Origin of the sequence: Paenibacillus sinensis, from assembly GCF_019904155.1 — a bacterium.
In the GTDB taxonomy this organism is placed as follows: domain Bacteria; phylum Bacillota; class Bacilli; order Paenibacillales; family Paenibacillaceae; genus Paenibacillus_AQ; species Paenibacillus_AQ sinensis.
This window is the reverse complement of record NZ_JAHCMB010000187.1, coordinates 57,672-115,342: the sequence shown is the minus strand read 5'-3', so window position 1 is coordinate 115,342 and position 57,671 is coordinate 57,672. Positions and strand designations below refer to the sequence as shown.

47 protein-coding genes and 3 riboswitches (2 of these 50 cut by a window edge) are annotated in these 57,671 nt (G+C 57.1%); of the genes, 27 read left to right on the top strand and 20 right to left on the bottom strand.

Annotated elements, in window-relative coordinates; all coding sequences use genetic code 11:
• Positions 1-157, top strand: the end of a protein-coding gene (locus KIH86_RS21570; protein WP_223084437.1) for a LysR family transcriptional regulator. 728 nt of this gene lie to the left of the window's left edge; the window shows 157 of its 885 coding nt (coding positions 729-885); its start codon lies beyond the left edge, outside the window; the stop codon is at positions 155-157.
• Positions 158-416: 259 nt separating this feature from the next.
• Here the strand turns inward: KIH86_RS21570 and KIH86_RS21565 are convergent, their stop codons facing one another.
• Both KIH86_RS21565 and KIH86_RS21560 read right to left on the bottom strand, forming a co-directional pair.
• On the bottom strand, positions 417-2,660 hold the full coding sequence (locus KIH86_RS21565) for a TPM domain-containing protein (RefSeq protein ID WP_223084436.1): 2,244 nt from the start codon (positions 2,658-2,660) through the stop codon (positions 417-419).
• Positions 2,661-2,864: 204 nt separating this feature from the next.
• Positions 2,865-3,011 carry a hypothetical protein gene (locus KIH86_RS21560; RefSeq protein WP_223084435.1) on the bottom strand — a complete coding sequence of 49 codons (147 nt, stop codon included), beginning with the start codon at positions 3,009-3,011 and terminating at the stop codon, positions 2,865-2,867.
• Positions 3,012-3,303: 292 nt separating this feature from the next.
• Here KIH86_RS21560 and KIH86_RS21555 point away from each other — a divergent pair, with 292 nt between their 5' ends.
• On the top strand, positions 3,304-6,429 hold the full coding sequence (locus KIH86_RS21555; protein WP_223084434.1) for an EAL domain-containing protein: 3,126 nt from the start codon (positions 3,304-3,306) through the stop codon (positions 6,427-6,429).
• Between the two features lie 78 nt (positions 6,430-6,507).
• On the opposite strand, the gene KIH86_RS21550 is transcribed toward KIH86_RS21555, so the two are convergent.
• On the bottom strand, positions 6,508-7,545 hold the full coding sequence (locus KIH86_RS21550; RefSeq protein WP_223084433.1) for a GGDEF domain-containing protein: 1,038 nt from the start codon (positions 7,543-7,545) through the stop codon (positions 6,508-6,510).
• Positions 7,546-7,754: 209 nt separating this feature from the next.
• Positions 7,755-7,854, top strand: a riboswitch (purine riboswitch).
• A gap of 68 nt (positions 7,855-7,922) precedes the next feature.
• Between KIH86_RS21550 and KIH86_RS21545 the strand changes: the two genes are divergently transcribed.
• The 10 genes from KIH86_RS21545 to KIH86_RS21500 all read left to right on the top strand — a co-directional run bounded on the left by KIH86_RS21545 (position 7,923) and on the right by KIH86_RS21500 (position 21,398).
• On the top strand, positions 7,923-9,353 hold the full coding sequence (locus KIH86_RS21545) for an NAD(P)/FAD-dependent oxidoreductase (RefSeq protein ID WP_223084432.1): 1,431 nt from the start codon (positions 7,923-7,925) through the stop codon (positions 9,351-9,353).
• A 475-nt stretch (positions 9,354-9,828) separates the two neighbouring features.
• Entirely contained in the window at positions 9,829-11,310 is a 1,482-nt protein-coding gene (locus tag KIH86_RS21540) for a M14 family metallopeptidase (protein WP_235775532.1), read from the top strand.
• A gap of 155 nt (positions 11,311-11,465) precedes the next feature.
• Positions 11,466-12,992 (top strand): methyl-accepting chemotaxis protein, encoded by a 1,527-nt coding sequence (locus tag KIH86_RS21535; RefSeq protein ID WP_223084431.1) that lies wholly within the window; start codon positions 11,466-11,468, stop codon positions 12,990-12,992.
• Between the two features lie 201 nt (positions 12,993-13,193).
• Entirely contained in the window at positions 13,194-14,858 is a 1,665-nt protein-coding gene (locus KIH86_RS21530; protein WP_223084430.1) for a sensor histidine kinase, read from the top strand.
• Position 14,859: 1 nt separating this feature from the next.
• Positions 14,860-15,588 carry a LytR/AlgR family response regulator transcription factor gene (locus tag KIH86_RS21525; RefSeq protein WP_223084429.1) on the top strand — a complete coding sequence of 243 codons (729 nt, stop codon included), beginning with the start codon at positions 14,860-14,862 and terminating at the stop codon, positions 15,586-15,588.
• 126 nt (positions 15,589-15,714) lie between these two features.
• Entirely contained in the window at positions 15,715-16,968 is a 1,254-nt protein-coding gene (locus KIH86_RS21520) for an L-lactate MFS transporter (RefSeq protein WP_223084428.1), read from the top strand.
• 312 nt (positions 16,969-17,280) lie between these two features.
• On the top strand, positions 17,281-18,324 hold the full coding sequence (locus KIH86_RS21515; protein ID WP_223084427.1) for a DUF4097 family beta strand repeat-containing protein: 1,044 nt from the start codon (positions 17,281-17,283) through the stop codon (positions 18,322-18,324).
• A 21-nt stretch (positions 18,325-18,345) separates the two neighbouring features.
• On the top strand, positions 18,346-19,020 hold the full coding sequence (locus KIH86_RS21510; RefSeq protein ID WP_223084426.1) for a response regulator transcription factor: 675 nt from the start codon (positions 18,346-18,348) through the stop codon (positions 19,018-19,020).
• 9 nt (positions 19,021-19,029) lie between these two features.
• On the top strand, positions 19,030-20,400 hold the full coding sequence (locus KIH86_RS21505) for a sensor histidine kinase (protein ID WP_223084425.1): 1,371 nt from the start codon (positions 19,030-19,032) through the stop codon (positions 20,398-20,400).
• A 176-nt stretch (positions 20,401-20,576) separates the two neighbouring features.
• Entirely contained in the window at positions 20,577-21,398 is an 822-nt protein-coding gene (locus KIH86_RS21500; protein ID WP_223084424.1) for an alpha/beta fold hydrolase, read from the top strand.
• A gap of 134 nt (positions 21,399-21,532) precedes the next feature.
• Here the strand turns inward: KIH86_RS21500 and odhB are convergent, their stop codons facing one another.
• Together odhB and KIH86_RS21490 are read right to left on the bottom strand one after the other, a co-directional pair.
• Positions 21,533-22,840, bottom strand: a complete 1,308-nt coding sequence (gene odhB / locus KIH86_RS21495; protein WP_223084423.1) for a 2-oxoglutarate dehydrogenase complex dihydrolipoyllysine-residue succinyltransferase — start codon at positions 22,838-22,840, stop codon at positions 21,533-21,535.
• A gap of 192 nt (positions 22,841-23,032) precedes the next feature.
• On the bottom strand, positions 23,033-25,912 hold the full coding sequence (locus KIH86_RS21490) for a 2-oxoglutarate dehydrogenase E1 component (protein WP_223084422.1): 2,880 nt from the start codon (positions 25,910-25,912) through the stop codon (positions 23,033-23,035).
• Positions 25,913-26,439: 527 nt separating this feature from the next.
• Positions 26,440-26,573: riboswitch (cyclic di-GMP riboswitch) on the top strand.
• A 25-nt stretch (positions 26,574-26,598) separates the two neighbouring features.
• On the opposite strand from KIH86_RS21490, the gene KIH86_RS21485 reads away from it, so the two are divergent.
• Complete coding sequence (locus KIH86_RS21485) at positions 26,599-26,751, top strand: anti-repressor SinI family protein (protein ID WP_235775531.1); 153 nt, start codon at positions 26,599-26,601, stop codon at positions 26,749-26,751.
• Between the two features lie 99 nt (positions 26,752-26,850).
• Here the strand turns inward: KIH86_RS21485 and KIH86_RS21480 are convergent, their stop codons facing one another.
• The 5 genes from KIH86_RS21480 to KIH86_RS21460 form a co-directional block, all read right to left on the bottom strand.
• Entirely contained in the window at positions 26,851-27,189 is a 339-nt protein-coding gene (locus tag KIH86_RS21480) for a helix-turn-helix domain-containing protein (RefSeq protein WP_235775530.1), read from the bottom strand.
• Positions 27,190-27,387: 198 nt separating this feature from the next.
• A complete protein-coding gene (locus tag KIH86_RS21475) occupies positions 27,388-28,362 on the bottom strand; it encodes an aldo/keto reductase (protein WP_235775529.1) in 975 nt (324 codons plus the stop codon).
• Positions 28,363-28,620: 258 nt separating this feature from the next.
• Positions 28,621-29,190 carry a PadR family transcriptional regulator gene (locus KIH86_RS21470; protein WP_223084420.1) on the bottom strand — a complete coding sequence of 190 codons (570 nt, stop codon included), beginning with the start codon at positions 29,188-29,190 and terminating at the stop codon, positions 28,621-28,623.
• 6 nt (positions 29,191-29,196) lie between these two features.
• Positions 29,197-30,732: an MDR family MFS transporter gene (locus KIH86_RS21465; protein WP_223084419.1), complete on the bottom strand. Its 1,536-nt coding sequence runs from the start codon at positions 30,730-30,732 to the stop codon at positions 29,197-29,199.
• 223 nt (positions 30,733-30,955) lie between these two features.
• The gene (locus KIH86_RS21460) at positions 30,956-32,794 is read right to left on the bottom strand and encodes a bifunctional diguanylate cyclase/phosphohydrolase (RefSeq protein ID WP_223084418.1); all 1,839 of its coding nucleotides are present in this window, start codon (positions 32,792-32,794) and stop codon (positions 30,956-30,958) included.
• A gap of 192 nt (positions 32,795-32,986) precedes the next feature.
• Between KIH86_RS21460 and KIH86_RS21455 the strand changes: the two genes are divergently transcribed.
• The 4 genes from KIH86_RS21455 to nfsA all read left to right on the top strand — a co-directional run bounded on the left by KIH86_RS21455 (position 32,987) and on the right by nfsA (position 37,162).
• Complete coding sequence (locus KIH86_RS21455) at positions 32,987-33,340, top strand: metal-sensitive transcriptional regulator (RefSeq protein ID WP_223084417.1); 354 nt, start codon at positions 32,987-32,989, stop codon at positions 33,338-33,340.
• A 14-nt stretch (positions 33,341-33,354) separates the two neighbouring features.
• On the top strand, positions 33,355-33,558 hold the full coding sequence (gene copZ, locus KIH86_RS21450) for a copper chaperone CopZ (protein ID WP_223084416.1): 204 nt from the start codon (positions 33,355-33,357) through the stop codon (positions 33,556-33,558).
• Positions 33,559-33,669: 111 nt separating this feature from the next.
• Positions 33,670-36,132 (top strand): heavy metal translocating P-type ATPase, encoded by a 2,463-nt coding sequence (locus KIH86_RS21445; RefSeq protein ID WP_223084415.1) that lies wholly within the window; start codon positions 33,670-33,672, stop codon positions 36,130-36,132.
• Between the two features lie 277 nt (positions 36,133-36,409).
• On the top strand, positions 36,410-37,162 hold the full coding sequence (nfsA, locus tag KIH86_RS21440; RefSeq protein WP_223084414.1) for an oxygen-insensitive NADPH nitroreductase: 753 nt from the start codon (positions 36,410-36,412) through the stop codon (positions 37,160-37,162).
• A gap of 213 nt (positions 37,163-37,375) precedes the next feature.
• On the opposite strand, the gene KIH86_RS21435 is transcribed toward nfsA, so the two are convergent.
• From KIH86_RS21435 to KIH86_RS21410, 6 genes are all read right to left on the bottom strand, one after another.
• Complete coding sequence (locus tag KIH86_RS21435) at positions 37,376-37,564, bottom strand: hypothetical protein (RefSeq protein ID WP_223084413.1); 189 nt, start codon at positions 37,562-37,564, stop codon at positions 37,376-37,378.
• Positions 37,561-38,400, bottom strand: a complete 840-nt coding sequence (locus KIH86_RS21430) for an ABC transporter ATP-binding protein (RefSeq protein ID WP_223084412.1) — start codon at positions 38,398-38,400, stop codon at positions 37,561-37,563. The genes KIH86_RS21435 and KIH86_RS21430 overlap by 4 nt, the downstream gene beginning before the upstream one ends.
• A 41-nt stretch (positions 38,401-38,441) precedes the next feature.
• Positions 38,442-39,203 carry an ABC transporter permease gene (locus KIH86_RS21425; protein WP_223084411.1) on the bottom strand — a complete coding sequence of 254 codons (762 nt, stop codon included), beginning with the start codon at positions 39,201-39,203 and terminating at the stop codon, positions 38,442-38,444.
• On the bottom strand, positions 39,200-39,493 hold the full coding sequence (locus KIH86_RS21420) for a thiamine-binding protein (protein ID WP_223084410.1): 294 nt from the start codon (positions 39,491-39,493) through the stop codon (positions 39,200-39,202). The genes KIH86_RS21425 and KIH86_RS21420 overlap by 4 nt, the downstream gene beginning before the upstream one ends.
• Before the next feature lie 47 nt (positions 39,494-39,540).
• Complete coding sequence (locus KIH86_RS21415; protein WP_223084562.1) at positions 39,541-40,608, bottom strand: ABC transporter substrate-binding protein; 1,068 nt, start codon at positions 40,606-40,608, stop codon at positions 39,541-39,543.
• Between the two features lie 158 nt (positions 40,609-40,766).
• A riboswitch (TPP riboswitch) is annotated at positions 40,767-40,880 on the bottom strand.
• A 331-nt stretch (positions 40,881-41,211) separates the two neighbouring features.
• Positions 41,212-42,651, bottom strand: a complete 1,440-nt coding sequence (locus tag KIH86_RS21410) for a hypothetical protein (protein WP_223084409.1) — start codon at positions 42,649-42,651, stop codon at positions 41,212-41,214.
• Between the two features lie 190 nt (positions 42,652-42,841).
• Here KIH86_RS21410 and KIH86_RS21405 point away from each other — a divergent pair, with 190 nt between their 5' ends.
• The 8 genes from KIH86_RS21405 to KIH86_RS21370 all read left to right on the top strand — a co-directional run bounded on the left by KIH86_RS21405 (position 42,842) and on the right by KIH86_RS21370 (position 49,984).
• Complete coding sequence (locus KIH86_RS21405) at positions 42,842-43,282, top strand: pyridoxamine 5'-phosphate oxidase family protein (protein WP_223084408.1); 441 nt, start codon at positions 42,842-42,844, stop codon at positions 43,280-43,282.
• A 311-nt stretch (positions 43,283-43,593) separates the two neighbouring features.
• Positions 43,594-44,571, top strand: coding sequence for an EAL domain-containing protein (locus KIH86_RS21400; RefSeq protein ID WP_235775528.1), 978 nt, complete (start codon positions 43,594-43,596; stop codon positions 44,569-44,571).
• A gap of 25 nt (positions 44,572-44,596) precedes the next feature.
• Positions 44,597-45,268: a response regulator transcription factor gene (locus tag KIH86_RS21395; protein ID WP_262416486.1), complete on the top strand. Its 672-nt coding sequence runs from the start codon at positions 44,597-44,599 to the stop codon at positions 45,266-45,268.
• A complete protein-coding gene (locus tag KIH86_RS21390; protein ID WP_235775527.1) occupies positions 45,265-46,737 on the top strand; it encodes a sensor histidine kinase in 1,473 nt (490 codons plus the stop codon). Before KIH86_RS21395 ends, KIH86_RS21390 begins: the two co-directional genes overlap by 4 nt.
• 59 nt (positions 46,738-46,796) lie before the next feature.
• A complete protein-coding gene (locus KIH86_RS21385; protein ID WP_223084406.1) occupies positions 46,797-47,708 on the top strand; it encodes an ABC transporter ATP-binding protein in 912 nt (303 codons plus the stop codon).
• Positions 47,705-48,418: an ABC transporter permease gene (locus KIH86_RS21380; protein ID WP_223084405.1), complete on the top strand. Its 714-nt coding sequence runs from the start codon at positions 47,705-47,707 to the stop codon at positions 48,416-48,418. The genes KIH86_RS21385 and KIH86_RS21380 overlap by 4 nt, the downstream gene beginning before the upstream one ends.
• A gap of 1 nt (position 48,419) precedes the next feature.
• Complete coding sequence (locus tag KIH86_RS21375; protein ID WP_223084404.1) at positions 48,420-49,160, top strand: ABC transporter permease; 741 nt, start codon at positions 48,420-48,422, stop codon at positions 49,158-49,160.
• Between the two features lie 458 nt (positions 49,161-49,618).
• Positions 49,619-49,984, top strand: coding sequence for an ArsR/SmtB family transcription factor (locus KIH86_RS21370; RefSeq protein WP_223084403.1), 366 nt, complete (start codon positions 49,619-49,621; stop codon positions 49,982-49,984).
• A gap of 120 nt (positions 49,985-50,104) precedes the next feature.
• On the opposite strand, the gene KIH86_RS21365 is transcribed toward KIH86_RS21370, so the two are convergent.
• Together KIH86_RS21365 and KIH86_RS21360 are read right to left on the bottom strand one after the other, a co-directional pair.
• Positions 50,105-50,890, bottom strand: a complete 786-nt coding sequence (locus KIH86_RS21365; protein WP_223084402.1) for a CPBP family intramembrane glutamic endopeptidase — start codon at positions 50,888-50,890, stop codon at positions 50,105-50,107.
• Positions 50,871-51,422 carry a PadR family transcriptional regulator gene (locus KIH86_RS21360; RefSeq protein WP_235775526.1) on the bottom strand — a complete coding sequence of 184 codons (552 nt, stop codon included), beginning with the start codon at positions 51,420-51,422 and terminating at the stop codon, positions 50,871-50,873. The genes KIH86_RS21365 and KIH86_RS21360 overlap by 20 nt, the downstream gene beginning before the upstream one ends.
• A gap of 181 nt (positions 51,423-51,603) precedes the next feature.
• Between KIH86_RS21360 and KIH86_RS21355 the strand changes: the two genes are divergently transcribed.
• Both KIH86_RS21355 and KIH86_RS21350 read left to right on the top strand, forming a co-directional pair.
• Positions 51,604-53,922: a heavy metal translocating P-type ATPase gene (locus KIH86_RS21355; protein ID WP_223084401.1), complete on the top strand. Its 2,319-nt coding sequence runs from the start codon at positions 51,604-51,606 to the stop codon at positions 53,920-53,922.
• Between the two features lie 104 nt (positions 53,923-54,026).
• Complete coding sequence (locus KIH86_RS21350; RefSeq protein ID WP_223084400.1) at positions 54,027-56,027, top strand: methyl-accepting chemotaxis protein; 2,001 nt, start codon at positions 54,027-54,029, stop codon at positions 56,025-56,027.
• Positions 56,028-56,212: 185 nt separating this feature from the next.
• Here the strand turns inward: KIH86_RS21350 and KIH86_RS21345 are convergent, their stop codons facing one another.
• Both KIH86_RS21345 and KIH86_RS21340 read right to left on the bottom strand, forming a co-directional pair.
• Entirely contained in the window at positions 56,213-57,172 is a 960-nt protein-coding gene (locus KIH86_RS21345; protein WP_223084399.1) for an L-lactate dehydrogenase, read from the bottom strand.
• Between the two features lie 224 nt (positions 57,173-57,396).
• A protein-coding gene (locus KIH86_RS21340; RefSeq protein WP_223084398.1) for an S-layer homology domain-containing protein crosses the window boundary here: on the bottom strand, positions 57,397-57,671 show its 3' portion. Its footprint extends 3,712 nt past the window's final position; 275 of the gene's 3,987 nt are visible here — the last part of the coding sequence; the start codon falls outside the window, past its right edge — the gene reads right to left on this strand; it ends in the stop codon at positions 57,397-57,399.

Here is a 57,671-nt window from a genome sequence, read left to right as displayed (position 1 = left end):
TAAGGATGAGGTGGAAAAGGGTGAACTGAAGGCAGTTCCGGTTGCTGATGGCGGCGGCCTGGGCTTTCAGATTCAGCTGGTTTACCGCAAGGACCGCTGGCTGTCGCCTTCACAGCGGCGGTTCATCGAGACGATGCAGGGTCTGCCGATGGAATAGGCATCATGGCGGCATCCAGCGGGTTCCCAGCCATCCGGAGTGTGCACAACAACAAGCGCCGCCGGTCGTTCAAGACCAGCGGCGCTTGTTACGTTCAAGTCGGACACGTTCAAGTCGGAAACGTTCATGCCGAACACGTTCAAGCCGAGACAAATTCCAGTCAGGCCGCTGCCTTTGCCGGGAAGGCTTGACTTTCATGGCCCGGCGCCGGCGGATTGGCACGAGCCGGAAACAGTCTCCGCCTGTGGGCCCGGCGCTCCTACCACTTGGAGCCGCCGCCCGACTTGCCGCCGCCTCCCCAGGAGGAGCCGCCGGAGGAGCGGCCGCCCCCGCCCCCGCCGCTGTTGCCGCCCCCGCTGCGGCCACCGCCGCCGCCGAAACCACCGCCGCCGCCAAAACCTCCGCCTCCGAAGGGAGGCGTTCCCGGCGGACGCTGCTGTCTGCGCGCCTGCTCCTCAAGCATCGCCATCTGGGCCCGGCGCTCCTCTTCTTCGCGCTGGCGGATCAGGCGGGCCGCCTCATCCGCGATCTGGGCGACCTGAGCGGCATAGCTCCGGGCCGCTGCCTCCAGCTCGTCGAGGTTGTAGGGTCCGGCGGCCAGGCCGCTCTGCAGCTCCCGGTATCCCGGGACGGACGAGAGCGAGAGTCCGCCCCCCAGAGACAGGCCCTTGCTGCGCAGCTGCATCCGGGCCGCCTCCAGCCGGCTCTCGCCTTCCTGGAGCGCCGCGCTTACGCGGTTCAGCCGGTCGCCAAGCCCGGCGACGGCATCGGACGCGCCGGAGAGCGCGCGGCCGCTTTCCTCCTGGAGCGCCAGCAGGCGGTCCAGTGCGGTGCGGGCCTGCTCGAATTCCCCGCGCTCATCGCTCGTCAGCGCTTCGATCCGGGGCAGCTCGCCCTCCGCTTCCGCTATGCGGCGGCTCCATTCGTCCAGCGCCGCCTGCGGCGAGGCGATATGCCGCGAGTCGAAGCGGCGACCGGCTTCCGAAATCCGGCTCTCCAGCTCGCTCTGGCGCTGGCGGAGAGCGCCGAAGCCGCTGCGGGCCGTGCCAAGATCGCTGCGGTTGCTCTCCCGCAGCCGTGCCTGCCGCTCAGTCATAGCGACAGCATCCTCGACCAGCACATCGACCGCTCCGGAAATGCTCCGCACCTCGTCCATCCGGCCGCTGCTCAGCGGTGCTTCCAGAGTCCCCATCCGGGCGGAAGCCGTCTCCAGATTGTCGTAAGGCTTCACCTTCATGTTCTGAAGCGAGTTCGCCTGGATTACTTCCGCAATCCTGGCCCGGGCAGCCGCCAGGCGTTCCGGAAATTCGCGCAGCTTGTTACGGTAGATCTCAACGTCCTGAATATCCCGTTCGATCTGCTCTTGCTTCGCCTGCGCCTCACCGGCAAGCTCCTGGGCCGCTACCGGATCGAACAGCTCCAGCTGGTCCGCCTTGTCCGTATCCTCGGACAGCTCCTTCAGGTCTTCCGCGATCTCCTGAAGCCCGAATCCCGTCTCCTTCAGCGTCTCCTGAAGGTCCTCGTTCAGCTCGGGCATATCCTGCTTCAGCTCGTTGATCTTCACTTTGACGCCGCGGTCCGCCTCGCTGATGATCGCGATCTGCTTCTCCTCTCCCTCCAGCAAGCTCCGGTAGGAGCCTTCTTTCTCCTGGAGGCCGCCGATTGCCGTCCGCAGGGCTCCCAGCTTCCAGAGTGCAGGGAGGGCTCCCTGATTCTCCGAATTTAAGGTGGAGAGCTCGATAAGCGCGTTCGAGAGACGCGAGGAGATTCCCTCCGCCATTTCGCCAGTCTTGCCCTGCACAATGCCTTGGAACGGCTTCAGAGAATCCAGCGCCCGGTTGGCCCGCACGAGCAGGTCGCCGATCTGCTCGCGCCGCTCCGCCAGCCGCTTGCGCAGCCGGGAGCCGGAGATCGCCACATAGGCAACCGCACCGAGTATCAGCACGCCGACCAAGAGGGCGGCAATCGTTCCCAGCGGGAAGGCGCCTCCTTTGGAGGATGTTGCTGCGCCCCCTTTACCGGCGCCGATGTCATTGAGGGCGCCAGCAAGCGACCGGATGCCGCCCGCGAAATCTCCGCTCTGAGCTTGGGGGATGAAGTAGGCATCGATCACATGCTTGACCGCCGCCGTTCCGGTTCCGGCTCCGCTGCGGGAGGACCAGGAATTCAGGGCGTCCTGGAGCTGCGGATTGATGAAGCTGAGCTCCGCCTGCTGGTCACCGGAAGAGAGAAGCAGCAGGATGTCACGGCCCGACAGGCGCCAAGTGTCGTAGACATCTGCCGCATATGCGGAAGAGGATTCGCCGTTCAAGGAATCGATCGTCAGCACGTACAGATGGTAATTTCCGCTCTCCGCTTCCCGGGAGAGCTCGCTTGCTTCGCCGGAGGTCAGCATTCCCGCCCGGTCGGTTACAATGCCTGTGCGCTCCGGAATCGCCGCTGCGGAGCACAGGCCGGGCAGCCATAACAGGCCGATCAACAGTAACAACACATATTTCTTCAATAGGACACGCTCCAATCGCTGGGACTGTATAGCCTATATTACCTCTAATAAATATACTATATGAGCATTCTGCATCAATCCATAGGGTGATTTCAAATCAACCATATAAAGCCACTTGCCTGCATGGTTCCCGAAAATGCAAAAGGCCGCCCTCCGGCTGACCGGAGAGCGGCTGTTCAAGACTTTAGAGCAGGATGTCTATGTTTATTTTCTGGAGTTGTCGGTGCAGAGCAAAAACTGCAGGCGGGACTTGATCTGCTGCTGCCATTTCACATCTCCGACTTTGACGGCCAGATTCAGCAGATCCAGATAATCATCAACTTGCAGCGACGTCCGGGCGGTAGCGTTCATGGGCATTCAGTCTCCTTCAAACTTGAATTAATTAATCGATAATGAGAATCGTTATCATGTAAATCAATAATGTTATTATCCACATTTTATGAGTAAAATGCAATATGAAAAGTGAATATTCTCACTTTAAATTGTTACAATTTTAGTGATAAATCAAGGTAGGGCGTTTGACTCATAAAAAATTACATTTTCCTCCTTAAGAAGCAGGAATTCTCCCAATATTTGTCGAACCAACTCATATACTTTCCTATTTCTGTTGGTAACCGACAAATAAATCTAAGGAGAAATAGCGATGAAGCGTCATGCGTTCATCCTGCCGTTTCTTGTATTGCTGCTTGCCATACTGCCCGAGGCCGCTTATGCCGCCAAGAAGGAAGTGGCTTACAGGGCGGAGCTGGACTATCCCCCTTATAAATATGTGCAGAACAATTACTTGACCGGGTTTGATATCGATCTGACGAACCGGATCTTTGAGAAACAGATGTACCGCGTGGATTACAGCAGCGAGCCCTGGGAGAGCGTGTACCATCAACTGGCGAACGGGGAAATCGATACAGGCGGCCTGATGGCGGTTAACGCCGATCGGGAGCGGGATATAATCTATTCCAAGCCGGTGATGCAAACCTTCATTTCCGTGTATGCCAGACCGGGATTTACGGATCAGGTCACGCTTAAGAATATGGGGAGCTACAAGATTGGTGTGGGCAAGGGGCAGTACACGGAAAGCGTGCTTTTGAGGAAGGCGGGAATCCGCAGCTACATATCGTATCCGACGGTTGCCGAAGCTCTGGATGCACTGACGAAAGGCCATATCGATCTGCTCTTCGAGAATCAATCGGTTGTCGACTACCTTATTGTCGAAGAGGGGTTATCGGGAAAAATCATACATAAGCTAAGGAATCTGTATCCGGCCGATGTGGCCTATGGCGTGAGCAAGGAATCGGCGGAGCTGGTTCCCTACATCAATAAGCGTCTGCAACTCCTTCAGCGGGATGGAACCTTCGAGCAGCTGTACCAGCAGTATTTCTTCAGCCATTCCAAGGAGTATATGGTTCAGAGGCGCTCTCAGGCCATCCTGGGGCTTGTCGCCGCCGTCCTGCTGATGGTCGCAGGCATTCTCCTTCTTCGCATGTACATCGGTCGCCTGCGCAGAGGGCTTCGCGCCGAACAGCGCTTCACGGAGAGCATTATCGAGCATACAGGCGTGTTCGTGCTGGCGATCCGGGAGGATCGGACGGTCCTGCGGCTTAACAAGCTGGGCGAACAGATTTTCGGTGTCAGCGAAGCGGAGCTGATGGGGAGAAAGCTGGACGAGGCGGAAATTGAAATTCCGGGCGCGAGCCAGATCAAGGAGCTGCTGCATCACGCGGTCGCCTATCATTTTGTCGATCGCAAGGAGCTGCAAATTCCGGAGAACAGTCCGGACGGCAAATTCTATCTATGCCGGACGACGCTGATCAAGGAGCTTGGCGGCCGCGACTCGGATACTTTTGTGCTGATCGGCATTGATATCGATGAACAGAAGCGTAATGAGCTGAAGCTGCATTCCAGCTACTGCAGGCTGGAGTCGGCGAATCGGGAGCTGGCCCATGCCCAGAAGGAGCTTCAGAAGCATAACGAGAAGCTGGGATTCAGCGAACGGCGGTTCCGTCTGGCGGTTGAGGCTTCGGGGGCTTTTATCTGGGAGGTGGACATTGGCGCCTGGAAGTACTGGGTCTCCGAGCGATGGTATGAGACGATGGGGTATTCGGAGGAGGACATTGACTGCTCGGTTGATTCACTCCTGATGCTCGTTCATCCGGACGACAGGGAGCAATCGGATCGCGAGCTTAACGATCATCTTGCAGGCCGCACATCAGTCTATGAGACAGAGTACCGGATGCGGACCCAAGACGGAAGATATCTCTGGTTTGAGGTCAGAGGCAAGTCCATTGGAGATATTGGCGGGGGCCGCCCGCTGTTTATCGGCTCGCTGATCGACATTACCCACCGGAAGCAGATTGAACTCAAGCTGAGCAACAGCTACCAGGAGCTTGAGGCGACTTATGAGCAGCTAACGGCCACTCAGCACGAGCTCATGGAGCATTACGACATTTTGCTTGAGAATCAGAAGGAAATGCATCATCTCGCTTATTTCGATCCCCTGAGCCATCTGCCGAACCGTCCGTATTTGCTGGATGCGATGGAGAGATATTTCCAGTTTCTCGGGGGGAAAGCCGCGCTTCTGTTCGTGGATACCGACAATTTCAAATATATCAATGACACGATGGGCCATAAGTTCGGCGATATTCTGATCCGGCAGATGAGCGAGAGGCTGCAGGAGACGTTTGCCGGGGAAGGAAGTATGCTCTCCCGTCTCGGGGGCGACGAATTCGTGATCTTCGTCAAGGATATCGCAAGCCGGAATGATGTGATGGAAACGGCAGAGAAGGTTATCTGCGAGTTCAAGAAGCCGTTCTCGATCGGCGAGAGCAGCATCTATGTCTCGGTGAGCGTCGGCATTTCCTTCTATCCGGAAGACGGCAGCTCCACGGAAGAGATTCTCAAGAACGCCGATATTGCCATGTACCGGGCCAAAGAGGCGGGCAAAGGCGTTTATGCCGTATACGACAAGTCGATGCATACCGAATTCAGCGAACGGATGATGATCGAGAAGTATCTGCGCGGCGCGCTCGATAATGCGGAGTTTGAGCTGTACTATCAGCCCCAGGTGGAGATCGGTACAGGCTCCATTACCGGCTTCGAAGCGCTGATCCGCTGGAACAGTCCCGAGCTTGGCTTCGTGTCTCCTCTGACGTTTATTCAAATCGCCGAGGATTCGCGGCTCATTATTCCGATTGGACGATGGGTGCTGCGGGAGGCTTGCTTCTTCTTGAAATCCGTGTGCCGGGGCGGGCAGCATTCTTATAAGATTTCGGTCAATATATCGGTGATCCAGCTGCTTCAGGACAATTTTATCGATATGTTAACCGAAATCCTTGACGAAAGCGGCATGTCGCCTGAATGTCTGGAGCTTGAGATCACGGAGTCGGTCTTCATCGAATCCTATGAGCGGACGATCAGCAGGCTGAACGAACTGCGCTCGCGGGGCATCCGTATTGCGCTGGACGATTTCGGCACAGGCTATTCCTCGCTGAGCTATCTGCAGCAGCTTCCAATCTCCACACTCAAAATGGACAAGACCTTCATCGACCCGCTTCCGGGCGATCCCTTCAGCCAGTCGTTCATCCGGACGATGGTGTCGCTGGGCCATGAAATCGGACTTGAGGTCGTTGCGGAAGGCGTGGAGGATAAAGCCCAGCTTGCCTTCCTGAAGGACTCGGGATGCGATAAGGTGCAGGGCTATCTGATCAGCCGCCCGATGTCGCGGCAGCATACGGAGGCGTTCATCCGGCAGCATGGCGGCGGCTGGATGTAAACCATCCGTCTGTCAGTCTCAGGCCAACAAGGGATGCCCGACCGGCCGTAAGCCGGAAGAGGCATCCCTTGTTGGTGTTTAAAGCACGATAATCCGATTCTTCCCCGTCTTCTTCGCTTCATACAGGGCATCGTCGGCCTTTTGGAAGACATAGCTCTTGGAATCCGCGCCTTGAAAGTCATGCATGCCGATGCTCACCGTCACTGACTTTCCTTCCATCTCGGAAAGAAAATGGCCGGCGATGCCGGTCCTTATCCGGTCCATAATGTCCCGCGCTTCCTCCAGCGTCTTGGCGGTCAGAATGACAGCGAACTCCTCTCCGCCGTAGCGGGCGGCAAAATCATCGGTTCCAATGTGGAAGAGCACCTCGGATGCAACCTGCTTCAGCGCGATGTCGCCGACCCAGTGACCATAGGTGTCGTTCACTTTCTTGAAATTATCGATATCGAGAATCGCCAGCTGCATGGGAAAAGGATTGGATTGCTGGTGATCGATCAACCAGCCCAAGTACTCATGGAAAGTCTTATGATTGTACAAATCGGTCAGCGGGTCGATTTTGGACAGGCGGTCCATAATGATGTTCTGAATCCGCAGATCCTGCTCAGTCTTCTCGGAATTCGCAAGGGAACGGATCAGGTCGTTGCCGCGCCGGATTACGCCAAGCCCGGTCAGGGCAAGAGCGGCGAACATCAGGCCGATCAGCAGGCTGTCCGGCAGCTGGGAGGCGTTCAGGCCTTGGACTCCCCCGAGTATCGCCAGAAACAGGAGAGCTCCCGCGGTAGAAGCGAACAGGTAGGAGGTTCTCATGTAGATCATGGAGACCAGCAGCGGGAGGGCCAGAATCAGCGGCCATACACGAACATCCGGGGCCAGAAACGCGACAATCAGAACGGATATGATATAGCTTCCAACCGTGATGGAAACTTCGCTTGCTTCAGGCTTCCATTTGCAGATGCTTTCAAGCAGAACAATGATACCCACAATAATCAAATCAGGCAGAATGAGGCGGCTGTTTAACAGTTGACTTGATGTATGAATAAGCAGCACAATCCAGAAGGCATTCAGCAGCACACGGTTCCAATTGAATTGGCGAGGAGGTTGCAAAGGGTTGGGCATCGAAGTTTCCTCATTTCCAGTGGCAATACCCGAATATATTCGACAGGAATCTCTATTTTTCCTTCCATGTCGAGGGAAGTTCAGAATGTTCGGATTTTGATCAAATTTTCTTGAATTATGACGAGAAAAAATCAACTAATTCATTAAAATACGTATAATAACGAGTTTTTTCATTGACATATTCGTCCGAGTTCGGGTAAACTGCTAATGGCTCAAAAAATCTTGCTGTTCGTATATCCTCAGAAATACGGTTTGAGGGTCTCTACAGGGAACCGTAAATTCCCGGCTACGGATGGGCGCCTTCTTAGCGTGCCCGGGTCCTGGCCGGGATTTTTGCTTGCCTTGCTTCCCAAATCCATTGATTGCTGGAGGAACAGATGAGTAAATATGATGTGATTGTTGTGGGTGCCGGTCCTGCCGGGATATTTGCCTGTTATGAGCTGACGCGGAAGGCCCCTCATTGGAAAGTGCTGTTGATCGACAAAGGACATGACATATATAAACGCAGATGTCCGATTCTGGAGGAGAAGATTCAATTCTGCCCTCCGGCATCCGGACGCAAGGAGTTCGCGGGCTGCCTCCCGGCTTGCTCCATTACCGCCGGCTTTGGAGGAGCCGGCGCATACAGCGACGGCAAGTTCAATATCACGACCGAGTTCGGCGGCTGGATGACGGATTATTTGTCGCCGTCGAAGGTGACGGAGCTGATCCGCTACGTCGACGACATCAATCTGGAGCACGGGGCGACTGAAGTAATCACCGACCCGACGACCGAGCCGATCCGGCGCATCGAGCAGCGTGGCTATGCAGCGGGGCTGAAGCTGCTGCGTGCCCAGGTCCGCCACTTGGGGACGGAGCAGAATCTCGAGATTCTGAAATCCATCTACGAACATCTGAAGACGAGAATCGACATGCTGTTCCGGACCGAGGTTCAGGACATCGTCACGGTCAAAGAGGATGGGGAACACCGCGTTACCGGCGTCGCGCTGAAGAATGGCGAGACCTGCGAGGCCGGACTGGTGATGGTCGCTCCGGGAAGGGACGGCTCGGCCTGGCTGACCGAGGTCTTCAAGAGCCGCCGCCTGAAGATGTACAACAACCAGGTGGATGTCGGCGTCCGGGTCGAGACTTCGGACGTTGTCATGCAGGAGATCAACGAGCATTTGTATGAAGGCAAGTTTATCTTCAATACGTCGGTGGGAACCCGGGTCCGCACCTTCTGCAGCAACCCCTCGGGCCATGTAGTGGTCGAGAATCACAGCGGCGTTATGGCGGCGAACGGACACTCTTACAATGATCCGGCGCTCGGCTCCGTGAATACCAACTTTGCGCTGCTCGTCTCCCACAAATTCACCGAGCCGTTCGACAAGCCCAATGAATACGCGCGCGAAATCTGCAAACGGGCGAATGATCTTTCAAACGGCGGGGTCATTGTGCAGAAATACGGCGATATTCTGCGGGGCCGGCGCTCGACTGCCACCAGAATTGCGGAGGGCTTCGTCGAGCCGACGCTGAAAGAGGCGGTTCCCGGCGATCTCGGCCTGGTTCTGCCGTATACCACCATGAAGAGCCTGATCGAAATGGTTGAGGCGCTGGAGAAGGTCACTCCCGGTATCGCCTCGGAGCATACGCTGTTCTACGGCGTGGAAGCGAAGTTCTATTCCGCTCGTCCGAAGCTGAAGGAGACCTTCGAGACGGAGATTGCCGGGCTCTTCTGCGGCGGAGACGGCGCGGGAATAACGCGGGGACTCGCCCAGGCGGGCGCGGCCGGCGTATGGATTGCGCGGGGCATGCTGGACCGCGCGTAAGAGCGGTCCGATCCCGAAACCGACACAGAAGCTCCTTCTCTTGGTGTCAAGAATTCAGTATATGTGCCGACAGTTCATCATCCAGGATGAACTGTCGGCTTTTTTTCTCAACTGAGTCCTCGCAAGCGTGTCAGGTTCGTAAATTTCAACAATTTTCGCGCCCTCAAGAAGGGACTTTAGTCCTGCCTGTAGAACTGTTCAAATAGCTAACCGGAAAATTATCAAAGGGAGGGTAGTCCGCTATGTGCGCCGCTTGAGGTCATTAATACATACACGGGGCCGCGTCGCCCAGCTTTTTTAATCGAAGTAAGAAAAAATGCAATGATGAGGTGATTGGTTTTTGTTTTCCCAACGACTGCGCATTCCTATGTTTCTGCTTTCTTTTCTTTTAGGGTTTGTTTCCTTAATGCCATCTATGGTTTATGCCGATTCAACCCCGATCGTTAATCCCAAACAAGTCTATACGTACGCCCAAATGACGAAAGATATTCAGGCCCTGGCCGCCGCTTATCCCGATCTGATCCGCTATGAGAGCATTGGCAAGACCGCCTATGGCCGCGACATCTGGGCGGTTGCGCTGGGGAATGGCGAGGCGGCGATTTTTATCAACGGCTCCCATCATGCCAGGGAATGGCTGACGACAACGCTGAATCTGTACATGCTGGAGCAGTATGCCCAGGCTTATGTCCGCGACGGACAAATCGGTAATTATTCGGCCAGGCAAAGCCTGAATGAAACGACCATTTGGTTTGTTCCCATGGTTAATCCTGATGGAGTGACCCTGCAGCAGTTCGGGGCTTCCGCTTTCCCGCAATCGGTGCGGACAAGGCTCATCCAGATGAACGGCGGCAGCGCCAACTTCGATCGCTGGAAGGCGAATGCAAAAGGTGTCGATCTGAATCGCCAATATGATGCGGATTGGGCGCATATTAAAAATGCGGTTTCATATCCGAACTTTATGAATTACAAAGGGACCGCTCCCGAACAGGCCGAAGAAACGGTGGCTCTGGTTGCTTTTACGAAACGGATCGATCCTGAAATCGCGGTTTCCTATCATACCGCAGGCAGCATTTTATATTGGAATTTTCATACCCAGAAAGCCAATCTGTCACGCGATCAACGTCTGGCACGCACTTTTTCATCCGTAACAGGATATTCCCTTGTGGCCCCTTCGACCAATCCATCGGGTGGTGGATATACGGATTGGTTCATTCTAACGTACGGCCGGCCGGCCTTCACGCCGGAGCTTGGAACGAAAACGGGAGAAACCAATCTGCCGATCTCCGCTTTCTCTTCCGAATGGAAGAAGAACAAGACGATTGGCCTTTGGCTCGCGGATGAAGGATATAAGCTGTGGTATCAGAAAAATCAAAGTAAACGGGTGGTCCAGGACTACGCGGCCTCTTTCATCACGACGGAAACCAAGAAGGCTTATAATCAAAGCAACTTCCTGTCCCCGGCATCCATCCAGATCTCGCCGCAGACGCTGCAGTCCATACGCCGATCGGGGAACTGGTTCCTGATCCAAACGTATGCGGGACCGAAGTGGATTTATGAAGCGCATCCTCAGATCGGCCCGGCGGAGACGGTTGATGTGTATTTGGATTTGAAAGACAAAGTTCCGCTCTACGCCTCGCCGCTCGATCAAACTGCCGAAGCGCTGCTTCCGCCGCAGGAGACGCATGCGATTAAGCGCTGGAAATCCTGGTATCTGGTCGAAGTGCAGAAGGAGACCAAATGGATCAATTTGACGAATCAATCGGTTAGAGAGCTGATACCCGTGAATCAGAACCTGACCTTGTCGGAGCCTGTGGCGCTGTACGATGAACCGGGCGGCAAGGTGATCCTGGAAATCAGCGAAGTGCCGCAAGATGTCACTGCTGTTCGGCAGTGGCAGGGATGGGTGGAGATTCAACTGCCTAATGAACAAACAGGTTGGGTCCAGCTGGACTTGTAAATCGCGATGATTTGTAAAGACTTTTGTTTGTTAACTCTTCGAAAAAAGTGCGGAATTCGGGCGAAAAAAGCGGAATATTGCTGAGGAATGCATATCCATGGCGAATTTTACCTGCTATAATGTCATGATACATAACATGAAGGAAGTGGGTCGGAATGCTCTTGCAACATAAGCGTCTCGTTTTCGCCTGGAATGCCGTCTTTTTACTGCTTGCCGTACTGTACGTACTATTGTTTATCGAGATGTTCTGGGTACATAAGCTGGTGCTGGTGCTGGTCTTTATGTCTTCGCTGTTTCTCTCATATGCCGTGTACCGGTCCCGCGGGCGGCTGGATTCGGTTCTGGTCCAGGCAGAGGATCAGGTGCGGACACTCGGCAGCGAAATGCTGGTGACCTCCGACCGGATGCATGGCGCGCTGGCGGAGATCAGCCGGCATAGCGGTGAACTCCAGCGGACCGCGGATATCTCGCATGAACTGGAAATGGCCTTGAAGAGCCGGAGCTATGAAGCCAAAGCTAACATGGAGGGAGCAGCCTCCACGATGAACGGAGTCGCCGGAGCCGCTGAGAGCATTCAGCAGCTTACCGACAAGCTCGGGCGGAGCATGCAGGCAGCCAGCCGGGAGGTCGCCGAAATGGTCGACTCTTTGAAGAATACGGATGAGGTCATGAAAGAGCTTGAAGAGCAGAGCAGCGATATGTTCGAGAAGTTCACCGCGCTCAGCAAGCATATCGCGACTGTCGAGAGCATTAATGAAGTCATCGTCGGCGTCGTGGAAGAGACGTCGCTGCTCGCGCTCAACGCGTCCATTGAAGCGGCGCGCGCGGGTGAGCAGGGAAGAGGGTTCGCGGTCGTCGCCGGCCGTATCCGCAAGCTGGCGGATCAAAGCCGCTCGTCGGTGGACCGTTCTTCCGCGCTGCTGGTCGATATCAATCATGGCGTGCGGCAGGTGCTGGAGTCGGTAGACAGAGAACGCACCTCCGTCGATCGCGGAGTGAGCGAAGTCGGCTCCGTTAAAATGCGTCTCGCCGGGATGTCGGGAACGGTCCGAATCGTGGATGATGCGGTGGAGGAGACCGTGAAGGCGACCGTTCGCCAGAGCGAGCTCATCGCCGGGGCGCTGGACGAGCTGACCGGGGCGGTCGGCCTGCTCAACGAGACGATTGCCAGCGTCGACGTTACGCTGGAGCAGGTGGACCGGCAGCGGAGCCAGATTGGCGAGCTGAACGGCGTCAGCGCCCAGATGCTGGCCGAGTCCCAGGCGCTGCGCGAGTCCGTCGCGGAGATCGCCGGCAGCCACAAGATTCAGGACAGCCATTACGCGGAGAAGCTGGAGGATGCGAAGAAGCTGCTGCTGCGTCTGGTCGCCAGAGAGGAGCTTCGCATTCCCGATACGGGCACGCACAAGAAGGTGCTGTCAGGCTTCCTGACGGATTCGGACGGCGTTCAGGCGATCTGGTCCAACCGGACGGACGGCACGTTCATCTTCTCCCAGCCGGAGGCCGGTCTGCTTAACGCGAAGCAGCGGGATTGGTGGATCGGGGCGATGAATGAGGGGAATTATGTATCCGAGCCTTATATCTCGGCCATTACAAAGCGCCCCTGCATTACACTCTCGCGGTCGATTACCGACGAGAGCGGGAACAAGGTCGGGGTTGTCGGCGTCGATCTTGCGGTGTGAGATATACCGGCACCCGGCCACGGGCTTACTTCTACAAGGCATCGATCTCGAATCGCACCTTTAATCTGCATCTGTAGTCAGACGCCCTGGCCCTAACCGGCCGGGGCGTTTTTTCATGGAGACGGCGGCGGATGATAGTTGGACAAACTGGGGTCCTAAGCCTATAATGACCGGTATCTATGGATATGGGGGCTTGTAACGATGTCTTACGCAATTACGATCCTGCTGCAGCTGCTCGAACGGGCGGCGCTGCTCCTGATGACCCTGTTCGTGCTGACCCGGATTCCGCGGTTCAAGGAGATTTTTCAGAAGGGGGCCTACGCGCCGCCCGAGCTGTTCATCGGTACTGTCATCTTCAGCCTGTTCGCGATCTTCAGCACGTACAGCGGGATCAAGGTGGAGGGCTCGCTGGTGAATGTCCGGATTGTGGCGATCATGGCGGGGGGCATCCTGTTCGGTCCATGGGTGGGCATGATCACCGGACTGATCTCCGGCGTTCACCGGTTCCTGATCGACATTGGCGGCGTAACCTCGGTTCCCTGTCTCATTACGAGCGTTACCGCGGGGATTGTCTCCGGGATCATTCACCGCCGCGTTCCGGCCGGGCACCGCTGGAAGGTGGGGATTCTGGCCGGGATGAGCTGTGAGGCGCTCACGATGCTGCTGATTATCGCAATGGCGCATCCGATGTCGCTGGGCATCGAGATCGTCTCCAAGATCGCTTTCCCGATGATCGTTAGCCAGGTCAGCGTCGGGCTGATCGTCATGCTCGTGCAGAGCGTTGAGGGCGAGAAGGAACGGATCGCCGCCCGGCAGTCCAAGCTTGCGCTGGATATCGCCAACAAGACCCTTCCCTATTTTCGCAGCATCAATCCCGAGTCCCTGCGCCGGATCTGCACAATCATTAAGGAGGATATCGGAGCCGATGCGGTTGCGATCACCGACACGAGATGGATTCGCGCCTATGTCGGCGTCGGGGAGGAATATTATGCGGAGAAGAACGAAATTATTAGCGACGAGACGAAACAGACGCTGTCGAGCGGGGAGATCACGATCCGCAACAATGACACGGACTACAATCATCAGCATATCCGGTCCCTCATTATTATTCCGCTGAAGGAGAAGGGCGAGGTTACGGGGGCGCTCAAAATTTATTACACCAAGGCCCACAAAATCACCTATTCCCTGCAGGCGATGGCCATCGGCCTCTCGCAGATTATTTCCACGCTGATGGAGGTCTCGCGGGTTGAGGATATCAAGGAGATGGCGAACAAGGCGGAGCTGAAGGCGCTGCAGACGCGGATCAATCCGCATTTTCTGTTCAATGCCCTGAATGCAATCGCCTCCTCGATCCGGATCGACCCGGACAAGGCGAGGGAGCTGATCGTGAATTTGTCGGGCTATATGCGCTACAATCTGGAGCTGACAGATGACTTTATTGATATCCGCAAGGAGCTTCAGCAGGTCCGCTATTATGTCGAGATTGAAAAAGCCCGCTTCGGCAAGCGCCTGAACGTTCTATACGACATTGATGATGAGGCGGAGGTGCGGATTCCAAGCCTGATCATCCAGCCGCTGGTCGAGAACGCCATTGTGCACGGGATTCTCAAAGACCGGGGAGCGGGTACGGTCACAATTTCCGTCAAGGACCGGGGGGAGAGCGTGGAGATCGGCATTGCCGACACCGGCGTTGGCATCAGCGAAGAGACCATCCAGAAGGTATATGCCGGCGATATGCCGGAGAACAAGATCGGGCTGTTCAATGTGCATCAGCGGGTGAAGCTGATTTACGGCGAGGGACTGCGCATCACGAGAGCGGACAAGGGCACCATCATTACCTTTACGGTGAAAAAGGAGCATCGATGACATGAGAGCCATCATTGTCGAAGACGAAGAACTGGCGAGACAGGAGCTGGCCTATCTGATCCGGGCACACAGCGGGATCGAGATCGTTGCCGAGTTCGAGGATGGGCTGGACGCGCTGAAATATGTACAGGCCAACGAGGTAGATGTGCTGTTTCTCGATATTAATATCCCGTCTGTGGACGGCGTGCTGCTGGCCCAGAATATTAGCAAGTTCTCGGTGAAACCCTATATCGTGTTCATCACCGCGTACAAGGAGCATGCCGTTGAAGCGTTCGAAATCGAGGCGTTTGATTACATTCTGAAGCCGTACAATGAGACGCGGATCAAAGGGATGCTGGCGAAGCTGGAGACGGCGGCCTCGGCCCGGCATGCGGGTGTGAAGGAAGAGCGCAGTCCGGTCAGCAACAAGGTCAATCTGTGGGAAAATGAGAAGATCATCGTCGTCGACGCCGACGACATCTATTACGCTTCGGCGCAGGAGAAGACGACCAGCGTATTCACGCGCAGCCACGAATATTCGATGGGTGTCAGCATCAGCGAATTTCACGGCAGGCTGCCGCAGGACCGCTTCTTTCGCTGCCACCGCTCCTTCATCGTGAACCTCTCGAAGATCAAGGAGATTATACCGTGGTTCAACAATACGTACCTGCTCCGGCTGCGCGATCTGGACTTTGAAGTGCCGGTAAGCCGCAGCAAGGTGAAGGAATTCAGGCAGCTCATGAGGCTGTAGAGGCACTTCATTCCGTCTTTTTGTCATTTCATTCCGCATTTGAGCCGTTCATTCCGCTCCTGGTCTACAATAAAGAAGCAATAGAGCGCTCGCGATATGAAATGATAGCGAAAGAAGGGACCGGCCATGTCGGCAGATCAAAAAAGCAATCGCTTTCTTATTGTACTCGGAACCATACTGACGCAGATGGGTCTTGGCACGATTTATACCTGGAGCCTGTTCAACCAGCCTCTTGTTACGAAATTCGGATGGGAGCTGAGCTCCGTCGCAATTACCTTCTCCATCACCAGCTTCGCGCTGGCCTTCGCGACGCTGTTCGCCGGCCGGCTGCAGGATCGCATCGGCATCCGCAAGCTTACTGCGGCAGCGGGCATCGTGCTCGGACTCGGGCTGATGCTGAGTTCACGGGCAAACTCGCTTCCAATGTTCTACCTGCTTGCAGGCATTGTTGTCGGCTATGCCGACGGAACCGCCTATATTACTTCTTTGTCTAACCTGATCAAATGGTTCCCGCGCCGCAAGGGCCTCATCTCCGGTGTTTCGGTCGGCGCTTACGGAACGGGCAGCCTGATCTTCAAATATGTGAACGGCAGTCTGATCAGCTCGGTGGGCGTATCGGCCGCCTTCCTCTACTGGGGACTGATCGTGATGGCTATGGTTGTGGTCGGCTCGCTGCTGATCCGGGAAGCTGCGGTGTCTCCGGCCGAGAGCGGAAGCGCACACAATGCCGCCGCCGTCCAGGGACAGGCGGAGATCAGAGATTACACCGTCCGTGAAATGCTGCGCACGAAGCAGGCATATCTGCTGTTCGTTATCTTCTTCACCGCCTGCATGAGCGGGTTGTACCTGATTGGCATCGTGAAGGATATCGGCGTGAAGCTGGCTGGACTTGACGTGCAGACCGCCGCGAACGCCGTGGCGATGATCGCCATCTTCAATACAGCCGGACGCCTGGTCCTGGGCGCGCTGTCCGACAAGATGAGCCGCTTGAAGCTGGTCGGCTGCACGCTCGCCGTAACGGCAGCCGCAGCACTGACCCTCAGCTACGCGGAACTGAACTTCGGCCTCTTCTTCGCCTGTGTGGCTGCCATCGCCTTCTGCTTCGGCGGTAACATCACTGTCTTCCCGGCGATCGTCAGTGACTTCTTCGGGCTGAAGAACCATAACAAGAACTACGGCATCATTTATCAGGGCTTCGGCTTCGGTGCACTGTCCGGCTCGTTCATCGCCGCCTTTCTCGGAGGCTTCCAGCCGACCTTTGTCACCATCGGGGCGCTGTGCCTGCTCTCCAGTCTGATCGCCCTGAGCCTGAAATCGCCGACGGCATCCCGCCGGGAGCCCGAAGCAGGCAAGCAGGCGCTCCGTCCGCGCCGCGCATAACAGCTTCCAGGCTGTTCGCACATTCCCATACATGGAAGCATCAGCTTAAAAGGCTTCGGCACTGGCAAGCTGACTTCATAGATGAAACCAAATAGATAAAGACAAATATGTCGGCTAAACAAAAAGGCTGCTCAGCGGACCCACGGGGGACGGGAGCAGTTTTTTTGCGTGGAAGAGACCGCTTGGGGCAGAATGGCTCCGGACATTCGTACGAGCGGGAACTCTCATCAAACTCTAATGAAGCTGTAAAGCCGTTCTCATGCTTCAGGATATAGGATAGAGGCGGACACAATGAAACGGGGAGGAAAAGATATGAATTCACAGGATTTGGCCAAAAGGTTCAGGGTATACGTGCTGCTGGTTGCTCTGGTTGCAGGAGGAGCCTGGAGTGCAGGGACGGCAGCTGCTCGTCCGTTGTCCGAAGCGGATTTCGAGTCCGGGATGACAGATTCGATGACGCCTACGCCTTCAGGCTCACAGATGGTTGTTACAGCTTCGGGATATGATTTTGACAAAGGGAAGACGTCGATTGAACTGCCGGTCCGGACCAAGAGCATTGACATAACCAATACAAATGGGACAATCGACATCAAGCAGGGTAGTACGGCAAAGCTGGAAGTTCTTACGTCGGTCACAGTGGAGGATGCGTCCAAGCAAGAAGCCCAGGCCATCGCTGACTCCGTTCAGCTGTCTATATCCAAGGGAGATGTGCTGCGGGTGAAAGTCGATGAGAAATCGAAGAACAAACCGCAATCCTACTCTGTCAGCGTTCATTTGTCGGTCAATTTGCCTGCCGGTTCAACAAGCGGTGTAAAGGCTGAAGTTACAAACGGCAATCTTTCTTTGTCAAATATTGAGAGCGCAGGTACAATCGAATTGACGGCCACAAACGGCAATATCTCAGCGAAGGACATCGCCCGTAATCTGTCTCTTTACTCGGTCAATGGCAATATTTCGGTGGATAAAGCCGGCAGGAGCGTACAGGCCGTAGTAACCAACGGAAACATACAAGCGAGCGGCATTTCAGGGCCTCTCGATTTGGAGACGACAAACGGCAATTTGCTGGTTAAGGATGCCGCATCATCGATCAAGGCGGCTGTGTCCGCAGGCCATATTCAAATTGAAAGCTTCAAGGTCGGCGGCAATTGGGAGATATCTTCCAAGGTGGGGGGCGCGTCGCTGTCCTGGCCCAAGAGGGCGGACGTGATAGTGGAAGGAAAATCTGCACTCGGCGGAATTCAGACGGATTATACGCTGAACGTCAAGAACGGGAGTGTCTCCGGAACGATAGGCAAGGGAACTTATCATATACAGGCCGAGGTGCTGTCCAATCTGTCGCTGATGAAGAGACAATGATGCACAAAGGGGATTGGAAGGTTGAAAGAACGCGTTCTGATAATCGAAGATGAGACAGCCATGATTCGGCTGCTGGAATTGGAACTGACTTATGAAGGCTACGAAGTCACAGTGGCGGAGGATGGGTGGATTGGCGTTGAGAAAGCGCTTGGCGCAAGCTTTGATCTGATTCTGCTTGATTTGAATCTGCCGGGTATTAGCGGCATGGAAATATGCCGGAGGGTCCGGGAGGTGAAGAAGACTCCGATAATTATGCTGACGGCCAGGGATACGGTCAGGGACCGGGTCAAGGGGCTGGACACCGGGGCTGACGATTATTTGCCGAAGCCGTTCGCGATCGAAGAGCTTCTGGCGCGGATGCGTGCACTTAAGCGCAGACTGTTACCCGGCGAAGAGTCCGAGGTGCTGCAGGCGAAAGACCTGATGCTGAATGTCACCTCACATTCGGTTAGCCGGAACGGGCAGCCTATCGACTTGTCTTCCCGGGAGTTCGAGTTGCTCCGCTGTCTGCTGTCGAACAAGAACCGGCTGATGAACCGGGAGGCTCTGCTGAATCTGGTCTGGGGCTACTCCTATCAGGGGGAGACCAATGTGGTGGACGTCTATATCCGCTATGTCCGCATGAAGGTGGACGAGGGATTCGGAGACAAATTGATTCATACGGTGCGGGGCGGCGGCTACATTCTGCGGGACTGAGGTGGGACTATGAAGACATGGACATTCTCGCGCAGAGTTGGCGTTTCGATTGCGGCGGCTTCACTCGTTGTTGCGATATTCGTCAGCGGATTCGTCTACTTCACGTTCAGACATTGGAATGCCCAGCAGGAGGCCGAACTGCTGGAGACCCAATTGAAGCAGTTCGCGCAGCAGCTGGGAGAGGTCAGCTTTCTTCCTTCTCTGCTGCAGCCCGGCAAGGGAGAGGGGACAGGCGTGTCGGCCGTTTTTAAGCCGGATCTGGCGGCTTTTGCCGAAGATCTTCATGAAGGACAGCGGCTTCAACTGCTCGATTCGGACGGACATGTATTGGTCGAAATGGGAGCGCATCCGGATGAACGGGTAAGGTATGAGGCGGAACGAAGCCTGCATATTCCCGTATATGGTGCCGTCACCCTGAGGCTTGCGGACCTGGAGAGCTCCCGGAGCGCGGTCGCAGAACGGGAGATCGGCAGGCTGCTGCTGGTCGGCCTGGGTCTGGCGGCAGGCCTGGCGCTTGTTATCGGGAGAATAGCGGCGCATTCCGCAGTTAGACCGATTCGGGGCATGGTGCTGGAGATCAAAGAAATCGGCGCGGACAATTTGTCGCGGCGGCTTCCGCTGCCCGCTTCCCGGGATGAATTGTACCAGTTGGGAGAGGCCTTCAACAGTCTGCTGCATCGTCTGAATCTGTCGTTCGAACAGCAGCGGCGATTTGTCGCCGATGCGTCGCATGAACTGAAGACGCCGATAGCGATTATCGAAGGACATACCCGTATGATTCAACGCTGGGGGAGTCAATCGCAGGATGTGGTAGAAGAATCGCTAACCTATATGGTGGACGAGACCGAGCGGATGAAACAACTGGTTGCCCAGCTCTTGCTTCTCGCCGAAGCGGAAGAACCGCTGATGGAGGGTGAGGAGACGGCCTGCAATTTACGGCATGTTCTGGGCGAGATGCTTCCGCAGATGCTGCATGTGAATCCCGGTGTTACGCTTAACGGTTCGGAGGAAGCGGCTGGAGAGGCGCTTTCCGTACGTATGCCCGCCGGAGCCTGTTATCAGACGGTGCGAAACATTATAGAGAACGCATTCAAATATACGCCTCCGGGGGGCGAGGTGGGCATCACGATTCGGCAGGAGGATAATTACACCGTGCTGGTTGTCGCCGATAACGGAATTGGCATATCCGAGGAGCAGCTGCCGCATATCTTTGAACGGTTCTACCGCGCGGAAGGCTCCAGAAACCGGAACCGGGGAGGGTCCGGTCTGGGACTTGCCATTACGGCGGCTCTGATGAAGCGGTACAAAGGTTCGATTGAAGTCGCAAGCTCGCCCGGAGAAGGTACGGCGGTCACGCTCCGGTATGTCCGGGTCCATTAGCCCTTTTGATCCGGCTCGACCGGCCATTGAAATCTTCGCCTTACAAGAACGAGCCTGCACGGTAGAGAGGCTTTCTGCTAAGATAAGGAGAGTGTCCTCCGCTGCCATCGGGATGGACTAACCGCAGCGCCGATGCGGGAAGGGCAGCGGGATTCAGTGCCGAGGAGGAGATAGAGATGCCACACTGCCAGACAGGCAAGGCCGAGCTGTATTATGAGGAGAAAGGCGAGGGTAAACCGATCGTTCTGATTCACGGTTATACTATCGATCACAGGCTGATGAGCGGATGCATGGAGCCTGTATTCCGGGAGAGAGCAGGCTGGAGAAGAGTGTATCTGGATCTTCCAGGAATGGGGAAGACGCGCGGATATTCGGAGATCGAAAATTCCGATGAGATGCTGGAGGCTGTGCTCGCCCTGATCGACAGTATGCTTCCCGGAGAGAGCTTCGCGCTGGCGGGCGAATCCTACGGCGGCTATATCGCAAGAGGCATCATCGCGAAGATGCCGGAACGGGTGAACGGGGCAGCCCTTATCTGCCCGATGATCATACCGGAGAAGCAGGACCGAACACTTCCTCCGCACACCATCATCCGGCAGGATGCCAGTCTTGCCGAGAGACTGACGCCGGAAGAGCTCGCGGACTTCGCTTCGATAGGCGTCGTGCTCAATCCTTATACCTGGAGCCGGTATAAGGAGGAAATTGTACCGGGCTGTCTGTTGGCCGACGAGCTATTTCTGGCCAAGATTAAAGCCCGTTACGGCTTTTCCTTTCCGGTTGATCGGGAGGAGTTCCGCAAGCCGGGAGTTCTCCTGGCAGGCAGACAGGATTCCAGTACCGGCTATGAGGATGCCTTCAGCATCCTGAAGATGTACCCCCGGACGACCTTTGCCGTCCTGGACCGTGCCGGACATAATCTGCAGATCGAGCAGCCCCGGCTGTTCGAGAATTTGATTATGGAATGGCTGGATCGGGTGGAAGAAGAGGCTGGACAGTAGGCAATGGGGTTGTTCCTATTTGCATAGTTCTCGAATCTAACCGCAACCAAACGCAGACAAGCGGAACCCCGCCGGCGGCAAGCCAGCGGGGTTCCGCTTGTTCCTTATGAAGGAGTTCCTGTCCCGCCGTCGTCTTAGCCTTCCAGCAGCAGCGCTTCCGGGTCTTCCAGCAGCTCCTTGACCTTGACGAGGAAGCTTACCGCTTCCGAGCCGTCCACGATTCGGTGATCGTAGGAGAGGGCGATATACATCATCGGACGGTTGACCGTCGTCTCTTCATCGAGTGCGATCGGACGAAGCTGAATCTTGTGCATGCCGAGTATGCCGACCTGCGGCGCGTTCAGAATCGGCGTCGACATCAGGGAGCCGAATACGCCGCCGTTGGTAATGGTGAACGTGCCTCCCTGGAGATCGGACAGCGCGAGCGTGTTGGCGCGGGCCTTCGACGCCAGATCGGCGATTTGGCGTTCGATCTCCGGAAAGCTCAGCCGGTCGGCGTCCCGCACAACCGGAACGACGAGCCCTTCCTTGGCCGATACGGCGATGCCGATGTCGTAGAACTTCTTGATGAGCAGATCCTCGCCGTCAATCTCGGCGTTCAGCAGCGGGAAGGCCTTGAGCGCGCCCACGACCGCCTTGGTGAAGAAGGACATGAAGCCGAGGCCGATGTCATGCTTCTCCTTGAAGGCATCCTTCCGGCGCTTGCGGATGTCGAGAATGGCTGTCATGTCCACCTCGTTGAAGGTGGTCAGCATCGCCGCCGTGTGCTGCGCTTCGACCAGGCGGCTGGCGATTGTCAGCCGTCTGCGCGACATGCGCTTGCGCTCGACGTCCTTGCCGCCCTCCGCCTTCGGCGCGGAGGGCGGGGGCGTCACGGCCGGCGCGCTCTGCGAAGCCGCCGGTGCAGCCGGCGCGGCGGCCGGGGCCGCGCCGTGGGTGTCCACATCGGCCCGGCCGATCCGGCCGATGGGATCGCGCGCGCCGACCTCGGCGAGGTCGATGCCGCGCTCGCGCGCGAGCTTGCGCGCACCGGGCGTAGCCAGGTACGCGGGGCCGCCGGGGGCCGGGGCTTCCTGGGCCGCCGCCGGGGCTGTCGCTCCGCCCGGCTGTGCCGGCGGAGCTTCGGGGGCCGGAGCGGCCTTCGCCGGCTCCGGCTGCTTCGGCGCATCGGCGCTCTGGCCGCCAGCCGCCTGCGGTGCGGCGGCTCCGGCCTCGCCGATGACGCCGATGGCCTCGCCGACGGCGACGTTCTCGCCCGCCTGGCGTAGAATTTGGGCGATCACGCCGCTCTCTTCGGCGCTGATCTCCAGATTGACCTTATCCGTCTCCAGCTCGGCCAGAACATCTCCCTGGCCGACGGAATCCCCTTCCTTGACCAGCCATTTATAGATCGTACCTTCGGTAATCGATTCGCCCAGATCGGGCACCTTGATTTCAGACACAGGCCGCTACCTCCCCAAAATATTTTGCGCTGCTAGGACACCGCCCCTTCACGGGACGGCACAACCGCTTAGGCTTGACATGGAAGAAAGGTTCAAGCTGGACGCTATTCCAGAAGTGATATCTTCTTGGCGGCAGGCGGACCGTCCGGGCTTAAAGACCAGGGCCTCAGCCCGCCTGCCCACGGCCGCTGCTCAGGAACGGGCCGAGGTGTTAAAGACGCGGACCGGCTCTTCATTCTTCCGGTTCCAGGTCAGGGCTTCGATGATAATTCTCCGCTGCTCGAAGCTGTGAACGTCGGCGTATCCGCTGGCAGGGCTGGAGCGCTCCGGCCGGCCGGCGTACCGGACCGGCACCCCCGACGGCGCGATAGCCCGCAGCCGGGGCTCGACGTAGCACCAGGCACCCATGTTCTTCGGCTCTTCCTGCACCCAGACGATGTCTTCCAGAGAGCCGAAGGTGTTCAGATGGGCGGCAAGCTCCCGTTCCGGGAACGGGTAGAGCTGCTCCAGCCGCAGAATATGCAGCCACGACCAGTCTTTGTCCGAGCCGGCTTCAAGCTCGGTCTGCAGATCGATGGCGACCTTGCCGGTGCAGACAAGGAGCCGCTTGATTCCGCCCGGCTTCTGTCCAAGAAGCGGTTCCGGCAGGACCGCTTCGAAGCGGCCGGAGGCAAGCTCTGCGCCGGGCGAAGCGCTGCGCGCGTTGCGGATCAGGCTCTTCGGCGTCATGACGACTAGCGGTCTTGCGTCCGGCTGGCCGCACAGCGCGGCCTGACGGCGGAGCAGGTGGAAATACTGCGCGGCGCTGCTAAGATTCGCGACAGTCCAGTTCTCTTCAGCCGACAGCTGCAAATAGCGCTCCAGCCGTCCGCTGGAATGCTCCGGTCCCTGGCCTTCATAGCCGTGGGGCAGCAGAATCGTCAGACTGCTGCGCTGGGTCCATTTGGCCCGGCCCGCCGCAATGAACTGGTCGAAGATAACCTGCGCCGCATTTGCAAAGTCGCCGTACTGCGCTTCCCAGATGACGAATGTCTCGGGGGCGAATACGTTATACCCGTATTCGTAGCCCAGCACCGAGGCTTCCGACAGCGGGCTGTTGTAGACGCCGAAGGTAGCCTTGGCGTCCTCCAGCTGGTTAAGAGGCGCGAAGAGCTTGCCCGTCTCGCTGTCATGCAGCACCAGATGGCGCTGGGAGAACGTGCCGCGCTGGGCGTCCTGTCCGCTGAGCCGGATTGGCGTTCCGTCCTGAAGGATGGTCGCGAAGGCGAGTGTCTCGGCCAGCGCCCAGTCCACCTTCTCGCCGTCATTCAAGAGGGAGCTGCGCCGCTGCAGAATGCGCTGCAGCTTCGGATACACCCGGAAGCCCGCAGGAACTTCCAGCAGCTTGCGGTTGATGGATTGCAGGCGTTCCAGCGGAACGGCGGTAACGGCAGGACGGCTGTCCGCCGACACGGCCACGGCATTCTTGACCTCGCCGCTCTCCTTGTTCGCCTTCATCTTCTCGTAGGCTTGCTGAAGCACCTTCTCCACTTCGGCCGTCATGGCTTCCACTTGTTCGCGCGTCACAAGCTTCTGCTCTTCAAGCCGTTCGGCGTAAATCCGGGAGACGGTCTTGTGGTTCTTGACCTTGGCGTATTTCAGCGGCTGAGTCATCTCCGGGTCATCCATTTCATTATGTCCGTGTCTGCGGTAGCCGACAAGATCAATCAGGAAATCCTTCTTGAAGAGGCTACGGTAAGCGCTGGCCAGCCGGACAGCGGCGATGCAGGCCTCCGAATCATCGGCGTTGACGTGAACGACCGGAATTTCGTAGCCTTTGGCCAGGTCGCTGGCATAACGGGTGGAACGAGAGTCTTCGCTCTCTGTGGTGAACCCGATGCGGTTGTTCACGATAATATGGATCGTGCCCCCGTTCAGATAGCCGTTCAGCTTGCTGATGTTCAGCGTCTCGGCGACGATTCCTTCGCCGGGGAATGCAGCATCGCCGTGCATGAGCACGGCCAGCGCGCGGTTCGTATTCAGAACCGGCAGTCCTGTGCCGCTGCGGTCTTCCTGCGCGGCCCGGGCGAAGCCTTCCACGACCGGATTGACGAATTCCAGATGGCTCGGATTGTTGGCCAGCGTCAAGCGGGTGCGGACGGTCTCGCCCTCATGGAAGGCGCGGTCAGCTCCGAGGTGATACTTCACATCGCCGGTCCAGCCGTAATTGATGCCCATAGAGCCTTCGGAAGGGAAGAGCTCCTTGTTCGGAGAATGGTGGAACTCCGAGAAAATAATATCGTAAGGTTTGCCCAAAATATGGGCAAGCACATTGAGGCGTCCCCGGTGGGCCATGCCCATCACAATGTTCTCCGCGCCGTCATGCGCGGCCGCGCGGACGATTTCATCCAGCATCGGAACCAGGATATCATTGCCTTCCAGGCTGAAGCGTTTTTGCCCGACAAAAGTTTTATGAAGGAAGGTTTCGAAATGCTCCACTTCGATCAGACGGTTCAGCAGAGCTTTCCGTTCCGGATCGGTCAGCGGAGCCGGCGAACTGGAGGACTCAGCCTGGCTGTTCAGCCAGAGTAGCTCCTGCTCGTCGTGGACATGTCCGAATTCGTAGGCGATCGTTCTCGTATAAGCCTGGCGCATCCGGTGATAGGCGTCCCAGCCGGTCTGTACCCCGGTCGGCGCGTTCTCCCAGATCAGGGAGGCCGGCAGAGCGAGCAGATCGCCTTGCGTCAGCCCGTATGTCGCGGGATCGAGCCATTTCGCCATGGAATCCCCGCTCTTCTCCAGCGGATCGATATCGGCAGCCAAATGACCGAAGATGCGGATATTGGCGATCAGCTTGGATGCGCGGACCGCTTTGCGGAGCCAGTCGGCGTCGCCGGTAAGGGCGGGGCCGGGGGCGGCGGTCACCTCGGTTGTTAGCGGAGGGGGGCCGTATATGGTAAAGAGCTCCCGGTAGCGGGCCTCCACGGAGGAAGGGTCATCGCTGAACTGTTCGTATTTTTCCTGGATGTAGCCTAGGTTGGGGCCGTAATACTTGCTCCAAACAGATTCATTGTAGGACTCTTTGGCTGACATGGAACATCCTCCTAACGATAAACTCCAGGCAGCGCCTTCAGGGGCGTAACCGGAGCTGCAATGATTACGTTTACATTCTATAGTATAGTTACACGATTTTAAACGTACTGCCACATTCTATTTTGCAACTTTGGATAGGGGTAATCAATTCAACCTTTCGTCCAATCCGTTCGAAAAAAGGCATGATTGCGCAGGTGTTACTCCGGCGGCCCGGAGAATCGGAAGAGACGCGAAACATCGGGCCGGGACCATAAACCTATATAAATCCTTCCAGCAATCCACTAGAATTTGATTAATAGGGCGAAGATGTGGGTATTAGAAGTTTATAGTTCCTAACGACTAGATGATGATTACATAAATATTGGAATTAGCTCGCCGCCAACCGCGTCACAGGCACCCAATTTTACGCTTCAGCCGCGCATTGAATGTATTGTCATTTTTTTGACACACTTTTAGGCAAACATCTTGTATAATATCTTTGCAAGCATATCGCTTGGCACACATCATAAGATCCTTGAATGCAAGGATCCAGCAAAAGGTAAACCTGCTGAAAAGCAGGGGCACAAAGTCTCGGATCTAAGGTTATGCGAGGGAAATCAGACGGGAGGAAGAAGCCTGCCGTGCGGTTTATCCGTGTAGCTATGATGGCTGGACTGCCTGGGGACAAAATCTTAGGAGGAGATTTTTTGAACAAGTCCAACCAGGGAAATAACGGAGAACTGCAGACGGTCGCTTTGGATATGGAATGGGTGCAGCTGATGCTGGCCGCCAAGAAGCAGGGGATTCACGCGGACGAGATCCGGCGATTCTTGGGCGACAAGACACTCAAAGCCATCTGAACCAAATATGAATGAGTGTTCCTGAAGGGACAACGAAAGAGGACATGACGGCGCGGCGTCATGTCCTCTCTATGTAAATACGCAATAGTTCGAATCCGGCTACTGGTTCTTCTGTTCAAGCCGCCATTTCTGGTACTCCAGAAATTCCTTGAACTCCCTCTTGCTGACCCCTGAAGCCATGGCTTCCTGAACCAGCTTGAACCAGTCGGAATCGATCGGCTCTTCCTCGGCGAGTTCTCCGTACAGAAGAATGTGGACGGAGACATCCAGAGCCTCAGCTATTTTCTCGATGAACTGGATGGAGGGGTTGGATTGAATATTGCGTTCGACATTACTTAAGTATGATTTAGCCACATCCGCCCTGCCGGCAAGCTCGGATAAAGATAATCCCTTCTCCTGGCGAAGCTGTTGAATGTGCTGTCCAATATTGTCCGGCACGGTAAATAATGCTCCCTCCTTGTTTTTTGGTATTAGTATAGCAAAGGTCCGCTCAAAAGGAAAACTAGCTTTTACCATTTATGAGCTAAACAGGAAGATTCCCGGCGGCAACTGGGTTGCCGATCCGGAAAATTCATAACCCCCGGGATGCCGCTACAGCGTGCGTCGTAGTGGCATCCCGGTCAGGAGCCTGTATTGTCAAGGCAGGCGAGTGCCTCTTGCGCTGATATACAGGTCGTACCATTCCTTGCGCGTCAGCTCCAGCTTGTCCGCTCCCGCACAGGCTTCAATTCGCCGCGGGTTCACCGTGCCGATTACCGGCTGGATCGCGGCCGGATGCGACATCAGCCAGGCGAGCACGACCGCTTCGGGCGTCGTTCCTTTCTCTTCCGCCAGCGAGTGGACCATTGCGGCGGTGCGGATCACATGCTCGGGTTGTCCGTCAAGCGGACGGCCGGTGTACTTGCCCTGGGCGAGCGGCCCCCAGGCCTGAAGCTGGATTTTCTCCAGACGGCAGTGCTCAATCGTTCCTTCCGGCATTCCATGCTCTCTCCAGGCCGGACGGTTCACGCTGACCACGGAATCAAGCCAGAATGTCTTCTCCAGATTCATTTCGAGCTGATTGACAATCAGGGGCTCATCGGAATAGGCCTGAAGCAGCCGGATCTGCGAACCGCTCATATTGGATACCCCGAAATGCCGGACCTTGCCGGACTCCTTGAGCAGCCGCAGCGCTTCTCCGACCTCTTCGGGGTCCATAAACGGATCGGGCCGGTGCAGCAGCAGAATATCAAGATACGGAGTGCCCAGCCGGGACAGAATGCCGTCGACGCTGCCCAGGATATGCTCGCGGGAAAGATCGAACGTGTTGGAACTGTCTCCCGGCTCTTGCAGCTTAATGCCGCATTTGGACTGAATGATCAGCTTCTCGCGCAGCTCAGGGCGCTCCTTGAGCACGGTTCCGAAGACAAGCTCGGCCTTTCCCCGTGTGTATATGTCCGCCAGGTCAAACATGTTGATGCCGATGGAGAGCGCGGCTTCGACGGCCATATGCCCTTCCCGGATTTGATCGGCCGTGATCGGCTCCCGGTCCCAGTCTCCGCCGAGTCCCATGCAGCCCTGAACGATGCGCCCTGCGGGAATGCCGCGGGTACTTAGTGGCAACGGTTTCAATTTATTCCCTCCTTCATTGAATTCTTCTCATAGCTATTGTACCGCATCAGATGCCGATGTGATATTTCCAGTCGTCAGATGAAATGTGGCGAGCGCCTTCCTTCAACACTTTCCGGATGTTCTATAGCGATGAAAAAAGCCGAATGCGCATGATCAAGGGATTCGTTCCTTAATAAACGCACATTCGGCTTGCAGATAATCTGGATTCGGCCTGGGGTTACACAGGACGTGCTGGTTTATCAGCATTTGTTCAGCGCTTCATTCCTCTTCCGTATCAAGCGGACCGTCCTGAACGCGGAGCTTGTGGTCCAGCGCGTCGGCATAGAGCCGTTGGAGCCATTTCAGCTCCGTCAGGCTGTGCTCATAACGGCCGTACATCAAGTGCAGAACAGCCCGGGAGACGATCCCGATATGCTCTTCATAGACTTGATAGGCGAGGTTGACTTCATGCTCGGCCTCCCGGATTCGTTCTTCCAGCAGCTTCGCGATTTTGTCCGGATCGGCATGTCTGGAGAAGGCCAGCGCAATATACATCGGGTGGTAGACCGCGTCGTTCTTGCGGAACTGCTGAAGCAGCAGCTGCTCGAACATGGCCTGCCCGGATTCGGTAATCCGGTAAATCGTCTTCTCGGGCCGGTCGCGGCTTTGGATAACCTCTACCTGCTCGATCTGCCCGTTCTTTGACAACTGGTCGACGGCGTAGTAGAGGGAGCCCATTTGCAGCTTTGCAATCTTGTTGATGGACCGGTCCTTCAGGACCACCATCATCTCGTACGGATGCATATTCCGCTCCAGCAGCAGACCGAGAATCGCCAGCTTGATGGACATGGCGGGTTACTCTCGGCCAGGCGCCGGCTGTGCTGCTCCGCGGTGGGCGAGAAGACGGTCCTTAGGCATCAGGAGTACCGTCACCAGCGCCAGCACCGCCGGGAGCAGCGCCCACATAAAGGTATGGGCGATGGAAGTCGAGAGAGCGGCCGATATTTTCTCCAATATCGGAGCTGGAATCTTCGCCCGGGCTTCCGGTGTCAGCGCAGAGCGCGAGTCGCCGAAGGAGGCTGCCTGAGCGCTTCCTCCGAACGCATCGGACAGCGAGTTTGTGAATAAATTACGCTGGATGATGCCGAAGATGGTAATGCCGAGCGTCATCCCGAGCGACCGCAGGAAGGTGCTTGTCGAGGTCGCCGAGCCGCGCTGGCGCATGTCGAAATGATGCACGGAGGACATATTCAGCACCGAGAACGAGAAGCCTACGCCAAATCCGGTGACAGCCATGAAGATGTTGACCAGCAGCCGCGCGGTATCCGGCGTGAGCGTCGTGAGCATGGCGACGCCAGCCACGAAGAAGACAGCCGACAGGAGCATGATGTTGCGGAAGCTCGTTCGCGACGTAAGCTGGCCGCCGAGTTGGGCGCCCACCACCGAGCCGATCATCATCGGCATCAGGATAAGACCCGAGTTCGTGGCGGAACCGCCGAACACGCCCTGCACGAAGATCGGCAGATAGACGGTCGCCACGATAAAGGCCGAGCCGTAGAAGAAGGCGGCTAGAGCGCTTGTTGCGAACAGCCGGTTTCCGAACATGGAGAAGGTGATGACCGGCTCCGCAACGCGGCGCTCGATCAGCAGGAAGGCGATCAGCAGGACGGCGAAGCCTGCGAACAGGCCGAGAATTTCAGCCGAATTCCAGGCATACAGCTTGCCGCCGATCGTCTGGCCGCCAAGCTCCAGGGCGAACATCAGGCAGATGATTGAGCCGACCAGCGTGAAGGCGCCGCCCCAGTCAATGCGCTGCTTGGAGTGAATGACCGACTCTTTGTAGGCGGAGGCGATCAGGATGAAGGAGATGACGCCAAGCGGCAAATTGATGTAGAACACCCACTGCCAGCCGATATAGTCGGTGATATAGGCGCCGAGCAGCGGACCGAGCACGCTCGAAATCCCGAAGACCGCGCCGAACAGGCCGGTCATCTTGCCTCTTTTCTCCGGCGGGAAGATGTCAAAGATAATGGTGAACGAGATCGGCATCAGCGCGCCGCCGCCGACCCCCTGAATGGCACGGTAAATGCTGAGCTGTGTAATGCTGCCTGCGGTTCCGCAGAGCGCCGAGCCGATCAGGAACAGCACCAGTCCCAGCATGAAGAAACGCTTGCGGCCGTACATATCCGAAAGCTTGCCGAATATCGGCGTGCCAGCCATGACCATAACCATATAGGCGGAGGTGACCCAGACGATTTTGTCCAGACCCCCGAGGTCGGCGACAATCGTGCCCATTGCGGCTGCGACGATTGTGTTGTCCATCGCGGACATCAGAATCCCGAGAAGCAGCCCGACAACGACAAGCTTCATGTTGCTTTCTTTCGAATGCATGTTTGGTAAACTCCTTTTTCTGGTGAATTGGTGAACCTAATTATATTCAAATTTGAATAGGGAAGCAACCTGTTTTTCATAAAAATTTTCATAGCGAGAGCATATGACACACACGACAAAAGCCCCGCCGAAGCCGGCGAGGCCTATAGTTGCCGCAGATAGTCTGCCGCGGATAGTAGAGGGGTGTACTGCAAATAGAATGCGGTGTGTACAGCTGACCTTGCTATATGGCGGCCTCCGCAAGACGGAGCTGCCGACTCTCGATATAACGGATAAAGAGCTCGGTAAGCTCCGGATCGAACTGCGTTCCCGCGCAGGCCCGCAGCTCCACAATCGCTTCCTCCACAGACTTGGTCGGCTGGTAGGGACGCTCGGTCGTCATGGCGTCAAAGGAATCGATGACCGTCAGCATCCGGCACAGTCTTGGAATCTGCTCGCCCTTGAAGCCGTGCGGATAGCCCTTGCCGTCATATCTTTCGTGATGAAGCTCGATGTAGGGCGCCAGCTCTTTGTACTTGACGTTGGTCGAGGCCATTTCCTTGCCCCAGGTGACATGCCACTTGACCATCTCCCATTCCTCGGCGGACAGCTTCTCCTTCTTGTTCAGAATGCCCCACGGGATTTCCAGCTTGCCGATATCATGGATCAGCGCACCGAGCGTGAATTGGCGCTTCGTAAGATTGTCCAGCTCCAGCAGCTCGCTCATGTCCATTGCGTAGCGGAATACCCTTTTGGAATGCTTGAATGTCTCCAGATCCTTGTACATAAACAGGCGCAGCTGCTGCTCAATGTCCCGGACGTCCTGGCTGAAGTCGATTTCCCGCTCAAGCGTTGACTGGTGGCCATAAATATGGACCATATTCTTACCTTGCTTCTTGGCGTAGTAGAGGGCTTGGTCAGCCTCATCCACCAGCTGCGACTTGTCGTGAATGTCAAGGCGGAAGCACGCGATTCCTGCGGAGAAGGAGAGGCAGCCCTGCGGAAAAATTTCAGTTCCTTCAAAGGGAGAATTGTTAAGCGTCCTGCGCAGACGTTCGAGGAAGCTGTAGGCCTCCGCCGTATCGAGACCGGGCATCAGCAGCGTGAATTCCTCCCCGCCGTACCGGGAGACGAGTATATCCTCGCCGTCGCATTCCCGGGTCAGGAGATCGGCCAGGAACACGATCAGGCCGTCGCCTTTTAAATGGCCGAAATGATCGTTGTATTTCTTGAAATCGTCGATATCGATCATGGCAAGCGAGAGGGAGGCGCCGGTATTGCAGGCTGTGCGGATTTCCTCTTCAAGCGCCAGCTCGAAGTAGCTGTGATTGAACAGTCCGGTCCGCGGATCGCGGTTCGCCCGCTCTTCGATGTCCCGGTACATCGCGAACATCCGCTTGAACGAATAGGACATCATAATGCTGATGCAGAGGAACAGGCCCAGGCCTAGCAACTGATTGTTATACAGCAGGACGGTCAGCACCAGCGCCAGCACCAGCGTACAGAGATAGGCGAGAACGGTATCCTTCAGCATGCCCTTCAGCGTGTCATAAAGATTCTCGTTAAAGGTCAAATAATAATAGAAAGCGATCAGCAGGGTATTCAGCGCAAAATACATCGCCATGGCTGCGGCGTAGGCGGGCAGATGGCTCTCGGATAGCGGTCCCCGCTCACCGCCAAGCGCATGATACGTATAGGCGGCGGAGGCGATCATGACTGAGTAGACTGCGAAGTTGTTCACATGCCTCCACCATGCCAGTTCCCGTTCGATCAACCAGATGGCGATTGTGGAAATCAGCAGAACGGTGAGACTGAAGGAGGCTCCGAATACGAAAAGACAGGCGAGATACACCGAGGAATCCAGGGATAAGCCGTTGCCCTGCGGGGGAAGCTGGAAGGTGAACACGATCAGGGATACAGCCGCGCCGGACAGGGCAAGCGCCCATATCCAGGCCGGTAAGCTGTAGGCCACAAACACGCCCTGATTGTACACGGCGAACAGGGACACGCCCATTATGCACAGCAGCAGCCTGTACAAACCGCTCAAATTCAATTTGGAAACAGGTGCCTGTCCTTTATCCATGAACGCTGCTCCTCCCGGCGGACTCGTACTAAGTGTTCATTTATTTTAAGGGATTTGGGAGTATTTTCATAGAGTCAACCGCACAGACGAGAGCCCAAAGACTCTTTTGCTGAACTTTTATTTTGTATTTTGCCATTCTCTGTTTACATACCCCGTGGGGGTATGCTATATTGGGTTTGAGGAGGCTGAATCATGGCGACACATCATAAGAGCGAAGACGGCCAGGAACCGTCAGTCTGTGCTGGCGACTGCCATCCTTCCGGCGAACGCAAGAGCCATCATACGCCGGAATTCAAGAGCGGGCTTACCGCCCGGCTCAATCGCATCGAAGGCCAGATCCGCGGCATCAAAGGCATGATCGAACGCGATACGTACTGCGACGATGTGCTTACCCAGCTTGCGGCGGTGCAGTCCGCGCTCGGAAGCGTCGGCAAGCTGCTGCTTGAAGGGCATATGAAGAGCTGCATCGTGGAACGAATCGAAGCCGGAGAACATGAGGTTATTGATGAACTGCTGATTACAGTCGGCAGATTAATGAAATCATAAAGGAGAGGATTAACATGACGAATGTCGTATTGAATGTGGAAGGAATGTCCTGCGGACATTGTGTAAGCGCAGTGGAGAAGGCGGTTGGAAATCTGGGCGCTTCGGCCAAGGTTGATCTGGCGGCCAAGACGGTGGCTGTGGAGTTTGATGAATCCAAGCTCAGCGTATCGGCGATCAAGGATGCAATCGAAGACCAGGGCTATGACGTTGTGCAGTAATATTGGAACTATCGCCTGAGGGGCCATGGAGCGGGAAGCAAGTGACGCTGCGGGCCTTCTCTTTTTGAACACAGCATACCCCTAGGGGGTACATGAAAGAGAGTGATTCACATGGAAAAAGCAGCGGCGGCGCCCGAAGAGCAGGCTACCTTGCAGATTACCGGCATGACCTGTTCCGCATGCGCGGCGCGAATCGAGAAGGGGCTATCCCGAATGGAAGGGGTATCGCGCGCCAATGTGAACCTCGCGTTGGAGCAGGCGGCGGTCGGCTTTGATCCCGGCGTTGTCAGTGTGCCGAAGCTTGAGGAGAAGATCCGCTCTCTCGGCTACGATACGGTCAAGGAGACAGCCGATTTCGATATTTCCGGCATGACCTGTGCCGCCTGTTCGGCCCGGATCGAGAAGGTGCTCGGCCGTATGCCCGGGATTGCCGAAGTGAATGTGAACCTTGCGCTGGAGACGGCGCATGTGGAATATACCCCGGGGATGGTCACGCCCCAGGATATCATAACCAAGGTGGACTCCATCGGCTACAAAGCCTCGCTTAAGAAAGACAGCGAGGAGGCATCTGACCGCAAGGGCGAGGAAATCCGGCGCAAACGGAATAAGTGGATCGTGTCTGCGGTGCTGTCGCTGCCGCTGCTGTGGGCGATGGTCGGCCATTTCTCCTTCACCTCCTGGATTCCCGTACCGGAGCTGTTCATGAATCCGTGGTTCCAGCTGGTGCTGGCGACGCCGGTACAGTTCATCATCGGCTGGCAGTTCTACGTGGGAGCCTATAAAGCGCTTCGCAACGGCAGCGCGAACATGGATGTGCTGGTGGCGCTTGGAACATCGGCCGCCTATTTCTACAGCCTGTATCTGACGCTGGACTCCTTAAACATGCCGGAAATGCCGGGAATGAGTCATGCGGTGGAGATGTATTATGAGACGGGAGCGATCCTCATTACGCTCATTCTGGTCGGCAAATGGTTCGAGGCTCTGGCGAAGGGCCGCTCCTCCGACGCAATCCGCAGCCTGATGGGACTTCAGGCCAAGAGCGCGGTCGTCATCCGGGATGGTGCGGAAATCAGCATTCCGGTCGAGAATGTCGTCATCGGAGACATCGTGCTCGTCAAGCCCGGCACGAAGATTCCGGTGGACGGACAGGTCGTGGAAGGGATATCCTCTGTCGACGAGTCGATGCTTACTGGCGAGAGCATTCCGGTGGACAAGGCGCCGGGAGACACCGTAATCGGAGCAACCGTCAACAAGAACGGCGCACTGAAGATCGAAGCCCGCAAGGTGGGCAGAGACACCGCCCTTGCCCAGATTATCCGTGTGGTCGAGGAAGCCCAGGGCTCCAAGGCGCCGATCCAGCGGGTGGCGGACGTCATTTCGGGCATCTTCGTACCGGTTGTCGTCGCAATCGCGGCGCTGACCTTTATCGTCTGGTATCTCTGGGGAGCGCCCGGGCAGTTCGCGGAGGCTCTGGAGAAGGCGATCGCCGTGCTTGTTATCGCCTGCCCTTGCGCGCTGGGACTCGCTACGCCGACCTCAATTATGGCCGGCTCCGGCCGCGCCGCCGAGCTGGGCATTCTGTTCAAGGGAGGCGAGCATCTTGAAGCCGCCCAGGGCATCGAGCTCGTCGTTCTGGACAAGACGGGCACCGTGACCGCAGGCAAGCCGGTGCTGACGGATGTGCTCGTGTCTCCGGACTTCAAGGGTCCGGAAGCCCTGTCTGCGGAGGATGGGCTGCTGTCGCTGGCGGCCTCCGCCGAGAAGCTGTCGGAGCATCCGCTGGCCGAAGCGGTGGCCGCGGGTGCGGCGGAGAAGGGGTTGATCCTGGACGAAGCAGCGGACTTCGTCAATATTCCGGGCCGCGGAATCAAGGCCGCCGTGCAGGGCAGAGCCGTCTCTGTCGGCACGCGCCGGCTGATGGAAGAGAGCGGCGCGGAGACTGCTGAATGGCAGGGCGAGATGCAGCGTCTGGAGCAGGAGGGCAAGACCGCCATGCTGGTAGCGGTGGATGGCAAGATTCAAGGCATCGTGGCCGTCGCCGACACGATCAAGCCGACCTCGCGGGAGGCGGTTGCTGCGCTACAGCGGATGAACATCGATGTTGTCATGATCACCGGCGACAACGAGCGTACGGCCCGGGCGATAGCGTCGGAAGCTGGCATCGACCGGGTCATGGCCGAAGTGCTGCCTGAAGGCAAGGCAGAGGCGGTCCGCAAGCTGCAAGAGGGAGGCCGCAAGGTCGCGATGGTTGGCGACGGCATCAATGATGCCCCGGCGCTGGCTACCGCCGATATCGGGATGGCGGTCGGCACGGGAACGGACGTGGCGATGGAGGCCGCGGACATTACCCTGATGCGCGGCGACCTGAAGGCGATCGCGGACGCCATCGAGATGAGCCGGCGCACCATGGGCAACATCAAGCAGAATCTGTTCTGGGCGCTGGGTTATAATACGATCGGCATTCCGGTGGCTGCCCTCGGCTTTCTGGCGCCCTGGCTGGCCGGAGCGGCGATGGCCTTCAGCTCGGTTTCGGTTGTGCTGAACGCGCTGCGGCTGCAGCGGGTCAAGCTGTAACATGGACAAACCGCCCGCTTCCATTAGAGATGGAGGCGGGCGATTTGCCGTTTTTTATCATGGATGGAACCCGGGAGGGAAGACGATAGCTGTCTTATGCCAGGCCGCTGGCTGGCGCTCATCCTTCATTGTCCGGCCCCTCAACGGCCCAAGTTGGCAAAAGGGATGAAATGGTGTTAATACTTATACTAGAAACACAGGTACTAGAAAGACAGGTACCAGAAAGACAGGGCCTCCCGAATTCGGGGGCGAAGACGAATAGGAGATGAAGAAGACGATGAGTATATCCAATGAAACGCTTGAGCTGATGCGAAATCACCGTTCCATCCGCAAGTTCCGCGAGGACCCGGTCAGCGAAGAGCAGCTTGCCGCCATTATCGGTGCGGCGCAGGCGGCTTCGTCCTCCCACAATGTGCAGGCATACAGCGTGATCGCGGTCACCGACTCGGCGCTGAAGTCCGAGCTTGCCGCTCTGGCGGGCAATCAGGCGTATGTGGCTGAATGCCCCGTCTTCTTGGTCTGGTGCGCCGATCTGTACCGGCTGCGTGAGGTGACGCGCCCGCACCTGAACAGTGCGGAGACGTATGAGGGCTCAACGGAGAATTTCATCATAGGCACCATCGATGCGACGCTTGCCGCCCAGAACGCTGCCGTGGCTGCCGAATCGCTGGGGCTTGGTGTCGTCTATATCGGCGGCCTCCGCAACAAGATCGCCGCTGTCGCCGAGCGGCTTGGCCTGCCGGAGCTGGTCTATCCGCTGTTCGGCATGTGCCTCGGCTATCCCGACCAGTCGCCGGGCATCCGTCCGCGCCTGCCGCAGCAGGCCGTGCTGCACCGCAACCGGTATGACGCGGAAGAGACGGTCCGCCAGGTCGGCGAATACGACCGGACTATGTCGGATTATTTGAGCAAGCGGACCGGAGGAAGCAATGATATGCCATGGTCGGCCATCATGGCCAAGTGGATCGCTGAGCCTAGCCGGCTGGATCTGGGCGATTTCCTGCGAAGCAAAGGCTTCCTCCACCGCTAAACGGGCCTTCCGGTGGAGAGGGCGCCGGCGCACCGGCCAGCGGTTGACGCCGGATGTGCCGAACATTGTCCGGCCTGCCGGTAACGGGCCCAATGCGCGCTATTCGCTCCGCAGCCATACACGCCTACGCCTACATGCAAACACGCTCGCATGCACTCGCCTGCATGCCATACGCGCCCATGCTACATATACGCATACGCATACGCGCCAATGTTAAAGAGGCCGGACATCGCCATGATGTCCGGCCTCTTTGCTTGCGCTGCTAATGCGGGATTGTCCTTGCCAACGGCTGTCCAGCTTCGGCCGGTCCGTTCCGGCCTTCCCGCTCTCGCCGTGGTCGTCCGGGTTCAGCCGCCACCCCTGGCTATGCCGTGCCGGTGTAGATCGGCCTCTCCGGCTCACCGCCGAGCTGCCGCCGCTGACTTCGCCTGCTCCTCACGCATCCATTCCGACATCTGGCGCTTCAGCCGCAGGAATTCGGGATGCTCCGTAATCTCGTCGCGGCGCGGCCGGGGGAAGGGCACCTCGACCGTATGCAGGATCGTGCCCGGCCTGCCGGAGAAGACATAGATCCGGCTGGAGAGCAGCAGCGCCTCTTCGATGCTGTGCGTGATGAACAGCACGGAGCGGCGGTTCTCCTCCCACAGCTCCAGCAGCCACCTCTGCATGTCGCTGCGAGTCAGGGCGTCGAGCGCGCTGAACGGCTCATCCAGGAGCATAAGCTCCTGGGGCGCCAGCAGCGCGCGGAGAAAGGCGGCGCGCTGCTGCATGCCGCCCGACAGCATGTGCGGATACGCGGTTTCGAATCCGCCAAGACCCGCCTTCGCGAGCCAGCGCCGCGCTTCCTCGCGGGCTTCGCTTCTCGCCGCGCCTTTCAGCTCGCGGGCGAGAATGACGTTGTCCTCGACGCTGCGCCACGGCAGCAGCGCCGGCTGCTGCGGCATATAGCTGACGCCGCCTTTCTCGCCGGTGACGGCTGCGCCGTTCATCGAGATCGAGCCGGAATCCGGCCGGATCAATCCGCCGATGATCTGGAGCAGCGTGCTTTTGCCGCAGCCGGAAGGCCCGACGATCGACACGAACTCCTGGCGTCCGACCGTCAGGGAGACGTTGTCCAGGACCTTCAGGCTCTGTCCTTTCTGGCGGAACGATTTGGAGACGCCGGATACGTCCAGAGCGGGCGATTGAGTGGCCGGCTGCTCAGGGACGCCGGAGCCGGATGTATTCATGGATTTCATAGCATAAAGCCGCTCCTTTCATGACTGGATCGAACGGACGTCTATTCATGCTTGCGGGGCTTCCAGCGGATCAGCCATTTCTCCAGCAAGGCAACGGCGGCGAACAGCAGAAGACTGAGCAGAACGACCAGAATAACGGCGAGAAACATGCGGTCCGTGCGGTAGGCCGCCTTTTGCAGCTGCATGTAATAGCCAAGCCCTTCCCCGGAGCCAACCAGCTCGGCGACCACCGCGCCAGTCACGGCATAGGCCGCGGAAATTTTGATGCCCGAGAAGAGCGAGGGCAGCGAATGCGGCAGCTCAAGCTTGGCAAATATTTGCCACCGCGACGCGCCGGCCATCTTCATGTAGTTCAGCATGACCCGGTCGGTCTGGGCCAGTCCGCCAAGACCGGCAACGGCGACGGGAAAGAAGCAAACCAGCGTGATGAGAATCACCTTCGGCAGCAGGCCGAAGCCGAACCAGATGACGAGCAGCGGACCGAGCGCGACGATGGGCACGTTCTGGCTCAGAATGAGCAGCGGGTAGAACGCCCGCGACAGACCGGGCAGCAGATAGAGTACCATGGCCGCAAGGAAGCCGGTCAGCACACCGATTGGAAATCCGATCAAGGTCAGCCGCAGCGTCGCCAGCATATGCCCCCTGAGCGAAGCGGAGCCTGCCGACGCCTCTTTCCAGAGATCGGAGGGGGCGGGCAGGATCCATTTTTCAATATGAAACCAGGAGACCGACAGCTGCCACAGTGCGAGGAACAGAATGACCGTCAGCAGCGGCGGCCAGACTTTATTCCACAAGGAATTCACGGACGATATTTCTCCGTCAGCCCGTCCATGCTGATTCCGTTCGGATAATGGGCGATTTTGATTTGGGAGATGACGCTCGGGCAGCCCGCCTCAATCAGCGCCTCCTGCATCTCCTTCACGATCTCCAGCAGTTCCGGCAGCTCGCCTTCCATCGTTGTCTCCAGCGCGTTCACCTGATGCTTCACGCCAGAGCGCTGAATGACCTCAATCGCTGTGTCCACATAGGGGATCGAATCTTCGCCTCCCGGCGTCTTCGGAATGACCTGAATGCTCAGCAGTGTGCTTGCCATGGTTATCTCATCCTTTCGGTTGTATGAAGTCTAAGTAAGGTGCGCTTTTACTGTCCGTCCGGCAAAAAATCGTTCGTGAACGCCTTGGAAGCGTCCAACGGCTGATCGAGCAGCTTCAGCCCGTACATCCAGTCCGCGTAATTCTTCCATACTTCGGTCTTCTGCTCGCCCCAGCGGGAAGCGTCGTCCTTGTATTTCGGACTGAGCCATTTCTGGCTTGCCTTCACGAGATCGGCGTCCAGATCCGGCACTGCCTTGATCAGGATGTTCGCCGCATCCTCCGGATGGTCGATCGCGTACTGATAGCCCTTCGACGTCGCCTTCAGGAAGGCCTTTACCACATCGGGATGATCGGCGATTTCCTTCTCGCTGGTCGTCAGCACCGGTGTATAATAATCAAGCTGCGGTGCATAATCCTTCAGGTACAGCATGTCCAGCGGTTCGTTCCGGAGCTCGGCCTGAATGCCTGTCCATCCGTAGAAGATCCAGGCGAAGTCAATGTCGCGTTTGACGGCCGTGAAATAATCGGCTTCCCCGATTGTAACCTGCTTGACCTTCTTTACGTCTCCGCCCTCGGGGTCCATGATGGCCTTCATCGCGGCTTCTTCTACCGGCGAGCCCCAGCCGCCGTAGGTTTTGCCCTCGAAGTCCTTGGGCGACTTGATGTTCCGGTCCTTGGGAGCCGCGAAGCCGGAGGTATTATGCTGGATGATGGCGGCGATGGAGACGAGCGGCACGCCTTGAATGCGGGCCAGCGTCAGGCTGTCCTGGGCGCCGATGCCGAAGGCGGCTTCTCCGGACGCGACCATCGTGTCCGAACCGGCCTCGCCCGGCTGCACGATCTCAACATCCAGGCCTTCCTCCTGATAATAGCCGAGCTCCTTGGCCACGTATAGTCCGGTATGATTCGTATTCGGCGTCCAGTCGAGCGCGACCTTCACCTTGGCGCTTACGGCTGGCGAAGCGGCCGCCGATGCTGCCGAGCCGGCAGACGGCGAGGTCTGTCCCTCTCCGGCCTTGTCGGTGCCTCCCGCGTTATTTCCCGCTCCGCAGCCCGATACGGCCAGCACGAGCAGGCCGGCCAGAGCCGGTCTTAACCATTTGTTGATCCCCATCACAGTGCTTCTCTCCTTTATATCTGTCCTGAGACCGTTAATAGCGGTCCCGAAAGCCTTCAAGCAGACGGTTCTCCCCCCGAAACGACAAAAAAGCGTCCCTGGATATGGCGGGACGCGGCTGAGCGCATGAGATGCGGCTGCCTTAACAAAGGCTTGCTGCACGGCGATGTCATTCCTACGCTGGCATTATCCAGATCAGGTATAAGGGTCAGTATCTTTGCGGGATACACTCTCAGCCGGCCGTTATTCCAGCACCCCTGGTTCATATGAAGTTCCGGGCATTTCTTCTGCTGCTTACGGGTATTATAGACGCAGGAATCGGGAATTGTCCAGTGGGTGTGGACGCAGTCAAGGTTTTATGACGGGCGGAATTTGCCGGAAACAGGCTGTTGTTCTGCATGTCCCGGCGGCCTCCCGCCTGCTGCCCGCGCTTGCTGCCCGGCACTGGAGTTGGGCGGTCCAACCGCGGCGCCGGCCAGAAAAGACGGCGGGCCGGACGACATCCAGCAGTGCCTTCGCCCGCTCCGCCTTCGGTCCGGAATGAGTTCTGCGGCGGTTCTTGAACAGCTGGCGGAACCCCGATCTCCCTGTTCTAGCCTGCTACTCGAACCTTCTGCGGCGCAGACGGGACCTGATGCTGCCCCAGAGCTCGCGGATCGTCAGGATGGCGCTGACCGTGATGCCGCTGAAGGTCAGGAACAGCGCCAGATACTCGAAGGGAGAGTAGCTGCTCATTTTGCTCCAGTCAATGCTGCCCTTCAGGTCGTCGATGACCTGGTTCATGCCGTATATACCGCTGACGACCGTGAAGACGGTCAGAATCATCAGAAGATTGTCCCGGCGCTTGGCCTGAAACTTCTCCTGATACTGAAACAGGTCCGCCAGCGTCTGCTTCACTTCCTCGAATAGCTCATCGTTGCCGTATACTTTTCGAAGCTGGTAGAAGATTTCGCGTCCCTGCGTCTGTGAAATAAGCTCTACGAAATAGAACTTGGCCGAGAACTTGTTAATGTAATAGATGAGATCCTGAATTTCTTCATTGTCGCGCTCGATGCGCAGCCTCGAATGGACATTGGCCAGCTTGAGCAGAACGATTTTGTGAAAAAGGCTGAGCAGCAGACCGTAATAATATTCGCCGTACATCTGGTTCGCCAGCCTGACCGAGATTTCGGGACCAGACCTGCTGAGACAGCAGAAGGTTTGTTCGTTGGTCATATAATAGGTGTCCGGCCCCCAGCGGCTGTAGCGATGGTCCCGGCAGTAATCCTCGATGTATTCTGCGCTGCTTGCGCTTGTATACGGGCTGCCGTCCTGCGTCATGCCGTCCAGCTGCGAAGCCCGGTAGCAGGTCTGCGGGTCAATCTCCGCGCCATCCTCCAGTCCATAGAAAGCCTGCACCATCATCCGCTCATCCACGAAGAATGGAAGCGTCTCAAAGTAAGCGCCGTTCAGATCGGACTGGTCAAGAAAATCCTCAAGCCCGCTCACCAAATTCCGGAACACGAAATCCTCCATCTGTTCGAACGACTTGTCTTCGCAGATAATGCGACAGGAAGCATCCGCCTCTGTCACATTTTCCAGTGAACGGAAACGGTCGGCGAATTCAAGCACATGCTTAAGAGGAATCCGATCCCCCTCAATGCGGGTTCGCACCGTGACAAATCCAAGCTGAAACGGGCAGATGAACACATCGGTCGACAGCACCCGAAAGGGAATACGGCACTGGGCCAGCTCCATCACGCATTCCAGTCCGTTCACCCGCGAATAGCGGCGGAAGGTGTCGCGGTCATGCCCTTTTCTCGGAAACAGCACATGTGCGGCGAACGGCATGTAGGAGCGCTCCATGTGCTCATGCGATACGCAATAGCCCTCCCCGTAGTATTCATGCTGCAGTTCTTTGCGGTCCAGGAAAAAAGGGGCGAAGCCTTCCCGATCCAAGCTTTCCGCAAGCCTTGGCCCCTGCCCCTCAGTGATCGAGAAAGGGAAAATAAACTGCAAAAGCGCAGTATGCAAGATGGGTTCGTCACTCTGCTGGTTCATAACATTCCTCCCGGCTACAACGTCAATCGCTTCTCTAATCTTCTAAGTGTAACTTACCCTGTGGGGGGCTGCAAAAAAACGTAACATGCTCTCTCTCCGGATTCATTCTTTCCTGTGGGGGTACATTAACGTATCGGCAGTCCTGGTGTGAAGCAGAAGGGATTGGCACAGAAAGGAGACAGGACACAGGATGGATAAGAAAGAACTGGAGCAGCGTATTATGCAGGCACTGGATGACAATAAATTTGGTTCCTTTGCCACAATTGAAGCTGGCAGCAAGCCAAAAGTGCGTTATATGGCTATTTTTCATGACGGTTTGAAAATTATGCTGGCGACTGACCGCAAGACGCATAAGGTGGAAGAGCTTCAGCATAATCCGAATGTCTTCCTGCTGCTCGGCTTTGAAGCCGGCGGTACGAAGGATATTGTCGGGATAGAGGCCCGGGCTTCCGTCACCAAAGACGAATCGCTTCGCGGCAAGGTGTGGAGCAAGGATCTGGAGCGCTGGTTTAACGGACCGGCTGATCCCGATTATGTAATCCTGGAGCTTGCTCCGACACGGATCGAGTATACCGGCAAGAACGCTCAGCACGAGGTATGGGAGAAGGAGACGGCTTCGGCGGGCAAATAAACCGGAGCATAAACAGGAGGAGCGACCGACAAGGGGCGCTTTGTATATCGGGTCAGCCGGAGACTTCTGGTTGGCCTATTTATGCGGGTGTTTTTTCGCTCTCCGGGGTCTTTCGACAAAAGGCCGCGAAAGGCTGCGACAGGCAGCGGCTTAAGTCCCGCATTGCATGGATGTTTTTCCATACGTTTCCTGATTACCGGGGGAAAAGCTGGTATAATAACGGCATTATCGGTATTATTTAGCTCCCAAGGAGGACACCCATGCATTGCAGCGATTGCTATCCCATCGCCCCTATGGAGGAGGAGGGATTGATGAAAGTCAGGTCGGCTATCCCCTGTCTTGAGAACGCCGTGCAGGGTGCCGGATTTCATTGTGACGTCATTAACGGCAGTGAGTATGTAATCCCGTACCGGTCCCGCGATGAAATTCTGTCCATCATCAAACTGTTGGAAGAAAGGGATGAAGCGGGGTCTATAGCGGTATGTCTGAAAGGGAGGCATCAGCATGAGCTGATTGAGCGCTGGGTATCGCTTTCCCAGCTGCGGGTCCGCATCGTCAACCACGGACTGATCGATGTGATCATCAACAAGGAGTTCTGCAGCTACATGCAGCCGATCGTGAATTCGGCCGAGCATATCATCGGATTCGAGTTTTTGCTTCGTCCCATTCCGGGCGGTCACTGCTTCCGACCCTACACGCTGTTTGAAGTGGCGAGAGAGAGCGGCTATCATTCATTTCTGGACCGGGCTGCGCTTGCGTCCGCCATTGAATCCAGCCGGATACTTCCGGACGGAATGAAGAGATTCATCAATTTTCTGCCTTCATCCATTTCGAATCCCAAATACTGTCTCGCCCATGCGTTTGAGGCGATCAGCGCGGGAGGCCTGCGGCCGGAGGATTTCGTATTTGAAGTCGTCGAGACGGAGATGATCCGCAACATCGGGCATCTGGCCGCGATCTTCTCGGAGTATCGACACCATGGTGTTCATGTGGCGCTTGATGACGTCGGTTCCGGCTTCGCCACCCTGGAGGTGATGGAGCAGCTGCGCCCGGATTACGTCAAGATTGACCGGGACTTCGTCAGCCTGTGCGACACGGACCTCCGCAAGCAGGAGACAATCCGTGAAATCGTGGAGAAATCGGGCCGCTTCGGGGGCCGGGTGCTGGCGGAAGGAATCGAGCGGCGGGAAGAATTCGAATTCTGCCTGGGCCTTGGCATCGAGCTGGCGCAGGGCTATTTCTTCGGCCGTCCGATGCCGGAGCCTCCGCCGCGTTTTTCGGCGATCTAGTCTGGTGGGTTAAGGGAGGTATATCATGGCTACATTGCTGTACGTGGAGGATGATCGGCAGATCGCCGGTCCTGTCTGCCGCGATTTGGAGGAACGCGGATATACGGTCCGCTGGCTGAGAAGCGGCGAGAATGCCGCTTCGGAAGCGGAAGGCTGCCAATTGGCCGTACTGGACGTCATGCTTCCGGGGCTGGACGGATTTACGGTCGGGCAGCGCCTGAAGAAGGCATATCCCGGCATGCCGGTCCTGATGCTGTCGGCGCGGACCTCGATCGATGACAAGCTTCAGGGTCTGGAGTTTGCGGACGACTATTTGACCAAGCCCTTCCATCCAGATGAATTGGCGGCCCGGATCGGGGTGCTGCTGAGAAGGTCGGGACAGACGGCTTCAGCTCCTCTGGTGTTGAAGTATCTAACCGTTTATGAGGATGAGAACCGGGTTGTACATACGGATAGCGGAGAGGAGATTCCGCTTACCGGCAAGCAGTTTCACATCTTTTTTTATTTGCTTCGGCATTTGGGCCAGATTCTGACCAAGGAACAGATCTATGAAGCGGTATGGAATGAGCCTTATCTGGAAGGCGACAAGACGCTGATGGTCCATATACGTTATTTGCGCGAGAAACTGGAGCGCGACCCGGCAGCGCCGGAGATTATCGAGACGATCCGCGGCATCGGATACAGGATCAAGCCATGAGGAGGGTCCGGAACGGCAGAGGGCTGCCGGCCTTCCGACGTTCGCTGCTGTCGAGGTATATGCTGATCGTAGCGGCCGCCGTTCTGTTCCTGCCTGTCGTGTTCGGGCTTGTCGTAGCTTCCTCTTCTCTGTCCGACCGTCTGGCGGAAAGGCGTCTGGACGCCGAGACCTCCGGGGAGCTCGAGGTATACGCCGGGACGGCGAAGCTGGAGAAGCAGTGGCATGCCGAGGCCCGGGAGCTTGCCGGCAAGACTCCGGATCTGATCTCCGCCCGTCTGAGGCAGCTCGGCGGGCTGTATCCGTATGCCTTTCTGTTCTGGGTAGACGGAGCTGGAGTTACCCGGCTCTCGCTTCAGCCGGAGAAGCGGCTTGCCGGGAGCGGGGACGGCGATAGTGCAGCTTACCGTGTTCCCGCTTCCTGGGATGCGGCCTCGGCCATTTCCTTCATGAAACGGAGCGTAAGCCGCGATCCGCTGACGATCGTCGCTTTTATCGGAGATGATGAAGCCCGGGGCGAAGGCTTTATGACCATGGCCGTGCCTATAGAGGTTCTCAGGAAAAAAACGGCTCCTCCCTCCAACCTCCGGTATATTATAGTGCTGGCGCTGCTGTTCATAGTCTTCGCCGTAGTCTCCTGGCTGTTCTTTGCCCGCATCCGCAGGCGTCTGCTCCGGCTGCAAACGGCCATGACCGTGGAAGGCGGCGGATTGCCGGCTGTTGTCCCTGTAGACAAGCCGGATGAAATCGGGCTGCTGGAGGATGCTTTTAATGCCATGGTGAAGGAACTGCAGGTCAGCCGGGCCCGGGAAAAGGAAGAAGAGGAGCTTCGCAAGCGGCTGATCGCCGGGTTGTCCCATGATCTGCGGACGCCGCTTACCGTCATTCGAAGCCATCTGTTCGAGGTAGGCAAGGAGACGCTGACTTCGGAGGGCAGACAATCCATCGATTTGATGGATCGCCGGATTGCCGACTTAAGCGGACTCATCGATAATCTGCTTGAATACAACCTGCTCGCGAGCGGCCGGGTCAAGCTGGCGCTCTCGGACAGGGATGTGCTGCGTCTGCTGCGCGAAAGCGCGGCATCCTGGTATCCGGTTTGGACCCGTGAAGGAATGGAGGCAGATATACGGCTTGAAGGAGGACCTCTAATCTGGAGGATTGACGAATCCTGGTTCCGGCGGGTGCTGGATAATCTCTATCAGAACATTATGCGGCATGCCGGAACAGGGAGCTATGTCGGACTCTTCGAGGAAGAGCGCGGCGGTGTTCGGGCTATTGTGATCCGAGACCGGGGCCCCGGTCTCGGAGAGCATTCGCCAGCCGGCGGGGCCGGTCTAGGCCTGGCTATCGTCGATATGCTTCTGTCCGGAATGGGGCTTGTCCGGGAGACGGAGACCGGCTCCGGGGGGACGGCCGTTTATATTTTTCCGAAGCTGTATTCCCCGGCCGGGGCTTTAAACGAAATTTAAACTTCGAACACCGCTCATTTAACCTCGGAGAGGTACGCTTGATCCGAGGTGAAAGAGCAATGGATATCATTATACAAACGACTGAGCTGGTGAAGGCATACCGCGGCAGACTCGCCGTCGACCATTTGAATTTGAGCATCGGAAAGGGAGAAATCTATGGATTTCTCGGCCCGAACGGCGCCGGGAAGACGACGACGATTCGGATGCTGCTCGGGCTGATTGCGCCGACGGAGGGGCATATCGAGATCTTCGGCCGGGATTTGCGGAGAGAGCGGCTGGACATTCTGCGCAAGGTAGGCTCGCTGGTCGAGTCGCCTTCCTACTACGGCCATTTGACGGCGGTGCAAAATCTGGAGGCGATCCGCCGCATTCTCGGGACGCCGAAGCGGCGAATCGCGGAGGTGCTGGATATCGTCTCCCTGAAGGGCGAGGAGAACCGGCCGGTCAAAGGCTTCTCGCTTGGCATGAAGCAGCGGCTCGGGATCGCTGCGGCGCTGCTGAACGAGCCCGAGCTGCTCATTCTGGACGAGCCGACTAACGGGCTTGATCCGTCCGGCATTCAGGAGATACGCAGCCTGATCCAGTCGCTGCCCCGGCAGTACGGCATGACCGTGCTGGTGTCCAGCCATCTGCTGAGCGAAATCGAACAGATGGCCGGAACGGTCGGAATTATCCGCCAGGGCAGAATGATTTGCCAGGACACGATCGAGGGGCTTCGCAAGCGCTCCGCCGGTGAAATCCGGCTGCGCGTATCGGAGCCGGAGGAGGCATTGGAGGAAGCGCTGCGCCGCGGCTGGACCGGCACGCGCAGCGACAGCGAGCTGCGTCTCGCGGAACTGGACGACGCGAAGGTGGCGCTGTTGGTCAAGGCGCTGGTGGAGCGGGGACATGCCGTGTACAGGGTGGAGGAGCGGCGCCGGTCATTGGAAGACTTCTTCCTTCAGATTACCGAAGGGAGGGAAACGCCATGATGCGGGTGATCGCCTCCGACTGGCTGAAGATCAGGGGAAGGGGCATCTGGCTCCTTGCGCTGATCGGTCCATTGGGGGTTATGGGCATCCAGGCGCTGAACTTTGGCCTCCGGCTTGATTATATGAAGTCCATTTATGCCGGACACATGTGGGAAGGGCTGCTGGAACAGACCATGCAGTTCGTGCCGATGACGCTGCTGTTAGGAAGCACGCTGATCTGCTCGCTGATCGCGGGAATTGAGCATCAGACCAGCGCCTGGAAGCAGCTGCTCGCGCTGCCGGTATCCCGCATCTCGGTATTCGTCTCCAAGCTGCTGCTGGCTCTGATGCTGCTGTCGGTATCCTGTCTGCTGCTTCCCGTCTTTCTGGCGGTGCTCGGACTTCTTCTCGGGTTTCCGGCTGTAGAGCTTCCGGTTATCGATCTGCTGCGGACCGGATTTCCTTCCTTCGCGGCCGCCCTGCCTTTCACGGCACTGCAGCTGTGGCTCTCTCTGGTCTCGCGGAACCAGTCGCTTGCCGTATCGGTCGGCGTCATCACGGCCATTATGTCGCCTTTCCTGACGTCGCTCCCGGAATGGGTGCCGACCAACTGGGTCTATTACGCCTGGAGCGGGCCGGGAAGACCGGGGTTCGCCGGAGCTGGCGTGGTGTTTGGCCTGCTCTTGCTGATCCCGGGAGCCATGCATTTCGGCCGGAAGGACGTGAACTGACATGCCGAAGAGCTATCTGAGAATGCTGTCGGCCGAGCGGCTCAAGCTGGCGGGCTCCCGGCTGTGGCTGCTTGCGGCGGCGAGTCCCGCTGCGGCGGTGCCCATCGGCCTGACGTCTTCCACGCCGGAGGGCGGGAAGCCCGATTGGGGCACGCTTTTGTCGTCGATGTCGCTGCTGCATGCGCTCCTGTTCCTTCCGGTGCTGTCCGGTCTGTACGCGGCGGTGCTGTGCCGTCATGAGCATGCGGACGGCGGCTGGAAGGCGCTGCTGGCCCTGCCGGTGTCCCGTTCCTCTGTGTACCTGGCCAAATTTACGATGGTCGCCCTGCTGCTAGCGGCTACCCAGATTTTGTTCGCCGCCGTCGAAGCTCTGACAGGGATAGGCATGGGGCTTGAAGCGCCCGTTCCCTGGTCCATTCTGCTCGGCAGTGCAGCCGCCGGCTGGCTGGCCTGTCTGCCGCTGGCCGCGCTGCAGCTGGCTGTCTCTCAGGCCTGGAGCAGCTTCGCCGCTCCTCTAGCTTTGAATGTCAGCCTGACGCTGCCGGGCATTCTGATTGTGAGTTCAGCGGCCTATTCGCCCTATTATCCGTGGGTTCAGCCCGCCCTTGCCATGCTTCCGCATGGAGGAGCGGCTTACGGAGCGCTCAATCTGCCGCTTCAAAGCCTGCTTGCAGTCGTGCCGGGCAGTCTGGTACTCTTTTTGGCTGCCGGACTGCTGCTCTTTCGGCGAAAGGCGGTATAGTCCGGCGTGATCCACACTCCGACTCCGATGGACAGCGGCCTTGTTTTTTACTTATAATATCAGAAGGAGTAACTTCGAAGCTTCGGCTCCCTGATATTGCAAGAAAAACAACCGCTGTATAGATTGACCTGAAAATAAGAGGAGAGGGAAGGAGCAACGGAGGGGAAGTTTGGAACTGTAGGAGCGCAAGCGACCGCCTACAAGCTTTTCGCAGAAAAGCTCGCTACGTAAGCATTGGCTGTCTCCGGATTTCAACCGAAAAATTGAAAATTAAGAAATCTGGAGACAACAGCGGCCGAAAGTCCAAACATTCACTGTAGTTGCGGCTGTACCCCTCTCTTCGAGTATCCGGTTCAATCTAAATAAAGAGGGATTCGGCAGCATCATCGAAATGGCTTCGATTGGAATCTGAAGGAAATATCAGCAGGGAAGAAATCAGGCCTTAAGGAGGGAAACAGATGAAACCGGCAGCAATTGAGGAATGTGACAACACCTGCAGCGGCTCGGAGATTTCACTCGGCGATATCCGCTCGGCAATGCCGGAGAGATCGACGACCGACAAGATGGCGGAGCTGTTCAAGGCGCTTGGCGATCCGACCCGGGTTCGGATGATTTACGCCCTGTCCCGCCAGGAGCTGTGCGTGCACGATCTGTCGGCCATCCTGGATATGGGCCAGTCGGCGGTGTCCCACCAGCTTCGCTATCTGCGGAATTTGCGGATCGTGAAGCGCCGCAAGGAAGGCAAGACGGTATTTTATTCGCTTAACGACGCGCATGTCGAGCAGATCATGCTGCAGACGCATGAGCATATCCGGCATGAATAGGCATAAATAGCGGAGGTACCCCCGAAATCCATAACGAATACGTCAAAGGCGGAAGACCCTGAGGGTCCCCGCCTTTTTTAGTGAGCTTTTTTATGTACGAGCTGAAGCTACAGATGAGTTTTATTGGGCGCTGTTGATTCCTTGACCAGCGGCACGGGGCAGCGGAGATTTTCTCAGGCTGAGCGCCAGCCAGAAGCAGTAAGCCGCGAGCAGAACGAGAATCGCCAGGTCAATGCCCAGATAGGCGTCGCTGTTGTCGTTGCCGACGAACTGAATGAAGTTATGAAGAAAGTGAAAGAGAATGAGCGGGAGAATATTGCGGTTCCGGATCATGAGCAGCGCCAGCGCGCCTCCGAGAAGCAGGGCATAGACGATTTGAAGAACAGTCTGGAAGGCATCCTGTCCGGAAAGGACGCTCAGCACATGGGTGACGCCGAAGAGCACGGAGGAGGTGATGACAGCCGTCCGGACGCTCTTGGGGCGGAGAATGTTCACGATGAGGCCGCGGTAGATGCTCTCTTCCACAAAGCCTACCAGCAGCGTGAAGCCCAGGTAGAACAGTACTTCGGAAGCCTCAATCTGGCGGAAGCCCTTCAGGGCGATGATGGCAAGCAACACAAGCAGCGGGAGGTAGTAGCGCCAGTCTCCTTTTGGAATCGACGACAAGGAGCGGAAGCCGTAGAACCCCCATTTGCGCTTCAGGGTGAAGTAGAGGACCAGAACGGCCGTAATCGGGATGTAGGAGATCAGGATGGGAGCGGAGAAGCTCAGCTCCTTAATTGTCGCGTAGGCTCCCGCCATGAAGACGGCGATGAACAGCAGCACTTCGATCAGAACGACGGCCAGCACGGGGCGCCTCTCAGTGAACGATTTAGTGAACGATTTTTTATTTGCCGGAATTGACATGGTTTAGACTCTTCCTCTCCATAATATCTTGAATCCATTGTCTCTGCATCTTCGCGTGCATCAGACCGTATTCCAGCACCGACACGCGGTAATAATAATCCTCGGGATGTTCGATCCCGGCCAGCTCGCCCTCCACGATGGAACGGACCGCTTCCAGTTCCCGGACCTCGCGTTCGGCGGTATGGCGGTAACCCTGCAAATGCTCCATCCGAACCTCATCCTCCAGATAATCGAAAAAGAATACCCGGATCAGCAGCTCCCGCCGGGAGCTCTGTGGCTCCGCGAGCCATTGCATAAAAGCCTTTCTGCCTTCCGGCAGCAGCGCATACAGCTTGCGGTTCTTGCTGTCGGAGGTTTCCCTCATTGACACATGCCCCTTGTCCGTCAGCCGCTTCAGTGCGGGGTACAGACTGCCATAGCTTGCGTTGTAAAAGTGTCCCACAGTGCTGTCGATCGTCTTTTTCAGGTCATAGCCGCTCATTTCGCCTTCCATCAGCATGCCGAGCAGTACAAATTCAAGCAATTTCAACACCTCAACATATCGTTTAGATATATCTATTTGATATGTTTATTATATCCGCTTTCCAGATTCCGTCAACTCTTTTTTTGGTGAGGATTGACACTTTGAAAGGAGGAGGCATATAATGTCGGTAAGAACATATGAACAGTTGCTCATATGTTAATCGTAAGCTTTACGAAAGGGGCTGGAGACTTTGAGCACGGTGGAGCCGACAGAGAAACGGCAGTGGATACTCGAAGGCCTGGACTGCGCGAACTGCGCGATGAAAATTGAGAACCGGGTGAAAAAGATGGAGGGCGTTGCCTCCTGCTCCGTCAATTTCGCTACGAAGACGCTGACTGTGGAGGCGGACAGCCGCTTTCCGGGAGAGGAGCAGGTGCGGAAGACGGTGGTTTCCCTGGAGCCGCATGTGAAGGTGCTGGAGAAAAGACCGTCCGGAGCAGTACGGAATCCCCGGAATGTAAAAGTCCGGACGGATGGAGGGGAGCTGCATTCTCTGCCTCCGGTTCAGGCGCAGGCGGCGTCAGCGGAAGCTTCCGCCCACGGTCATGCTCATGAGCATGGACACTCGCATTCGCATGAACACGGGGACGCCCATGCTCACGGGCATGAAGCCCGCAAGGCATCGGGAGAGGGACATGCCCACAGCCATGGAGAAGGCAGCACGCGGAAGACGGTGCTGCGAATTGCAGCCGGCGCTCTGCTTGCTGCAGCCGGTTATCTGATGCCTTCCGGCGGCTACCTGGAGCTGGGGCTGTTCATTCTGGCCTACCTCGCGGCCGGAGGCGGCGTAGTCTGGCAGGCCGTACGGAATTTGTTCCGCGGTGAGGTGTTCGACGAGAACTTCCTGATGGCTCTGGCGACTGTGGGGGCCTTCGCGATCGGTCAATACCCGGAAGGCGTCGCCGTCATGCTGTTCTACCAGGTTGGCGAGCTGTTCCAGGACCTTGCCGTGAACCGTTCCCGGCGCTCCATCACGGCGCTGATGGACATCCGGCCGGAGACGGCCAGAGTGCGTTTCGCCAGCGGAGAAACCCGGATCATATCTCCCGAACAGGTGGAGATCGGGGACGTTATCGTGGTGCAGCCCGGTGAGAAGGTTCCGCTGGACGGCACGGTAATTGAAGGCAGCGCCATGATGGATACCTCGGCGCTGACAGGGGAGTCGGTTCCGCGCTCGGCAGAGAAGGGATCTGCCGTGCTCAGCGGATTTATCAACAAGAACGGCGTAGTCGTCATTGAGGTTACCCAAATATTCGAGCAGTCGGCTGTCTCCAAAATTCTCGAGCTTGTCGAGAATGCCTCGAACAACAAAGCCAAGACGGAGAACTTCATCACCCGTTTCGCCCGTGCTTATACACCATTCGTGGTCATTGCGGCTGCGCTGCTGGCCGTGGTGCCGCCGCTCGTCATCAGCGGAGCGACCTTCTCCGACTGGATTTACCGGGCGCTGGTCTTCCTTGTCATCTCTTGTCCTTGCGCGCTTGTCGTCTCCATCCCGCTCGGCTTCTTCGGCGGTATCGGCGCGGCTTCCCGCAGCGGCATTCTGATCAAGGGAAGCAATTACCTGGAGGCGCTAAACGACGTGAAGACCGTCGTGTTCGACAAGACGGGAACGCTGACCAAAGGGCAGTTCAAGGTAACGGAAATCTATCCGGCGGAAGGAATGAAGAAGGAAGAACTTCTGCGGCTCGCCGCTTATGCCGAGAGCCATTCCGGCCATCCGATCGCCGAGTCGATTCTGGCGGCTTACGGCCGTGAAATCCCGGGAGGCGCCGTGACGGATTACGAGGAGATTTCGGGTCACGGCATCCGGGCTGTTATCGAAGGACGAACGGTGCTGGCGGGGAACGCGCGGCTTATGAAGAGCGAGGGAGTTGCCTTCAGCGAGCCGGAGGGAGCCGGAACCGTCGTACATCTGGCCGAAGACGGCCGGTATGCCGGAAGCATCGTGATCGCCGACGAGGTGAAGGACGACGCAGCCCGCGCCATTGCCGCTCTCCGCGGAGCCGGCATAACGAAGACGGTCATGCTGACCGGTGACGCGGCAGCCGTCGCGGAGGAAGTCGGCAAGCGCCTTGGCGTCGACGAGATTCATGCGGAGCTTCTGCCGCAGCACAAGGTGGAGCGAATCGAACGCCTGGAGGCGGAGAAGCGTGGAACGGGCAAAATCGCCTTTGTCGGCGACGGCATCAACGACACGCCGGTGCTGGCCCGGGCGGATGTGGGGATTGCGATGGGCGGTCTCGGCTCGGATGCGGCTATCGAAGCGGCAGACATTGTGATTATGACCGACGAGCCCTCCAAGATCGGAACAGCCATTGGAATCGCGCGGCGGACCAGAGCCATTGTCTGGCAGAATATCGCGCTGGCGCTTGGGGTCAAGGGAGCATTTCTGCTGCTCGGAGCGTTCGGCATCGCCACAATGTGGGAGGCGGTCTTCTCGGATGTGGGCGTTACCGTACTCGCCGTTCTTAACAGCATGAGGGCCCTTCGGCATGTCGAAAAATGATTCAAAAGTCCTTGAAGTCCTGAAATTATTTCCTTGTTTCTAATAATATTGTCGAATCTTTCCGATATAAGTGTTTGGAAATATTTATATTCGGAGGGAAAGCTATGAAATCAATCTCATTCAGGGGCCGACCGCTGTCGATTCGCGCGAAATGGTCCCTGGCCCAGCTTGCGGTAGCCATTGTGCCGTTGCTGGGGGTAACCATCTTTCTCATCAGTTATTTCGGAGGAGTCACGCGGGAGGAGAGCCAGGAACAGGCGAGGCAGATTCTACAGTCCAACAGCATGAGAATCAAGGAATGGCTGGATGCCAAGACTTCTGCCGTTCAGGAATTGGCTGCGAAGCATAAGGAGATGGACTTGAGCAAGCCTGATACGGTGTTCCCGGTTCTCCAGACGCTGGAAGACAGCGACAAGCAGACGGAGGGCTACAGTGTGATCAGCAGCAGCGGACAGCTGCTCAATGCCCTCGGGATGACTTCGGATATGAGCAAATCGGCATATTTCATCCAGGCGAAAGAGCAGAAGATACCGGCGGTCAACGAAATGTCCTATCTGGACGCGTTGAAGAAATATATTATACCGGTCATCGTGCCGCTCACGGACTCTGGCAATCAGTTCGCGGGCGGCATCGCTTTTTCGGTGACTCCGGAAGTGCTGACCGAGATGAGCAAGAGCATTCAGTTGAAGAAGACCGGCTATGCTTCCGTTGTGTCGGGAGCAGGGCAGTATTACGCTTATCCCGATGAGAAGCGGATCGGCAAGAAGATAGCGGATTTCGCCACATCGTCGGACAGCAAAAAGGCTGTTAAGAATATCCTGGGTAAACAGAACGGCTCCGAAACTTACCGGGAGAACGGCAAGACGGTTATTACATACTTTGAGAAAATCCCGGGTACCGACTGGAGACTTCTTATTACTGTCCCGGAGGCTGAAATTTACAGCAGCGTGAACCGGGCACAGATCCTTACGTGGCTGATCGTGCTGCTCGCGGTTATTATCATTGGAGCGGTTGCCCTCTTCCTTACCCGGCGTGTAACGAAGCCGATCGCGGCTGTCGCGAATTCGGTTACCCGGCTGGCAGACGGTCATCTGAATGAACGGGTGGAGGTGACCTCCCAGGATGAAATCGGGCTTCTGAGCGCCGGCATCAACGACATGGCGCAGTCGCTCTCGGAAATTGTGGGCAATATCAGGAACACGGCTTCCGAAGTCTCGTTCTCATCCAGTACGCTGCTGGAAGCGGTCCAGTATTCTTCGGACAGCCTGGGGCAGATGGCTTCGGATATTCAGGAGACGGCGGCGGGAATGGAGAGCCAGTACGTCGGTGTCGAGCAGTCCGCCAGAGCTACGGAGGAAATGGCAGTGGGCGTGCAGCGGATCGCGGAATCTTCTTCCACAGTGTCCGAGGGTGCCGACGGAGTGACGGAGGAAGTAGACAAAGGCTATGTCGTAATTCATTCCGCTCTTAAGCAAATGGACGCTATCGGCTCATCGGCGCGTCAGACATCCGAGCTCATCGATCGTCTGACCGAGCATTCGGCCAAGATCGGCGAAATTGTCCATGTGATCTCGGATATCGCCAGCCAGACATCGCTGCTGTCTCTGAACGCATCCATTGAAGCCGCACGGGCCGGCGAGCATGGCCGCGGCTTCGGCGTTGTTGCCGAGGAGGTCAAGAAGCTGGCCGAGCAGACCGGCCAATCCGTTGCCAGCATTTCGGAGCTCATACATGAGGTACAGGAGACGACGGCAACGGCTGCCGCATCCATGACGGGCAATATGGGAGAGATCGAGGCAGGTATCTCCAAAATGCGGGATGCCGGAGAATCGTTCGACCATATCCGAGCCTCCATCCGGGAAGTATCGCTTCAGATGCAGGATGTATCGGCGACGACGGAGCAGATTTCGGCGGGCACTGAAGAGATCAATGCGTCGATGGCGGAGATGTACAATTCCATCAGTAAGTCCACGAAGAAATCCCGGGAGGTCGTACAGTCCTCGCAGGAACAGGTGGCGCTGATGGCGGAGATGGCGATCTCCGTCCAGCAGATGAACGGTTTGATGGGCGAGCTGGAGAGTCAAATCCAGCGTTTTGCCAAATAAATCCGGTCATCCAGGCAGCATATCAAAGGGGCGATCCCAGCCATTATATGGCTTACGGGATCGCCCCATGTTTGTCTTCCGGGATGCTCCGGGTAAATGCCGGGAGGCCGGCCTGCCCGCGAATTGCTATCGCTTGCGGCAGATGCAGCGGAACCGGAACGTGAATACGTTGGGTGGTCGTTCGCTTAGGCTCCGGCAGGATTCAGGCTGTCGATTCCGGCGCGGATAATATTGCACGAGGAGAGGAACTTGGCGTTCTCCTCTTCATTGAGATTCAGTTCAAGCAGCTCCTGAATGCCCTCGCCGGCAATGATGGCGGGCGCGCCGATGCAGATGCCGCTCTGGCCGTATTCCCCGTCCAGGATGGCGGAGACCGCGATGATCTTATGCTCGTCGTTCAGAATGGATCGGGTAATATAAGCCAGCGCGCTGCCGATTCCGAAATGGGTTGAGCCCTTGCGAGTGAAGATCTCCCAGCCGGCATCCTTCGTCTTGCGTGCGATATCGTTCAAGTCCAGATGCTTGAAGCGCTCACGGTGCTGCTCCAGAATATGCAGAATCGGCTTGCCGCCGATTGTTACATGCGACCAGGCGACAAACTGCGATTCGCCGTGTTCTCCCATAGCATAACCGTTGACGCTGCGGGGATCGATCGAGAACACCTCCGAGAGCAGCGTCTTCAGCCGTGAGGAGTCGATTGAGGTTCCCGTTCCGATTACCCGGTGGCGGGGAAGCCCCGATATTTGCCATACGAGATAAGTTACAATGTCAACCGGGTTCGCGGCGATCACGAAGATCCCGTCGAAGCCGCTTGCCATGATCGGTTCCACAATGCCGCGGGTAATGACCGCCGCTTCATCCAGCACATCAAGCCGGGTCTGCCCCGGCTTCGGGTTCGCTCCGGCCGTCAAAATCACAATATCCATACTGCCGCAATCGCTCGTGGTTCCGGCGTAGACTTTGGTTCTTGTTCCCATAAAATCCGCGCAGTGCGACAAATCGAGCGCCTGGGCCATCGCCCGGTCGTAAGTGCGGTCGACCATCATGATTTCGTCGCAGATAGCTTGATTGACCATGGAATAGGCGCAGCTGGAGCCGACCATCCCGGAGCCGACGATCGCCACTTTTCTTGATTTGCTTTTCATAAGCCCATCCTCGCTTTTCTCTTGAATGCATCATTTCTTCAGGTCCGAAAGTCCGGTCTGTGCTTATATTTTACCTTATTTGCGGTTAAGTTACCTGACATGGGTGAAAAAAGGTACATGTTACCGCTGTGTTTCATGAAAGTTAAAAGGCAGGTGTAAGCGCCAAAAGACCCGGCAGGCGCTGTTCATGCCTGCCGGGTCTTTCCTATTAGCGGATCAATGTATTACATCCCCAAATACTGAAGGAGGTTTCCGATGACGACGGATGCCTCCGCCCGGCTTGCGCCGCTGTGCGGAGCGAAGCGGTTATTGCCCTGGCCGGAAATCAGTCCGGCTGCAGAAGCCTTAGCCACACTCTCGCGTGCATAGGCCGAGATGTCGGCGCTGTCGGAGAAAGCAACCGCAGAAGAACCGGTAACGCTGACGCCTTGAAGCTGAAGGGCTTTGCTCAGCATGACGACCATATCCTGCCGGGACAGCAGGTCGCCGGGACCGAAGC

Coding starts and splice junctions, on each gene's coding strand:
- KIH86_RS21400 (WP_235775528.1), top strand. CDS start 43,594: ATGAAAGTCAGGTCGGCTATCCCCTGTCTTGAGAACGCCGTGCAGGGT.
- KIH86_RS21370 (WP_223084403.1), top strand. CDS start 49,619: ATGAAACCGGCAGCAATTGAGGAATGTGACAACACCTGCAGCGGCTCG.
- KIH86_RS21505 (WP_223084425.1), top strand. CDS start 19,030: ATGAAGACATGGACATTCTCGCGCAGAGTTGGCGTTTCGATTGCGGCG.
- KIH86_RS21535 (WP_223084431.1), top strand. CDS start 11,466: ATGCTCTTGCAACATAAGCGTCTCGTTTTCGCCTGGAATGCCGTCTTT.
- KIH86_RS21345 (WP_223084399.1), bottom strand. CDS start 57,172: ATGAAAAGCAAATCAAGAAAAGTGGCGATCGTCGGCTCCGGGATGGTC.
- KIH86_RS21455 (WP_223084417.1), top strand. CDS start 32,987: ATGGCGACACATCATAAGAGCGAAGACGGCCAGGAACCGTCAGTCTGT.
- KIH86_RS21555 (WP_223084434.1), top strand. CDS start 3,304: ATGAAGCGTCATGCGTTCATCCTGCCGTTTCTTGTATTGCTGCTTGCC.
- KIH86_RS21465 (WP_223084419.1), bottom strand. CDS start 30,732: ATGCATTCGAAAGAAAGCAACATGAAGCTTGTCGTTGTCGGGCTGCTT.
- KIH86_RS21395 (WP_262416486.1), top strand. CDS start 44,597: ATGGCTACATTGCTGTACGTGGAGGATGATCGGCAGATCGCCGGTCCT.
- KIH86_RS21405 (WP_223084408.1), top strand. CDS start 42,842: ATGGATAAGAAAGAACTGGAGCAGCGTATTATGCAGGCACTGGATGAC.
- KIH86_RS21420 (WP_223084410.1), bottom strand. CDS start 39,493: ATGGCAAGCACACTGCTGAGCATTCAGGTCATTCCGAAGACGCCGGGA.
- KIH86_RS21525 (WP_223084429.1), top strand. CDS start 14,860: ATGAGAGCCATCATTGTCGAAGACGAAGAACTGGCGAGACAGGAGCTG.
- KIH86_RS21560 (WP_223084435.1), bottom strand. CDS start 3,011: ATGAACGCTACCGCCCGGACGTCGCTGCAAGTTGATGATTATCTGGAT.
- KIH86_RS21410 (WP_223084409.1), bottom strand. CDS start 42,651: ATGAACCAGCAGAGTGACGAACCCATCTTGCATACTGCGCTTTTGCAG.
- KIH86_RS21500 (WP_223084424.1), top strand. CDS start 20,577: ATGCCACACTGCCAGACAGGCAAGGCCGAGCTGTATTATGAGGAGAAA.
- nfsA (WP_223084414.1), top strand. CDS start 36,410: ATGAGTATATCCAATGAAACGCTTGAGCTGATGCGAAATCACCGTTCC.
- KIH86_RS21350 (WP_223084400.1), top strand. CDS start 54,027: ATGAAATCAATCTCATTCAGGGGCCGACCGCTGTCGATTCGCGCGAAA.
- KIH86_RS21380 (WP_223084405.1), top strand. CDS start 47,705: ATGATGCGGGTGATCGCCTCCGACTGGCTGAAGATCAGGGGAAGGGGC.
- KIH86_RS21490 (WP_223084422.1), bottom strand. CDS start 25,912: ATGTCAGCCAAAGAGTCCTACAATGAATCTGTTTGGAGCAAGTATTAC.
- KIH86_RS21515 (WP_223084427.1), top strand. CDS start 17,281: ATGAATTCACAGGATTTGGCCAAAAGGTTCAGGGTATACGTGCTGCTG.
- KIH86_RS21460 (WP_223084418.1), bottom strand. CDS start 32,794: ATGGATAAAGGACAGGCACCTGTTTCCAAATTGAATTTGAGCGGTTTG.
- KIH86_RS21390 (WP_235775527.1), top strand. CDS start 45,265: ATGAGGAGGGTCCGGAACGGCAGAGGGCTGCCGGCCTTCCGACGTTCG.
- KIH86_RS21540 (WP_235775532.1), top strand. CDS start 9,829: ATGACGAAAGATATTCAGGCCCTGGCCGCCGCTTATCCCGATCTGATC.
- KIH86_RS21545 (WP_223084432.1), top strand. CDS start 7,923: ATGAGTAAATATGATGTGATTGTTGTGGGTGCCGGTCCTGCCGGGATA.
- KIH86_RS21445 (WP_223084415.1), top strand. CDS start 33,670: ATGGAAAAAGCAGCGGCGGCGCCCGAAGAGCAGGCTACCTTGCAGATT.
- KIH86_RS21385 (WP_223084406.1), top strand. CDS start 46,797: ATGGATATCATTATACAAACGACTGAGCTGGTGAAGGCATACCGCGGC.
- KIH86_RS21365 (WP_223084402.1), bottom strand. CDS start 50,890: ATGTCAATTCCGGCAAATAAAAAATCGTTCACTAAATCGTTCACTGAG.
- copZ (WP_223084416.1), top strand. CDS start 33,355: ATGACGAATGTCGTATTGAATGTGGAAGGAATGTCCTGCGGACATTGT.
- KIH86_RS21430 (WP_223084412.1), bottom strand. CDS start 38,400: ATGAAATCCATGAATACATCCGGCTCCGGCGTCCCTGAGCAGCCGGCC.
- KIH86_RS21415 (WP_223084562.1), bottom strand. CDS start 40,608: ATGGGGATCAACAAATGGTTAAGACCGGCTCTGGCCGGCCTGCTCGTG.
- KIH86_RS21550 (WP_223084433.1), bottom strand. CDS start 7,545: ATGCCCAACCCTTTGCAACCTCCTCGCCAATTCAATTGGAACCGTGTG.
- KIH86_RS21470 (WP_223084420.1), bottom strand. CDS start 29,190: ATGTCCATCAAGCTGGCGATTCTCGGTCTGCTGCTGGAGCGGAATATG.
- KIH86_RS21530 (WP_223084430.1), top strand. CDS start 13,194: ATGTCTTACGCAATTACGATCCTGCTGCAGCTGCTCGAACGGGCGGCG.
- KIH86_RS21375 (WP_223084404.1), top strand. CDS start 48,420: ATGCCGAAGAGCTATCTGAGAATGCTGTCGGCCGAGCGGCTCAAGCTG.
- KIH86_RS21520 (WP_223084428.1), top strand. CDS start 15,715: ATGTCGGCAGATCAAAAAAGCAATCGCTTTCTTATTGTACTCGGAACC.